This window comes from Saccharothrix sp. NPDC042600 (assembly GCF_040647305.1).
Taxonomy (GTDB): Bacteria; Actinomycetota; Actinomycetes; order Mycobacteriales; family Pseudonocardiaceae; genus Actinosynnema; species Actinosynnema mutabilis.
In genome coordinates, this window is the sequence record NZ_JBEZBW010000041.1 from 1 (window position 1) to 56,455 (window position 56,455).

General features: G+C 72.0%; 55 protein-coding genes (1 of these 55 cut by a window edge). 28 read left to right on the top strand and 27 right to left on the bottom strand.

The window, feature by feature from the left end; translation table 11 throughout:
• The first annotated feature begins 176 nt into the window (after positions 1–176).
• From AB0A74_RS23415 to AB0A74_RS23425, 3 genes are all read left to right on the top strand, one after another.
• On the top strand, positions 177–905 hold the full coding sequence (locus tag AB0A74_RS23415; RefSeq protein ID WP_358252571.1) for a CoA-transferase: 729 nt from the start codon (positions 177–179) through the stop codon (positions 903–905).
• Positions 902–2,077 carry a thiolase family protein gene (locus AB0A74_RS23420; protein WP_358252467.1) on the top strand — a complete coding sequence of 392 codons (1,176 nt, stop codon included), beginning with the start codon at positions 902–904 and terminating at the stop codon, positions 2,075–2,077. Before AB0A74_RS23415 ends, AB0A74_RS23420 begins: the two co-directional genes overlap by 4 nt.
• A gap of 161 nt (positions 2,078–2,238) precedes the next feature.
• Positions 2,239–3,039 carry an IclR family transcriptional regulator C-terminal domain-containing protein gene (locus tag AB0A74_RS23425; RefSeq protein WP_358252469.1) on the top strand — a complete coding sequence of 267 codons (801 nt, stop codon included), beginning with the start codon at positions 2,239–2,241 and terminating at the stop codon, positions 3,037–3,039.
• Positions 3,040–3,064: 25 nt separating this feature from the next.
• Here AB0A74_RS23425 and AB0A74_RS23430 read toward each other — a convergent pair whose 3' ends face one another.
• Positions 3,065–4,069: an aldo/keto reductase gene (locus AB0A74_RS23430; RefSeq protein ID WP_358252470.1), complete on the bottom strand. Its 1,005-nt coding sequence runs from the start codon at positions 4,067–4,069 to the stop codon at positions 3,065–3,067.
• 94 nt (positions 4,070–4,163) lie between these two features.
• On the opposite strand from AB0A74_RS23430, the gene AB0A74_RS23435 reads away from it, so the two are divergent.
• Complete coding sequence (locus AB0A74_RS23435) at positions 4,164–4,856, top strand: TetR/AcrR family transcriptional regulator (protein WP_358252472.1); 693 nt, start codon at positions 4,164–4,166, stop codon at positions 4,854–4,856.
• Here the strand turns inward: AB0A74_RS23435 and AB0A74_RS23440 are convergent.
• The 5 genes from AB0A74_RS23440 to AB0A74_RS23460 form a co-directional block, all read right to left on the bottom strand.
• The gene (locus tag AB0A74_RS23440; protein WP_358252474.1) at positions 4,821–7,331 is read right to left on the bottom strand and encodes a DUF2156 domain-containing protein; all 2,511 of its coding nucleotides are present in this window, start codon (positions 7,329–7,331) and stop codon (positions 4,821–4,823) included. The two genes, AB0A74_RS23435 and AB0A74_RS23440, sit on opposite strands and share 36 nt — an antisense overlap.
• Positions 7,232–8,500, bottom strand: coding sequence for an alpha/beta hydrolase-fold protein (locus tag AB0A74_RS23445; RefSeq protein ID WP_358252476.1), 1,269 nt, complete (start codon positions 8,498–8,500; stop codon positions 7,232–7,234). Before AB0A74_RS23445 ends, AB0A74_RS23440 begins: the two co-directional genes overlap by 100 nt.
• A 137-nt stretch (positions 8,501–8,637) precedes the next feature.
• Positions 8,638–9,075: a group II truncated hemoglobin gene (locus AB0A74_RS23450; RefSeq protein ID WP_358252477.1), complete on the bottom strand. Its 438-nt coding sequence runs from the start codon at positions 9,073–9,075 to the stop codon at positions 8,638–8,640.
• Positions 9,076–9,162: 87 nt separating this feature from the next.
• A complete protein-coding gene (locus tag AB0A74_RS23455) occupies positions 9,163–10,326 on the bottom strand; it encodes an alpha/beta hydrolase (protein ID WP_358252479.1) in 1,164 nt (387 codons plus the stop codon).
• Positions 10,327–10,395: 69 nt separating this feature from the next.
• Positions 10,396–11,160 (bottom strand): MerR family transcriptional regulator, encoded by a 765-nt coding sequence (locus AB0A74_RS23460; RefSeq protein ID WP_358252481.1) that lies wholly within the window; start codon positions 11,158–11,160, stop codon positions 10,396–10,398.
• A gap of 135 nt (positions 11,161–11,295) precedes the next feature.
• On the opposite strand from AB0A74_RS23460, the gene AB0A74_RS23465 reads away from it, so the two are divergent.
• The gene (locus tag AB0A74_RS23465) at positions 11,296–11,616 is read left to right on the top strand and encodes a YciI family protein (RefSeq protein WP_358252483.1); all 321 of its coding nucleotides are present in this window, start codon (positions 11,296–11,298) and stop codon (positions 11,614–11,616) included.
• A gap of 55 nt (positions 11,617–11,671) precedes the next feature.
• A complete protein-coding gene (locus AB0A74_RS23470; protein ID WP_358252485.1) occupies positions 11,672–12,862 on the top strand; it encodes a sigma-70 family RNA polymerase sigma factor in 1,191 nt (396 codons plus the stop codon).
• Here the strand turns inward: AB0A74_RS23470 and AB0A74_RS23475 are convergent.
• Both AB0A74_RS23475 and AB0A74_RS23480 read right to left on the bottom strand, forming a co-directional pair.
• The gene (locus AB0A74_RS23475) at positions 12,804–13,562 is read right to left on the bottom strand and encodes a protein phosphatase 2C domain-containing protein (protein ID WP_358252487.1); all 759 of its coding nucleotides are present in this window, start codon (positions 13,560–13,562) and stop codon (positions 12,804–12,806) included. The genes AB0A74_RS23470 and AB0A74_RS23475 overlap by 59 nt on opposite strands.
• Positions 13,563–13,621: 59 nt before the next feature.
• The gene (locus AB0A74_RS23480; protein WP_358252489.1) at positions 13,622–14,545 is read right to left on the bottom strand and encodes a hypothetical protein; all 924 of its coding nucleotides are present in this window, start codon (positions 14,543–14,545) and stop codon (positions 13,622–13,624) included.
• 225 nt (positions 14,546–14,770) lie between these two features.
• Here AB0A74_RS23480 and AB0A74_RS23485 point away from each other — a divergent pair, with 225 nt between their 5' ends.
• The gene (locus AB0A74_RS23485) at positions 14,771–15,958 is read left to right on the top strand and encodes a peptidoglycan DD-metalloendopeptidase family protein (RefSeq protein ID WP_358252491.1); all 1,188 of its coding nucleotides are present in this window, start codon (positions 14,771–14,773) and stop codon (positions 15,956–15,958) included.
• A gap of 85 nt (positions 15,959–16,043) precedes the next feature.
• Here the strand turns inward: AB0A74_RS23485 and AB0A74_RS23490 are convergent, their stop codons facing one another.
• Both AB0A74_RS23490 and AB0A74_RS23495 read right to left on the bottom strand, forming a co-directional pair.
• On the bottom strand, positions 16,044–16,445 hold the full coding sequence (locus AB0A74_RS23490) for a hypothetical protein (protein WP_358252493.1): 402 nt from the start codon (positions 16,443–16,445) through the stop codon (positions 16,044–16,046).
• A complete protein-coding gene (locus AB0A74_RS23495) occupies positions 16,379–16,618 on the bottom strand; it encodes a hypothetical protein (protein ID WP_358252495.1) in 240 nt (79 codons plus the stop codon). Before AB0A74_RS23495 ends, AB0A74_RS23490 begins: the two co-directional genes overlap by 67 nt.
• A gap of 48 nt (positions 16,619–16,666) precedes the next feature.
• Between AB0A74_RS23495 and AB0A74_RS23500 the strand changes: the two genes are divergently transcribed.
• On the top strand, positions 16,667–17,257 hold the full coding sequence (locus AB0A74_RS23500) for a helix-turn-helix domain-containing protein (protein WP_358252497.1): 591 nt from the start codon (positions 16,667–16,669) through the stop codon (positions 17,255–17,257).
• Here AB0A74_RS23500 and AB0A74_RS23505 read toward each other — a convergent pair.
• Positions 17,250–18,389 (bottom strand): MFS transporter, encoded by a 1,140-nt coding sequence (locus tag AB0A74_RS23505; RefSeq protein ID WP_358252573.1) that lies wholly within the window; start codon positions 18,387–18,389, stop codon positions 17,250–17,252. The two genes, AB0A74_RS23500 and AB0A74_RS23505, sit on opposite strands and share 8 nt — an antisense overlap.
• A 61-nt stretch (positions 18,390–18,450) precedes the next feature.
• Between AB0A74_RS23505 and AB0A74_RS23510 the strand changes: the two genes are divergently transcribed.
• On the top strand, positions 18,451–18,822 hold the full coding sequence (locus tag AB0A74_RS23510) for a MerR family transcriptional regulator (RefSeq protein ID WP_358252499.1): 372 nt from the start codon (positions 18,451–18,453) through the stop codon (positions 18,820–18,822).
• On the opposite strand, the gene AB0A74_RS23515 is transcribed toward AB0A74_RS23510, so the two are convergent.
• Positions 18,813–19,799, bottom strand: a complete 987-nt coding sequence (locus tag AB0A74_RS23515) for a hypothetical protein (protein WP_358252501.1) — start codon at positions 19,797–19,799, stop codon at positions 18,813–18,815. The genes AB0A74_RS23510 and AB0A74_RS23515 overlap by 10 nt on opposite strands.
• 68 nt (positions 19,800–19,867) lie before the next feature.
• Here AB0A74_RS23515 and AB0A74_RS23520 point away from each other — a divergent pair, with 68 nt between their 5' ends.
• Positions 19,868–20,446 (top strand): TetR/AcrR family transcriptional regulator, encoded by a 579-nt coding sequence (locus AB0A74_RS23520; RefSeq protein ID WP_358252502.1) that lies wholly within the window; start codon positions 19,868–19,870, stop codon positions 20,444–20,446.
• A gap of 3 nt (positions 20,447–20,449) precedes the next feature.
• On the opposite strand, the gene AB0A74_RS23525 is transcribed toward AB0A74_RS23520, so the two are convergent.
• Together AB0A74_RS23525 and AB0A74_RS23530 are read right to left on the bottom strand one after the other, a co-directional pair.
• A complete protein-coding gene (locus AB0A74_RS23525; RefSeq protein ID WP_343931631.1) occupies positions 20,450–20,626 on the bottom strand; it encodes a hypothetical protein in 177 nt (58 codons plus the stop codon).
• A gap of 182 nt (positions 20,627–20,808) precedes the next feature.
• Positions 20,809–21,693: an NAD-dependent protein deacetylase gene (locus tag AB0A74_RS23530; protein ID WP_358252505.1), complete on the bottom strand. Its 885-nt coding sequence runs from the start codon at positions 21,691–21,693 to the stop codon at positions 20,809–20,811.
• A gap of 53 nt (positions 21,694–21,746) precedes the next feature.
• On the opposite strand from AB0A74_RS23530, the gene AB0A74_RS23535 reads away from it, so the two are divergent.
• On the top strand, positions 21,747–22,358 hold the full coding sequence (locus tag AB0A74_RS23535; protein WP_358252507.1) for a hypothetical protein: 612 nt from the start codon (positions 21,747–21,749) through the stop codon (positions 22,356–22,358).
• Between the two features lie 21 nt (positions 22,359–22,379).
• Here AB0A74_RS23535 and AB0A74_RS23540 read toward each other — a convergent pair whose 3' ends face one another.
• Both AB0A74_RS23540 and cysS read right to left on the bottom strand, forming a co-directional pair.
• Positions 22,380–22,940, bottom strand: coding sequence for a superoxide dismutase (locus tag AB0A74_RS23540; protein ID WP_358252509.1), 561 nt, complete (start codon positions 22,938–22,940; stop codon positions 22,380–22,382).
• 126 nt (positions 22,941–23,066) lie between these two features.
• Positions 23,067–24,437 carry a cysteine--tRNA ligase gene (cysS, locus tag AB0A74_RS23545; RefSeq protein ID WP_358252510.1) on the bottom strand — a complete coding sequence of 457 codons (1,371 nt, stop codon included), beginning with the start codon at positions 24,435–24,437 and terminating at the stop codon, positions 23,067–23,069.
• 243 nt (positions 24,438–24,680) lie between these two features.
• On the opposite strand from cysS, the gene AB0A74_RS23550 reads away from it, so the two are divergent.
• Both AB0A74_RS23550 and AB0A74_RS23555 read left to right on the top strand, forming a co-directional pair.
• Positions 24,681–27,014: an immune inhibitor A domain-containing protein gene (locus AB0A74_RS23550; RefSeq protein ID WP_358252512.1), complete on the top strand. Its 2,334-nt coding sequence runs from the start codon at positions 24,681–24,683 to the stop codon at positions 27,012–27,014.
• A 65-nt stretch (positions 27,015–27,079) separates the two neighbouring features.
• Positions 27,080–27,655, top strand: coding sequence for a hypothetical protein (locus AB0A74_RS23555; RefSeq protein WP_358252513.1), 576 nt, complete (start codon positions 27,080–27,082; stop codon positions 27,653–27,655).
• Between the two features lie 772 nt (positions 27,656–28,427).
• On the opposite strand, the gene AB0A74_RS23560 is transcribed toward AB0A74_RS23555, so the two are convergent.
• The 3 genes from AB0A74_RS23560 to AB0A74_RS23570 form a co-directional block, all read right to left on the bottom strand.
• Complete coding sequence (locus AB0A74_RS23560) at positions 28,428–28,604, bottom strand: hypothetical protein (protein ID WP_358252515.1); 177 nt, start codon at positions 28,602–28,604, stop codon at positions 28,428–28,430.
• A gap of 66 nt (positions 28,605–28,670) precedes the next feature.
• Positions 28,671–29,285, bottom strand: a complete 615-nt coding sequence (locus AB0A74_RS23565; protein WP_358252517.1) for a cysteine hydrolase — start codon at positions 29,283–29,285, stop codon at positions 28,671–28,673.
• Between the two features lie 82 nt (positions 29,286–29,367).
• Complete coding sequence (locus AB0A74_RS23570; RefSeq protein WP_358252519.1) at positions 29,368–30,288, bottom strand: SDR family NAD(P)-dependent oxidoreductase; 921 nt, start codon at positions 30,286–30,288, stop codon at positions 29,368–29,370.
• Between the two features lie 103 nt (positions 30,289–30,391).
• Here AB0A74_RS23570 and AB0A74_RS23575 point away from each other — a divergent pair, with 103 nt between their 5' ends.
• Positions 30,392–30,970, top strand: a complete 579-nt coding sequence (locus AB0A74_RS23575; RefSeq protein WP_358252521.1) for a helix-turn-helix domain-containing protein — start codon at positions 30,392–30,394, stop codon at positions 30,968–30,970.
• Here AB0A74_RS23575 and AB0A74_RS23580 read toward each other — a convergent pair.
• A complete protein-coding gene (locus AB0A74_RS23580; RefSeq protein WP_358252523.1) occupies positions 30,934–31,461 on the bottom strand; it encodes a winged helix-turn-helix domain-containing protein in 528 nt (175 codons plus the stop codon). The genes AB0A74_RS23575 and AB0A74_RS23580 overlap by 37 nt on opposite strands.
• A gap of 91 nt (positions 31,462–31,552) precedes the next feature.
• On the opposite strand from AB0A74_RS23580, the gene AB0A74_RS23585 reads away from it, so the two are divergent.
• From AB0A74_RS23585 to AB0A74_RS23605, 5 genes are all read left to right on the top strand, one after another.
• Positions 31,553–32,896, top strand: a complete 1,344-nt coding sequence (locus tag AB0A74_RS23585; protein ID WP_358252524.1) for a M20/M25/M40 family metallo-hydrolase — start codon at positions 31,553–31,555, stop codon at positions 32,894–32,896.
• Positions 32,893–34,650 (top strand): alpha/beta fold hydrolase, encoded by a 1,758-nt coding sequence (locus AB0A74_RS23590; RefSeq protein WP_358252526.1) that lies wholly within the window; start codon positions 32,893–32,895, stop codon positions 34,648–34,650. Before AB0A74_RS23585 ends, AB0A74_RS23590 begins: the two co-directional genes overlap by 4 nt.
• An 84-nt stretch (positions 34,651–34,734) precedes the next feature.
• Positions 34,735–35,433, top strand: coding sequence for a hypothetical protein (locus AB0A74_RS23595; protein ID WP_358252528.1), 699 nt, complete (start codon positions 34,735–34,737; stop codon positions 35,431–35,433).
• 126 nt (positions 35,434–35,559) lie between these two features.
• Positions 35,560–37,209: a heme peroxidase family protein gene (locus AB0A74_RS23600; protein ID WP_358252530.1), complete on the top strand. Its 1,650-nt coding sequence runs from the start codon at positions 35,560–35,562 to the stop codon at positions 37,207–37,209.
• Between the two features lies 1 nt (position 37,210).
• On the top strand, positions 37,211–37,678 hold the full coding sequence (locus AB0A74_RS23605; protein ID WP_358252532.1) for a DoxX family protein: 468 nt from the start codon (positions 37,211–37,213) through the stop codon (positions 37,676–37,678).
• A 46-nt stretch (positions 37,679–37,724) separates the two neighbouring features.
• On the opposite strand, the gene AB0A74_RS23610 is transcribed toward AB0A74_RS23605, so the two are convergent.
• Entirely contained in the window at positions 37,725–38,510 is a 786-nt protein-coding gene (locus AB0A74_RS23610; RefSeq protein WP_358252534.1) for a DUF3152 domain-containing protein, read from the bottom strand.
• A gap of 80 nt (positions 38,511–38,590) precedes the next feature.
• Between AB0A74_RS23610 and AB0A74_RS23615 the strand changes: the two genes are divergently transcribed.
• Complete coding sequence (locus tag AB0A74_RS23615; protein WP_358252575.1) at positions 38,591–39,277, top strand: response regulator transcription factor; 687 nt, start codon at positions 38,591–38,593, stop codon at positions 39,275–39,277.
• Positions 39,277–41,022 (top strand): ATP-binding protein, encoded by a 1,746-nt coding sequence (locus AB0A74_RS23620; RefSeq protein ID WP_358252577.1) that lies wholly within the window; start codon positions 39,277–39,279, stop codon positions 41,020–41,022. The genes AB0A74_RS23615 and AB0A74_RS23620 overlap by 1 nt, the downstream gene beginning before the upstream one ends.
• Here AB0A74_RS23620 and AB0A74_RS23625 read toward each other — a convergent pair.
• Positions 41,019–43,019, bottom strand: coding sequence for an MDR family MFS transporter (locus tag AB0A74_RS23625; protein WP_358252536.1), 2,001 nt, complete (start codon positions 43,017–43,019; stop codon positions 41,019–41,021). The two genes, AB0A74_RS23620 and AB0A74_RS23625, sit on opposite strands and share 4 nt — an antisense overlap.
• Before the next feature lie 461 nt (positions 43,020–43,480).
• Between AB0A74_RS23625 and AB0A74_RS23630 the strand changes: the two genes are divergently transcribed.
• On the top strand, positions 43,481–43,738 hold the full coding sequence (locus AB0A74_RS23630) for a hypothetical protein (RefSeq protein WP_358252579.1): 258 nt from the start codon (positions 43,481–43,483) through the stop codon (positions 43,736–43,738).
• A 12-nt stretch (positions 43,739–43,750) separates the two neighbouring features.
• Positions 43,751–45,559: a glutamine--fructose-6-phosphate transaminase (isomerizing) gene (glmS, locus tag AB0A74_RS23635; RefSeq protein WP_358252538.1), complete on the top strand. Its 1,809-nt coding sequence runs from the start codon at positions 43,751–43,753 to the stop codon at positions 45,557–45,559.
• Positions 45,560–45,679: 120 nt separating this feature from the next.
• Here glmS and AB0A74_RS23640 read toward each other — a convergent pair whose 3' ends face one another.
• The 3 genes from AB0A74_RS23640 to AB0A74_RS23650 form a co-directional block, all read right to left on the bottom strand.
• Complete coding sequence (locus AB0A74_RS23640) at positions 45,680–46,264, bottom strand: Imm21 family immunity protein (protein ID WP_358252540.1); 585 nt, start codon at positions 46,262–46,264, stop codon at positions 45,680–45,682.
• A 120-nt stretch (positions 46,265–46,384) separates the two neighbouring features.
• Positions 46,385–47,671, bottom strand: a complete 1,287-nt coding sequence (locus tag AB0A74_RS23645) for a HAMP domain-containing sensor histidine kinase (RefSeq protein WP_358252542.1) — start codon at positions 47,669–47,671, stop codon at positions 46,385–46,387.
• Positions 47,668–48,357, bottom strand: coding sequence for a response regulator transcription factor (locus AB0A74_RS23650; protein WP_309113331.1), 690 nt, complete (start codon positions 48,355–48,357; stop codon positions 47,668–47,670). Before AB0A74_RS23650 ends, AB0A74_RS23645 begins: the two co-directional genes overlap by 4 nt.
• A gap of 204 nt (positions 48,358–48,561) precedes the next feature.
• Between AB0A74_RS23650 and ugpC the strand changes: the two genes are divergently transcribed.
• Genes ugpC through AB0A74_RS23670 form a run of 4 tightly spaced genes read left to right on the top strand, consistent with a single transcriptional unit; the run spans position 48,562 to position 53,307 of the window.
• Positions 48,562–49,773 (top strand): sn-glycerol-3-phosphate ABC transporter ATP-binding protein UgpC, encoded by a 1,212-nt coding sequence (gene ugpC, locus AB0A74_RS23655; protein WP_358252544.1) that lies wholly within the window; start codon positions 48,562–48,564, stop codon positions 49,771–49,773.
• Complete coding sequence (locus AB0A74_RS23660) at positions 49,770–51,077, top strand: ABC transporter substrate-binding protein (protein ID WP_358252546.1); 1,308 nt, start codon at positions 49,770–49,772, stop codon at positions 51,075–51,077. The genes ugpC and AB0A74_RS23660 overlap by 4 nt, the downstream gene beginning before the upstream one ends.
• Entirely contained in the window at positions 51,074–52,423 is a 1,350-nt protein-coding gene (locus AB0A74_RS23665) for an ABC transporter permease subunit (protein ID WP_358252548.1), read from the top strand. Before AB0A74_RS23660 ends, AB0A74_RS23665 begins: the two co-directional genes overlap by 4 nt.
• Entirely contained in the window at positions 52,420–53,307 is an 888-nt protein-coding gene (locus AB0A74_RS23670) for a carbohydrate ABC transporter permease (protein WP_358252550.1), read from the top strand. Before AB0A74_RS23665 ends, AB0A74_RS23670 begins: the two co-directional genes overlap by 4 nt.
• Positions 53,308–53,483: 176 nt before the next feature.
• On the opposite strand, the gene AB0A74_RS23675 is transcribed toward AB0A74_RS23670, so the two are convergent.
• Positions 53,484–53,975: a helix-turn-helix domain-containing protein gene (locus AB0A74_RS23675; protein WP_358252552.1), complete on the bottom strand. Its 492-nt coding sequence runs from the start codon at positions 53,973–53,975 to the stop codon at positions 53,484–53,486.
• Positions 53,976–54,375: 400 nt separating this feature from the next.
• Between AB0A74_RS23675 and AB0A74_RS23680 the strand changes: the two genes are divergently transcribed.
• On the top strand, positions 54,376–55,563 hold the full coding sequence (locus AB0A74_RS23680) for an FAD-dependent monooxygenase (RefSeq protein ID WP_358252553.1): 1,188 nt from the start codon (positions 54,376–54,378) through the stop codon (positions 55,561–55,563).
• Positions 55,564–55,622: 59 nt separating this feature from the next.
• Here the strand turns inward: AB0A74_RS23680 and AB0A74_RS23685 are convergent, their stop codons facing one another.
• Positions 55,623–56,455, bottom strand: partial view of a DNA/RNA non-specific endonuclease gene (locus tag AB0A74_RS23685; RefSeq protein ID WP_358252555.1) — the 3' portion only. The gene runs 1,018 nt beyond the window's last position; the window shows 833 of its 1,851 coding nt (coding positions 1,019–1,851); the start codon falls outside the window, past its right edge; it ends in the stop codon at positions 55,623–55,625.

The following is a 56,455-nucleotide window of genomic DNA, read 5'->3' on the forward strand; positions in this document are numbered from 1 at the left end:
GAGCGCGGTGTGGCCGAGCGCGGTGTGGCCGAGCGCGGTGTGGCCGAGCGCGGTGTGGCCGAGCGCGGTGTGGCCGAGCGCGGTGTGGCCGAGCGTGGTGTGGACGAGCGTGGTGTGGCGGAGCGCGCGCTGGGCAGTGGGCGGGGAGGTGTGGTGTGAGCTATTCGGCCGACGAGATGATGGCGGTGGCGGCGGCTCGGGCGTTGTCGGGGCGGCAGCGGGTGTTCGTCGGGATCGGGTTGCCGTCCACGGCCGCGAACCTCGCCCGGCGGACCCACGCGCCCGATCTCGTCCTGGTGTACGAGTCCGGGACGCTCGGGTCCAAACCGGACCGGTTGCCCGCGTCCATCGGCGACGGGATCCTCGCCGAGACCGCGGACGCCGTGATCAGCGTCCCCGAGGTGTTCAACTACTGGCTCCAGCCGGGGCGCATCGACATCGGGTTCCTCGGCGCGGCCCAGCTCGACCGGTTCGGCAACATCAACACCACCGTGGTCGGCGACTACGACCGGCCCGCGGTGCGGCTGCCCGGTGCGGGTGGCGCGCCGGAGATCGCCGCGTCGTGCCGCGAGGTGTACGTCGTGGTGCGGCAGAGCAGGCGCAGTTTCGTGGAACGGGTCGACTTCGTGACCTCCTTCGGGCACGGCACGGGCCGTGGCGATCGGGAACGGTTGGGCCTTCGAGGGGCGGGTCCGACGTTGGTGATCACCGACCTGGGGGTGTTCCGGCCGGACGCCGGGACCGCCGAACTGGTGCTCACCGCCTTGCACGAAGGTGTATCCCTGGACGACGTGCGCGCCGCGACGGGATGGGACCTGAAGGTCGCACCCGACCTCGGCCGCACTCCCCCACCCACCGCTGACGAGCTGGCCGCGCTGCGGGCGCTCAAGGAGGCTTCGAAGTGACCGACGTGTTCGTGCTCGACGGTGTGCGCACCCCGTTCGGCCGCTACAGCGGCGCCCTGTCCGGGGTGCGGCCCGACGACCTGGCCGCCCACGTCGTGGGAACGCTCGCCCAGCGCACCGACCTCGACCCCGCGCAGGTGGACGAGGTCGTGTTCGGCGACGCCAACCAGGCCGGCGAGGACAACCGGAACGTGGCGCGGATGGCGGCGCTGCTGGCCGGGTGGCCGACGTCCGTGCCGGGGACGACGGTGAACCGGCTGTGCGGCTCGGGGATGGACGCCGTGATGCAGGCCTCGCGCACCATCGCGGTCGGTGACGCCTCCTTGGTGGTCGCGGGCGGTGTGGAGTCGATGAGCCGGGCGCCGTGGGTGATGCTCAAGCCGGGCAAGGGTTTTCCGGCCGGGCACGAGACCCTGCACTCGACCACCCTCGGGTGGCGCATGACCAACCCGAAGATGCCCGCCGAGTGGACGGTGTCGCTCGGCGAGAGCACCGAAGCGCTCGCCGAACGGTTCGGCATCGGCCGCGACGAGCAGGACGCGTTCGCACTGCGCAGCCACCAGCTCGCCGCCAAGGCTTGGGACAACGGCTTCTACGACGGCCACGTGGTGCCCGTGCCGGGTGCCGACCTGACCCGCGACGAGGGCATTCGCGCCGACACCAGCCTGGAGAAGCTGGCCGGGTTGAAGCCCGCCTTCCGTCCACAGGGGACGGTGACGGCCGGCAACGCCTCCCCGTTGAACGACGGCGCGTCCGCACTCCTGCTGGGTTCGCGGGAGGCCGCCGACCGCCTGGGCGCGACGCCGTTGGCGCGCATCGCCGGACGCGGTGCGGCGGGGGTGGACCCGGACGTGTTCGGCATCGGCCCCGTCGAGGCGGCCGAGATCGCCCTGCGCCGCGCCGGGATCGGGTGGGGCGACCTGGCGGCGGTGGAGTTGAACGAGGCGTTCGCGGCGCAGTCGCTGGCGTGCCTGCGGTCGTGGCCGGAGCTGGACCCGGAGATCGTCAACGTCAATGGTGGTGCGATCGCCATCGGCCACCCGCTGGGCGCGTCCGGCGGGCGGGTGGTGCTGCAACTCGCCCACGAACTGCGCCGGCGCGGGGGTGGTTGGGGGCTGGCCGCGCTGTGCATCGGTGTCGGGCAGGGGCTGGCCGTGGTCGTGGAGGCGTAGCGGGCGAGGGAGGCGTAGCCGGAGAGGGAGGCGCGGCCGGCGGCCGACGGGGCGGCGGCCACCGAGTTGCCGCCCGGAGTGCGGGTGGTCGCCGAGGCGTGGCCCGTAGCCGTAGTGCGGGTGGTCGGCGGGGTGTGGTCGGTGGTTAGGGTGGGCGGATCATGGGTGAGTCGGTGGAGCGGGGCGCGCATCACGTGCAGTCGCTGGAGCGCGGGTTGGCCGTGATCCGCGCGTTCAGCGCCACCGCGCCCGCGCTCACGTTGACCGACGTCGCCAAGGCCACCGGCCTGACCCGCGCGGCGGCGCGGCGGTTCCTGTTGACGCTGGCCGACCTCGGGTACGTGCGGACCGACGGCAAGCTGTTCTCGTTGACCGCCCGCGTGCTGGAACTCGGGTACGCGTACCTGTCCAGCCTCTCGCTGCCCGAGATCGCCCAGCCCCACCTGGAACGGCTCTCGGGAGAGGTGCGCGAGTCCACCTCCGCCTCGGTGCTGGACGGGACCGACGTCGTGTACGTGGCGCGGTTCGCCGCGTCGCGGATCATGGCCGTGTCGATCACCGTGGGCACGCGGTTCCCCGCGTACGCCACCTCCATGGGTCACGTGCTGCTGGCCGGGCTGCCCTCCGGCGAGCTGGAGCACCACCTGGCCTCCGCGCGGTTGGAGCCGTTGACGTCGCACACGATCACCTCCGTGGAGCGGCTTCGGGACGAGCTGGACAAGGTGCGGGCCCAGGGCTGGGCCCTGGTGGACCAGGAGTTGGAGGAAGGGCTGCGCTCGGTGGCGGCCCCGGTGCGTGACCGCGACGGCCGGGTCGTGGCGGCGGTGAACGTGTCCACCCACGCCAGCCGGACCACCCTGGACCGCATCCGCAAGGACATCGTGCCGCCGCTGTTGGCCGCCTGTGCCGCGATCGAGGAGGACCTCGCCGCCGACCCTGCACGACCGCATCTCCCACGATGACGGGCGCCAAGGCGGCCGGCGTGGCTCAGCGCTCGCTGTCCAGGTCGGCCATCAGGGGTGTGGCGTAGCGGGAGCCCGCGGCGGCGTCGGCGGGGATCGCGGCGGCGATGGCCGACAGGTCGGCCTCGGTCAGGGTCAGGGCTGTCGCGGCCAGGGCTTCGGTGAGGCGGGCGCGGGTGCGTGCGCCTACCAGCGGGACGATGTCCTCGCCCTGAGCCGCCACCCAGGCGATGGCGGCCTGTGCGACTGTCGCGTCCTTGGACTGCGCGACTGTGCGCAGTGCCTCCACCAGGGCCAGGTTGCGTTCCACGTTGCCCGCCTGGAAGCGCGGGCTGACGGCCCGGAAGTCGCCGGTGAGCGGACGGTCCGCCCGCCAGTGGCCGGAGAGCAGCCCTCGCGACAGGACCCCGTAGGCCGTCACGCCGATGCCCAGTTCGCGGACCGTGGGCAGGATCTCCGCCTCGATGCCCCGCGACAGCAACGAGTACTCGATCTGGAGGTCGGCGATCGGCGCCACCGACGCCGCCCGCCGGATCGTCTCCGCGCCGACCTCCGACAGGCCGATGTGGCGCACGTGGCCGGCTTCCACCAGCTCCGCGATGGCCCCGACCGTGTCCTCGATCGGCACGGACGGGTCCAGGCGCGCCGGGCGGTAGACGTCGATGTGGTCCGTGCCGAGGCGGCGCAGGCTGTAGGCGGCGAAGTTCTTGACCGCCGCCGGGCGGCCGTCGTAGCCCGACCAGCCGCCGTCCGGGTCGCGCAGGGCGCCGAACTTGACGCTGATCACCGCGTTGTCCCGGGAGCCGGGGCGGGTGCGCAGCGCCTCGCGCAGGAGCAGTTCGTTGTGGCCCATGCCGTAGAAGTCGCCGGTGTCGAACAGGGTGACGCCGGCCTCCAGGGCGGCGTGGACGGTCGCGGTGCTCTCGGCCTCGTCGGCGGGGCCGTACAGGTCGGACATCCCCATCAGCCCCAGGCCGGGGGACGACACGGTGGGCCCGGTCTTGCCGAGAGTGCGGAACGACGTGGTCATCGGGGTTCTCCTGACGTGAGTATCAGCGCTACCGACAACACGGTAGCACCGATTCCGGTATCAGCGCTAACCACGATTGGGTTAACATCGATGCATGGGCGAAGAGCGCACCCCCACCACGCGCGAGCGGATCATCCAGGCCGCCGCCGAGCTGCTGGCCGACGGCGGGATCGACGCGGTCTCCACGCGCGCGGTGGCCGCCGCCGCCGGGGTGCAGGCCCCCGCCCTCTACCGGCTGTTCGGCGACAAGCAGGGCCTGCTGGACGCGGTCACCGCGCACGGCTTCGAGCGGTACCTGGCGGCCAAGAAGACCGTCGCGCCCAGCGCCGACCCGGTCGAGGACCTGCGGCGCGGCTGGGACCTGCACGTCGAGTTCGGCCTCACCCACCCGGCGTTCTACGTGCTCATGTACGGCGTCCCCCAGCCCGGCCGCCGCCCGACCGCCGCCGACGACGCCTACCGCCTGTTGATCGGCATCCTGGAACGGGTCGCGGAGACCGGCCGCCTGAAGGTGCCCGTGGAGACCGCCGCCAGCATCGTCCACGCCACCAACACCGGCGTCACGCTCAGCCTGATCTCCGCCCAGGAGAAGGACCCGGACGTGTCCACGCGCACCCGGGACATGGTGCTCGCCTCCATCACCACCGACGAACTCCCGCAGGAGGACACCACGCTGTCCGCCCGCGCCCTCGCCCTGGACTCCACGCTCAACCGCCAGACCCACCCGCTCAGCCCCGCGGAAGCCGCCCTGCTACGCGACTGGCTGCACCGGCTCGCGGCGAACTGACCGCAGCACCCGCCCGGCCAACCGCACCCCCTGCCGCACGCTCATCCCCGGCAGGTAGGCCCGCCCGACCGCGTTGGCGATGCGCGGCAACGCCGCCGGGTCCGGGTAGGCCATGTAGAGCGGCCGGTACACCGGCTGGAACTTGGCCTTGAACGCCAGCAGCGACCGGAACCCGTACACCGGCTCCAGCACCCGCCCGGTGAAGTCCAGCACCCGCTGCACCGCGCACGGCCGCGCGCCCCGGTCCAACCGCGCCAACGGCGCCCCCGACAGGCTCAGGAACGAGAAGCCCTCTTCCCGCAACGCCAGAGCGGCCGACGCGATCAGGAACTCCATCGCCCCGGGGAAGGCGCTCCCCCGCCGCCGCATGAAGTCCAGCGTCCACCCGACCACCCGGCCGTCCCCGTGCACCGGCAGCCAACTGGTCACCGCGTGCACGGTCCGGTCCGCGTCCACGGCCACCAGGCACCGCACCCCGTCCCCGGACAGCTCCGCCAGCCCGCCCAGCGTGAACCCCATCTCCGGCAACCCCTTGTCCGCCACCCACTCCGCCGAGATCGACCGCACCTGGTCGGTCAACGCGGGCGGCGCGTCGGCGTAGCGCACCCACTCGGCGGTGATGCCGCGCTTGCCCGCCTTGTTCAACGCCGTCCGCACGTCCTGCCACTTGCGCCCGGTGAAAGCCAAGTCGCGCAACGGAACCACGGTGTCCTCGGCGACCTGCACCGCGTGCCACCCGGACGACGCCACCTCGTCCCGCAACTCCTCACTGATGCTGTAGAGGCAAGGCGTCCACCCCTCATGCGCACAGAAGGACGCGAACCCGCGCACGGCCGCCCGCCGAGCCTCCGGCGGCCCGATCGGATCCCCTACCGTCAACGCGATCGTCGCCACCACCCGATACGCGACCACGGCGCGACCGTCGGGCGTGAACCAGTACCTGTTGCCGCGCCAAGTCGTCATGTACGACAGCGAGGTTCCGCCGTGCAGCAGCACCAGTTCCCGCGCCCGCGCCGCCGCGTCCTCCTGCCCGACGCGCCGCGCGTGCCACAGCGCCTGCAACAGCCCGCCCAGCACGACCAGCCAGAACACCACGCCGGTGTACTCGAACAGCACCGCCGCCACCAGGTCGTCCGGCCGGAACGGCAGCGGCACCAGCCCCAGGTAGCCGGGCGGCAGGAAACGCGCCGGCAAGTCCGCCACCAGGTCCGCGAACCCCGGCACGGGCGTGAACTGCTCGCGCACCACGTACCCGCCCAGCACGTACACCGCGCTCAACGCCGCGAACCCGCCGCCGGCCACCGCCCAGAACCGCCGAACCGGTGTGGGCAACGGGAAGTGCCGCCGAGTGCACAGCAACACCACCACGATCGCCAACGGCAGCAACAAGGGCAACGCGAACTCGACGAGCAGCGAAGGCGTGAACGGTTCCCCCAGGTCCACCACGTACCAGCCGAACAGCACCGCCATCCCGAGGTTGAGCACCAACGCCGCCCACCACGCGAACCGCCGCCCCCGGCGCAACCCCTCCGCCAGCACCAGCAACAACAACGCCGGCACCACCGACATCAGCAACGCGGGCACCCGGTCGTAAGCCGCCTGGGCCTGCGCGGTCCGGCACCGCGACCACAGCTCCGGGTCCGCGCACAGCGCCGCCACGGTCTCCGCGTCCGGCTGTGACACCGCAACCACGTCGGTGAACCAGGACAACGGGCCGTTGGCGTAAGGCGACAGCCACACCACGATCGGCCCCAACGCCGAAGCCGCCAACAGCAGCGCCACGAGCACCCGGGTCTCCGACGCCAGCACCGCCACCGGACGCCGCCGCACCGCCCCCAGCACCAGACCGATGAGACCGCCGCACAGCCGCAGCACGTCCTCCAGGTACCCGGAGTACAAAGCCAGGGCCAGCAAGCCCAGGACCAGCAGCAACCGCACCCGCCGACGCCACAGCGGCGGCAGCCGGAAGCTCAGCGCCAACGCCAGCCCGGCCACCCCCGGCGACGGCCCCACCGCCAGGTCGTACTCCAGCGACGAAGGCCAACTCCACCCCGTCGACGCGCCCAGCCGCACCAGCCCGGCCCCCGCGAACACCGCCAGGACCTGGCAGCCGAGCAGGACCACGGCCGTCCGAACCCGCCCGAACTCCCGTTCCGCGACCGGCCCGAACACCAGCAGCAGCGCGCTGGTCCCCAGGTACCCGGCCAGGTTCGCGCACCACAACGCCGAACCGAACGCCGTCCACAGTGGAGAGGACACCCCGAAGCCGACCCGCTCCAGCAACTCCTCCGGCGGGCCGGACCACAACGACCCGCTGACCACCCCGACGCCCCACAACGTCACCAGCACCGCGGACGTGACGGGCGCCCGACGGATCAGCGGGCCAAGCCGGTGCGCCGCGCGAGCCACGGCAGCGAGTCGTACAGCCCCGGACGCCACACGTTCCAGTCGTGGCCGCCGGGAAGTTCCGCCCACCGCACGTCCATCCCCGCCCGTTGACACGCTTCGAACACCTTTCTGTCCTCGTCGCGGTAATAGACGTCCTGCGCGCCGGCGACCACCACGCCCTCGGTGTCGGGGAACCGCCGGTCCGCCAGGATGTCGAGCGGGTTCACCCGTCGGAACGCCTCCGCGTCACCGCCGAACACCCGGCGCACGGTGTCCGCGCGGTTCCCCAACGTGGGTTCGGCCTGACCGGCGATGTCGATGAACTTCCCGTACACCGAAGGTGCGCGCACAGCGAGTTGCAGCGCGCATGTGCCGCCTTGAGAGAACCCGGCGACGGTCCACGAGGTGCGCCGCTCGTCCACCACGAGCCGCCGCTTCACCCAGTCGGGCACATCTTTGGCCAGGTACGTCTCCAAGGCGCCGCGCGGCGAGTCCACGCAGAGCGGATTTGCCATCAGGGACCCGAGTTGGTCGACCATGACGACGATGGGCGCGAGTCCCCGGTGCCGGCGGGCGAACGCGTCGAGGTGGGTCGTGAGCCGGCCCGCGTCCAGCCAGTCGCGCGGGGTGCCCGGCTGGCCCGCCAGCAACACCACCACGGGCAGCCGGGGCCGGGGCGACACCGCGTACGCGGGCGGCAAGTACACCCAGGCGTCACGCGGCCGGTAGTCGGTGCTCGCCGGGATCGACGCCGACGACACCGTGCCCTTGTCCGGCACAGCGGACGGCCGCCACACGTCGGCGAGCACAGACCCGTCCGGCAAGGTGAGTTCGGCGGCGGGCCGGGCGGCTTCGTCCAGGTCCACGGTCTCGGCCAACAACGGCCCCAACACCGCGCGCATGGTCGGGTACTGCCCATAAAAGGTGTTCACCCCGGACAACGCGCCCACCAGCACGACCACGACGGCGAGCACGGTCAACAGACGACGCCCTCGCCAACGCGCCACCGCCAGGACGAGAGCGAGCACCACAGCGCCCAGGCACACCAGCACTTTCAGCGGCAGCGGCTCGGGGAACGGCCGCCACACCACGTTGACGACCAGTCCGACCAGAGCCGCGAAGGCCGTGCCGGCGAGCACCGCGAACAGGACGATCCGGAAAGGACGGACACCGAGGGCGAGCAACACCAACCCGGCGACGGCCACCACGGTGACCGCCGCCGGTATGGGTCCGTTGATCAGCGAAAGGTCGAGCACTCCGGGCTTCCCGTCACATCGTCGGCGCGATGCGTCCAGTCCACCCGCGACCCGCCCTCCGGCGCATCGGACGAACGGCCCGCCGCCGTCCGCCCGTCGGTTGAGCCGGGATCAGCCCCAGGTCTGACAACCCGGGGTCACTGCCAGTGCCACCGCGGGACGTCGCCCGCGCTCTCCGGGTAGGCCTCGCCCGGCTGCGACACGTCCCGGGCGATGGCCGTGCCCCAGTCGATGTAGCGGCCGAAGCTGTCCTGGAGGCGTTCGTCGGCGGGCAGCACCTCACGCGCCGACTCCTTCATCAGCGCCGCCCACCGGGCCCGCTGCTCCTCGCTGATGCCGAGACCGTGGTGCGCCCGGAGGATGTGCAGGTGCCCGCCCAGCTCCTCGGTGAACGTGGCCGGGCCGCCGAACACCTCCGCCAGCCACACCGACACGTGCTCCAGGTGCTCGCGCGTGAAGTTCTCGAACAGCGGCTTGAGCAGCGGGTCGTCGAGCACCTTGGCGTAGAACACCTCCACCAGCTCGTCCAACACCTCGGTGCCGCCGATGGCGTCGTACATCGTCTGCTCGGTCATGCGCCGATCCCCTCTGCCCGTCGTCGCCCGCGATGATGATCGCGATGTCGTCGGCGGCGCACGGGTTTTCGCGGCGGGCGGACGGGGTCAGCGGCGCAGGGCGCGGTGGAAGAACGAGCCGACCAGGTCGCGGACCAGCGGGACGGACCGGGCGGCGGGGATCTCGCCGACCAGGTTCACCCGGTCCTGCTCGGTCATCAGGCGGGCGTCGACGAACTGGGCGGACATCGGCGCGAAGTCGGTGAACACCCAGTGCGTGGCGTCGGCGATCTGGTGGTGCCGCGTGCGCGGGCCGTGGGAGAGCATGGCCGCCCACGAGGTGCGGTACCGGTCGTCCAGGTAGCCGTCGGTGCCGACCAGGAACAGCGGCCGGTCCACGCCGTCCCGGGCGACGGGCAGCAGTTCGCCCGGTTTGCCCGGTTCGATCGCGTAGTCCAGGTAGCCCTCCAGGTTCACCGCCGCGTCGATGCGCGGGTCCTCGTACATCGCCTGGGCCGCCGTGGTGCCGCCCGCCGAGTGCCCGTACGCGCCGACGCGCCGCGGGTCCAGGGCCTTGTGCAGGTCCCGGGGCAGTGCGCGGCCCGCCGCGTCCGGGTTGCCGCCGGCGGCGAGCACCTCCACCTGGTCGAGGACGAACTTCACGTCCAGCAGGCGGACGGCGATCATGTCCCGGAAGATCGCGGGCTTGACGCGCGGGTCCTCGGGCAGGGCGATGGTGCGCAGGCGGCCGTCCGGGAACTCGACCTCGCTGGTCTCGCCGGGGTGGTCCATCGACACCACGACGAAGCCGCGGCTGGCCAGGTGCTCGGCCAGGCCGGTGTTGATCGTGCGCGGGTCGCCGCCACCGGTGCTGTAGAGCAGCACCGGCCGCCGCGTCGGCAACGCGGGCGCGCCGACGTGCGAGTGGGTCTTGGTGGCGGCCCAGTCCACACCGGAATCGGGCAGCTCCGGGTGCCCATACACGGCGTCGAGCTGCCCGAACACCTCGGCCGCGCGTGGCGGCATCTGCGGCGCGACCGGGTAGCCGCGCACGGTGCGCGCCGGGTAGTGCACGGTCACCATGACCTCGCGCGGCTTGCCCAGGGCGTCGGGCCACGGGTCGGTGCGCTGGTGGTCGACCAGGTGCAGCGTCGTGACGCCCACCTTGTGCGGCCCGTCCGGTTCGGGCAGCCGCACCGGTTCAGCGGCCACCGCCGGCACGCCGCTCACCACGAGCAGCGCGGCCGTCAACCCGATCATTCTTCGGAACACGGAATTCCCCCTTGTGTGTCGAACCGCGACGGTGGCCGGCGGGCACCCCCTGTCCGCCGGTCACCGGCCTTAACGCGCAGCCGCGTACATGCGGCCCACGTAGTCCCACAGCCCGTCGCCCAGGTCGCTCAGCGGCTGGTCGGGCAGGACGTCGCGCAGCACGCCGTGGCCGTGCTGCCGGAAGAAGGTGCTCATCGACCGCAGGAGGTCGGGGTCGTCACCCGCGAACATGCGGCCGATCTTGGCCAGCCGCCGCCCCTCGGCCTGCACCTCCGGGTGGTCCACGGGCGTGGCGGCGCGGTAGTGGGCGATGATCGCCGACAGCACCTTGGGCCACTCGGCGTCCAGGTGGCGGCGCTCGTCGTCGGTCAGGCGGTCGGCCAGGTCGAACAGGACCTGCCGCTGGTCGCGGCTGAGCGAGTCGTCGAACACGCTCGTGCAGCCGAACAGGGCGAGCAGGTCGGCCGGGTCGGGGCGGGGCCCGTCGAGCTGGTCGAGCAGGCCGCGGGTCTGCCGGCGCAGGGTCTCCAGCCGCCACACCTGGTCGTCGAGCTGCTCCAGGTGGGCGGTCAGGACCTCGCGCAGGCCCGCCGGGTCGGCCAGGGCCTCGCCGATCTCGTCCAGGGACATGCCCAACTGCCGCAGCAACCGGATCCGGTAGAGCCGCTGCAGGTCCGGCTCGGTGTAGCGGCGGTGCCCGGAGGCCGTGCGCTCGCTGGGGCGCAGGAGGCCCAGCTCGTCGTAGTGGTGCAGCGTGCGGACAGTGAGACCGGTGACCTTGGCCAGGGCGCCGACGCTCCACCGCGGCTGCTTCACATGCTCCGTTCCGGTCACACCACTGACCATAAAACCTCACGTGGCGTCAGGTTCAACACCGTATCGGGTGGTGTGTCGAGAACCGGTGGTGTCCTTCCGGACGGGGTGCCGTTCGTCGTAGTGGTGGAATGCCACCGACGACGGGAGTTGCCAATGAAGTACATGCTGCTGATCTGCGCCTCGCCGGACGTCGAGCCGGACGGCGGCGGCATCACGATCGACCAGTGGCTGGCCGAGGTCGAGGGCAAGCGGGTGGACGGGTCGGAGCTGGCGTCCCGGCGCAGCGCGACCACCGTGCGGACCCGTGGGGACGAGGTGCTGCTGTCCGACGGGCCGTTCGCCGAGACCAAGGAGCACATCGTCGGCTACGACGTGGTCGAGTGCGCCAATCTGGACGAGGCGGTGCTCATCGCGTCCCGACACCCGGTGGCCCGCTTCGGCGCGGTGGAGATCCGCCCGTTCACCGATGCCTGACGCCCTCCGCAACCACCGCACCCCGGACTGTCGTACCCCGGACTGTCGTACCCCGGTGGGAGAATGGAGTCGGGGGCCGGAGGCCGCCGTCGAGGAGGTCTTCCGCGCCGAGCGCACCCGGATCGTCGCGACGCTGATCCGGGTCACCGGCGACTGGGACCTGGCGCAGGACTGCGTGCAGGACGCCTTCGCGCAGGCGCTGGAGCGGTGGCCGCGCGAAGGCGTCCCGCGCAGCCCCGGCGCGTGGCTGACCACGACCGCCCGCAACCGGGCCGTGGACCGGCTGCGGCGCTCGGCGGTGGAGGCGGCCAAGCTGCCGCTGACCCTGGACGACCCGGTCGAGGACGGGTTCGGCGACGACGTGCTGCGGCTGGTCTTCACGTGCTGCCACCCGGCGCTGTCGCTGGAGGCGAGGGTCGCGCTCACCCTGCACACGGTGGCGGGCCTGTCGGTCGCCGACATCGCGCGGGCGTTCCTGGTGACGGAGTCGACCATGGCGAAACGGCTGGTGCGGGCGCGCGCCAAGATCCGGGCCGCCCGCATCCCGTACCGCGTGCCGCCCGCGCACCAGTTGCCCGAGCGGACCGGCGGCGTGCTGGCCGTGCTGTACCTGCTGTTCAACCAGGGGTACTCGGCGGTGGAACGGTGGGAGCTGTGCGCGGAGGCGATCAGCCTGACCCGCACGCTGGTGGCGTTGATGCCCGACGAACCGGAGGCGGTGGGCCTGCTGGCGCTGATGCTCCTGCACGACTCGCGCCGCGCGGCCCGCCTGTCCGGCGACGACCTGGTGCCGTTCGCCGGACAAGACCGGTCGTCGTGGGACGCCTGCCGCATCGCCGAGGGCACGACCCTGCTGGACCGGGCGCTGCGGCGCGGCCGGCCAGGCCCGTACCAGGTGCAGGCGGCGATAGCGGCGTGCCACGTGGCTCCGGACGGTCCGAACTGGCCGCAGATCGCGCTGCTGTACGGGCGGCTGGTCGAGCTGGTGCCGTCCCCGGTGGTGGCGTTGAACCGGGCGGTGGCGGTGGGCGAGGCGAGCGGTCCGGCGGCGGGGTTGGCGCTGGTGGACGAGCTGGCGGGCGAGTTGGCCGAGCACCACCTGTGGCATGCGACCCGGGCGGACTTGCTGCGTCGGCTGGGACGGCCGGGAGCGGCGGAGGCCTACCGGACGGCCGCCGGGCTCGCGCCTACCGAGGCGGAGCGGCGGTTGTTGGCGCGGCGGGCCGACGAGGCGGAACGGGGATGAGTGCGGCGGTGACGTTGTCGTGGCCGCCGGCGGCGAGGGCGTGGCCGACCAGGGCACGGGCGGCGTGCAGGCTGTCGCCCGGCCCGGCCGCCGCCCGCAGCTCCGCCGGGTCAGCCAGGTAGCGCGACAGGCCGTCGGTGCAGAGCAGGACACGACCGGCGCACGACGGGCGGTGGCCGCGCAGGCGTGGCCGTGGGTCGGAGGCGTCCGCGCCGAGCCAGGCGGTGAGGGCGTCGTGCTCGCTCGTGTCGTCCTCGGTCAGCAGCAACCCCGGGCCTTCGTCCGGCAGCCAGTACGCGCGGCTGTCGCCGACGCCCGCCGCCCACAACCCCTGCGGACCGACGACCGCGGCGACGTAGGTGGTGGCCGGGGCGACGCCGAGGGTGGACGGGCCGCCGGCGAGCGCGGCCACGGCGCGAGCCGCGTGCGCGACGGAGTCGGTGAGGGCGGTTTCCGGCAGCGTGTTCACCGTGAGCGCCTTGACCAAGGTCGAGGCACCCGCTTCGGCGGCCACCTGTGCCGCGCGCTCGGGTCGCGCGGACAGGGAAACGCCGTCGCACACCACTCCGACCGTCCACTCCCCCGCTGTGGTGAGCACGACCGCGTCCGCGTTGACCGCGCGCCGCAGCCCTCGGTTCGTAACGAAGGCCGCACCATCCACAGTGGACTCGACGTGGGCGCGGAAGTCGGTCTGGTTCAAGCCGCAGTCCCAGCAGTGGCCGTCGGGGGCGACCGTTCCGGCGCATCGGGCACAGGGTGTCATGTCCATTCCCACCCTATCCCCAGCACGCCGCGCGGCACGTCCTTCGCCGTCAGGTGCACCAGGCGGCCGGGGGCGAGGACCAGGTCCGCGCCCCGCTCCACCGGGCCGTCGTCGTGCTGGGACAGCGCGAAGCAGCGCACCGGCAGGCGCGACTCGGTGAAACGGACGCTCATCACGTAGTTGCCCACGGGGTAGCGGAACGCGCGGCGGTAGTCCACGGCTTCCGTGCCGCCCTCCACGGTGAACGCGTACTCCAGCAAGTGCGTCTGACCCGCGTGCAACGCGTGGTCGAACAGCAGTTCCACGGCGATGACCGGCGCGGCCGGGTGCCTTCGCACGCGGCCCAGGCGGCAGTTCTCCACCGCTTCCGGCACGATCGCGTCCGGGTCCGTGCCCGGGTCCGCGCAGTACACCGCCAGGTGCCGGTCGGGGTGGCCGTCCACGGCCAGCAGCACCTGTCTGGTGTGGATGCGCCGGATCGCGCCCTCGCCGCACACGGTCACCGCGTCGTCCTGGCACCACAGCCGCAGGTTGCCGTCCGACGGTCCGACCAGCTCGTCCACCGTCTCGGCCAGCGACTGCGCGGGTTGCAGCATGCTGCCGTACCGGCCGGTCGCCCGGCGTCGCGCCGCCCACCGGCCACGCGGGCGCGGCGGGCCCAGCAGGGACTCCAGGGAGTGCCTCGGCAACCCCAGGATCGCCTCGATGGCCTGCACGGCGCGCAACGAGTCCGCCCGCTCCGGACGGCTGCGCCCCAGTCGCCAGTAACTCAGCGTCGCCAGGCTGACGTGGATGCCGCGCCGCGCGAGGCGTTCCCGCAGGCGTTCCAGGGTCAACCCGCTGCGGTCGATCGCCGCGCGCAGCGCCTCGTGGAACGGACCCGTGCGCAGCAGGACGTCGACGTCGGGTCGGACGGACACGGCCTGCCCCCTCGACTGTGGAAGAAAACAGTTTAGGAGCCCGGTCGCTCCGGACATGACCGACCAACGACGGTAGCCGTTCACAGTTTTGCCCCGGTTTCCACAGTGAAGCGCCGCCCGCCGCGAGTGGTCTTGACCAGTTTCCGGCCACCGGTATGTCATCGGGCGCGCGGCAGCCCTCCCTGCACCGGGCTGCCGGTTCCCTGCAAGTGTCCTGGAGGGCACATGTCCCTTTCCCTGCGGCGAATCCTCGCCACCGGGGCGTCGCTGGCCGCCGGTGTGGCGGTGCTGGTCGTGCCGTCGACCGCCACCGCGCAGCCGGACCTGGCGACCACCGTCCGCTCCGCCGTGCTCGACCGGCACGGTGCCGCGCTGCAAGAGCAGTGGGGCACCCGGTCGCTGCGCGAGCCGCTGTTCGAACCAACCCGGACGTCCGGCGACTGGGTGTTCGGCAGCACCACCGTGCCCATGGCCTACGGCCAGGAGCACGGGTCTCCGCTGATGGCCCTGTTCCTCGCCAAGCGCACCGGCAAGACCTGGAAGGTCGAGTTCGACGGCACTCCGGGCTTCGCGTCGCTGGCGCAACACGCGCCGGTGCTCAGCGACGGCGAGAAGGAGACCTTCCGCAACAACGCCTCCGGCGTCCAGACCGTCGCCGACACCGGCCTCGGCCTGCCGTGGCCGCAGGGCGTGGCGTGGTGGATGGGCGGCGGTCCGCACGGCAACAGCGGCAGCACCCGGCCGTTCAGCTCGATCGACTTCAACGGCGGCGACGGCCGTGTCCTGTCCGCGGGGCCCGGGCGCGTCTACAAGAGCTGCATCCGGGGCCGTAGTGCGCTGGTGAAGGTCGTGCACGACAACGGTTACAGCACCACGTACTACCACATGTACGACCTGACCACGTTGGCCGACGGCAGCGCCGTGCGCACCGGCACGTACCTCGGGCACATCGGCAACGAACTGCCGTGCGGCGGGTCGAGCACCGGTGCGCACGTGCACTTCTCGCTGTTGAAGGGCAACACGCACATCAGCGTCAACGGCATGACCATCGGCGGCTGGACGTTCTACGAGGGCGCCCAGGCCTACGGCGGTTACGCGCAGCGCGGCAGCACCCGCGTGAACGTCGGCGGCCGGGTCACCAACTACGGCGCCGGCACGACCCTGCCGACCGGCACGGTGAACGGCGGCTCGAACAGCACGGTCAACCTGCGCTCCGGCCCCGGCTTGAGCTACGACGCCGTGGGCACGGTCGCGAACGGCGCCGTTGTCTCCATCGCCTGCACGGCGCGCGGTGAGACGGTGGAGGGCGTGTGGGGCGCGACCGACCTGTGGAACCGCCTCGAAGACGGCAAGTGGATCAGCGACGGGTTCGTGGACACGGGTTCCAACGAACCGGTGGCGGCTGCTTGCTGAACAAGCCGTGGGCGGGCTCCGGCCTGCACCGAACCCGCCCACGGCCCATGTCCACCGGAGTGCGCGGCGAGCCGGTCGCCCGTGATCAGTGCGGGAACACCGACGGGTGCCGGGCCACGGTCCGGTGATCGGCGATGGCCGCCGCGACCTCGGCCATGGTGTCGGTGTCACGCAGGCGGTCGAGGTAGTGCACCGAGGCGGCCAGCGCGGGCAGGTCCACGGCGAAGTACACGGCCATCAGGGGGTTGACGAACAGCTCGCCGCCGGCGGTGCGGGAGGTGAAGGCGACGTCCCCGAACCGGCCGCGCAGCGCGGCGGCGATCTGCCCGTTGACGATGCTCGGGCGCAGCGGCGTGGCGGCTTGGGCGTGGGCGACGGCGTCCACCCCGAGGTGGTCGGCCAGGAGTCGGTAGGCGGTGGTCAGCGGGCGGACGCCGGCGCGCGGGAAGGCGTGGACGGTGGCGAAAGGGCTTGGTCGTCGAGCCACCGGGTCAGCGTGCGCTCGGGGGAGTAGTCGTCCGACCCGGCGCTGTCCGGGCGCAGCGCCACCGCGAGCGGCAGGCCGGCGTAGACGTCGAAGCCGCCGCCCGCGCCGGCGACCAGGACGTTGGTCGCAGACCTCAGGCGGGTGAACAGTGGGGGCTCGGCCAGGGAGAACACGGCGAGATCGTACGCACCCGGCGGCGTATTTGGACTACAGTCCGGTTCGTGCCCGAACCGGATCACGAACTGCTCGACCTGCGTGGCGCGCGGCCCAAGGAGCGGGCCGATGCCGCGCGGAACCGGGCTGCCGTGCTCGACGCCGCCGCCGCCTTGTTCCGTGAGCACGGGGTGGACGCCGTGTCGATGGACGCCATCGCCACCGCCGCCGGCGTGGGCAAGGGGACGTTGTTCCGGCGGTTCGGGGACAAGGCCGGGTTGGCCGCCGCCCTCCTGGACGAGCAGGAACGCACGCTCCAGGAGGCCGTCCTGACCGGCCCGCCGCCGTTGGGGCCGGGGGGCGATCGGGGCAGCAGGGTGCGGGCGTTCGTCGCCGCCTACCTCGACTACCTGCTCCCCCACCTGGCGCTGATCCGCATGTCGGAGACGGCCTCGCCGGGCGCGCGGTACCGGATCGGCGCGTACCGGTTCTGGCACCGCCACCTCACCCTCCTGCTCCCCGGACCCGACCCGGAGGCCGACGCGCACACCCTGCTCGCCGCGCTGTCCGCCGAGCACGTGCACGCGGTCCTCCCCCGACTCGGGCCCGACCGCGTGCGTCAAGCCGCCCTTCGCCTCGCCGACGCCCTGGTCAGCTGACCGGGAACCGCCGGACCGCGACCAGCACCGGGACCAGCAGGACCAGCACGCTCCACGGGAACGACCCCGGGCCGGCCGCCGCGAGCAGGACACCGCCGACCACCCCGCCGCCGGCCATGGCCACGTTCCACAAGGTCACCAGCATGGCCTGCGCGGTGTCGGCGGCCGGACCGCCGGCGTGCGCCACGGCGGTCTGCAACAGCGTCGGCACGCCGCCCCAGCCCAAGCCCCACAACGCGACCGCCGCGTAGACGACCACCGGACTGTCCGCCAGCACCCCCAACGCCCCCGCCGCGACGCCGACCAGGACCGTCGCCGCCACGGTCAGCGCCCGCAACCGCCGGTCGATCAACGCCCCCACCAGCCAGATGCTCGCGATCGACGCCACCCCGAACACCAGCAGCACGACGTCCACCGAACCGCCCATGCCCACCGCGCCCAGGAAGGTCGCGATGTAGGTGTAGAAGATGTTGTGCCCCAGCACGAACGTCGCCGTGACCACCAGCACCGCCACCACACCGGGCATCCGCACCGCCGCCGCGACCTGCGGCCGGCCCGACGTCTCGCCCGGGAAGTCCGGCACAGCGAGCAGGATCCACCCGACCAGGACCGCGGCGATCCCCGTCATCACCCAGAACGCCGCCCGCCAGCCGACCGCGCCGCCCAGGAACGTCCCCGCCGGGATGCCCAGCGACAACGCCGCCGGGATGCCGGCCATCACCACCGCGATCGCCCGTCCCGCGGACTCCGCGGGCACCAGCCGCCGCGCGTAACCGGCCAGCAGCGCCCACACCACGCCCGCCGCGACCCCGGCCACGAACCGCGCCGCCAGCGCCACCGGGAACCACGACGAGACCGCCGTGACCGTGTTGGCCACCGCGAACCCGACCACCGCGACCAGCAGCAACCGCCTGCGCCGCCAGGACGCGGTCGCCGCCACCAGCGGGATCGCGGTGACCGCCGTGCCCACCGCGTACACCGTCACCAGTTGGCCCGCGGCCGACTCGCCGACGCCCAGGTCCGCGCTCATCGCGGGCAGGACGCCGGCGGGCAGCGCCTCGGTCAGCACGGTCACGAACGCCGCCGTCGTCAGGGCCAGCAGGGCGCCCAGGGGGAGCCTCACCGATGTCATCACCATGAGCCGTATGCTCAAACCCTCACACATGTGTGAAGGTCAAAGTGAGGGGGCGCACATGAGGATCGGGGAGCTGTCGGAACGCACGGGCACGTCCCGCCGCCTCCTGCGCTACTACGAGGAACGCGGCCTGATCGTGTCCACCCGCCGCGCCAACGGCTACCGGGACTACGACGAGCGCCTGGTGGACCGCGTCCTGCAGATCCGCGGCCTGCTCGACGCCGGCCTGCCGACGCGGATCATCAAGCAGATCCTGCCCTGCCTGGACAAGCCGCGCGTCATCTACTTCCCCGACGCCACCCCGGAGATGATCGCGACCCTGGAACGGGAACGCGACCGCATGACCGAACGGGTCGCCTGCCTGACCCGCAACCGCGACGCGATCTCGGAGTACCTCGACGCCGTCCGGGAGTACAACGGTCAGCGGTAGTGGGCCGCGACGACCTCGAACGCCGCCTTGCGCCGCCAAGTCCCGTCCTCGCACACCTTCACCACGCCGTAGGACGCCATGTCCAGGTCGAGGTCGTCCCGGTGCGGCAGGAAGTGGTTGGCGAACGTGTAGACGAACGCCGTGTCCACGCCGACCTCCTCGAACAGCGACAGCACCTCGTCCAGGTACCGCGCCTGCTCGTCCTCGTCGCGCTCGTACGGCCCGTCCAACCCGACCGGCGTGGGGCCGTCCCACCGCACGACCAGGCCGCCGCGCGCGCCGAGGTCGCCCGCGCCCCGGAAGGTCGCCGACCCGAACTCCGTGACGGCGAGGGGTTTCCCGGCCGCCACCAGGGACCGGATCGACTCGCGGTAGCGGTCGGCGACCTCCGCGGACCGGTAGGCGTCGACGGCGACGAAGTCGAACGGCGTCCAGTCCACGCCCTCGAACGGGATCGAGGCGTAGGTGACCTTCCCGCCGAACCGCTCCCGCACCACCGCCACCGCCCGCGCCAGGAACTCGTTCACCCGCCCGGGGACCGCGGCCAACGCGGCACCGACCTCGTCGCGCGGCGCGGACAGCAGCCACCGCGTCCGCTCGTGCCCGTCGGCGCCCGGCAGGAACCCGGTGGTGAACAGGCTCAGCTCGGCCCCGGTGACGAACACGACCTCCGCGCCCCGCCGCCGCACGCCCTCCGCCCGCTCGGCGCAGTCGGCCAGCACCGCCAGCAGCTCCTCCGGCGTCAACTCCCCGGTGAACGGCGAGAACCACACCTCCAGCCCCAGCTCGGCCGCCGACCGCGCGGCGGTTTCCAGCCGCTCCGGGTGGCCGCCGGTCAGCCGCACCGCCGTGCAGTGCAACTCGTCGCGGATGACGCGCAGGTCGCGCGCCACCACATCGGGGTCCCACGGCTCGTGCGTGGTGTCCCCGTACTTGTTGATGAAGCCCGTGTCGTAGCTGATGCCCTTGCCGCGCATGCCCGCCCCTCTCACTTAAGGTACGTAACGTACCCTATGTTAGGGTACACCGAGTACCGGAGGTGTGGGTGGAGCGGAAGACGCGACGGCGCGGAGCCGACCTGGAGGAGGCGATCCTCGCCGCCGCGGCGGCGGAACTCACCGAGCACGGGTACGCCTCGTTGACCATGGACAAGGTCGCGAAGAGGGCCGGCACCAACAAGAACGCGCTCTACCGCCGCTGGCCCAACCGGGCCGCGCTGGCCATCGCCGCCTACAAGCACCTGATGTCGGCCGAGACCCCGGTGCCCGACACCGGGGAGCTGCGCGGTGACGCGCTGGAGTTGTTGCGCCGCGCCAACTCCTACTGGTCTTCGCCGCGGGGCGCGGTGTTGCGGGACCTCATGGAGAGCATCGGGCTGCCCGAGTTGCTCGCCCAGGCCCGCGACGAGGTGGCGGACGCGGGCAGCGCGTGGTGGCTGACCGTGGTGGAACGGGCCGTGGCCCGGGGCGAAGCGCGGCCGGAGGCGCTGCGCCCCAGGGTGGCGACGGTGCCGATCGCCTTGCTGCGCAACGAGTTCCTCACCAGCGGGACGCCGACCGTGCCCGACCGCGTGCTGGTCGAGATCGTCGACGAGGTGTTCCTCCCGCTGGTGCGGAACCGCTGAGGGTCACCGGGCGGGGCGCAGCTCGCGGCCGGCGGCGGTGAGGTGCTCCCAGGTCCGGCCGCGCTGGCTGGGCGGGGCGGAGCCGTCCGCGGTGCGCATCGGGTACACCAGCCCGAACGGCACGGGCTGGTCGAACTCGTCACCGCTGCGGATGTCGATCAGATCCCGGACGTGCGCCATCACGACCTCCTCACGGGGTGGGGTGGCCCCGCCGCGGTGGAGGGGCCGACTCGGTGGATGTCCGTCAATTACCCGTTTCCGCGCGATGACAAGCGGGTTTCCGTTGCTGCATCAGGGTGATGTCACGTGCCGGTGCGCTGATCACAGCACCGGTGGCGGGATCGCCTGCGCCACAACGACGTTCAGCTCCGCCGGCAACGCAGGATCCGGCACAGGTCGGTCAGGGCACCACCCAGCGGCAGGTCCACCCTGACGGTCGCGTGCACGTCGCCGCGCGTGCGGCCCTGGTTGACGATCACCACCGGCTTGCCGGCCTTCGCCGCGTGCCGCACGAACCGCAACCCGGACATGACCGTCAGGGACGAGCCGAGCACCAGCAGGGACCGGGCGGCGTCGACCAGGCCGAAGCACTCGTCCACGCGCTGCTTGGGCACGTTCTCGCCGAAGAACACCACGTCCGGCTTGAGCACGCCGCCGCAGTCCGCGCACGGGACGACCTCGAAGCCCGCCACGTCCTCGGCGGCCAGGTCCACGTCGCCGTCGGGGTTGATCCGGGTGGCGGTGGCCTGGAAGTCGGGGTTGGCCGCGCGCAGGCGGCGGTCCAGCTCCTCGCGGGGCGAGACGCGCCGGCAGTCCAGGCACAGGACGCGGTCGAGGTTGCCGTGCAGCTCCACGGCGTCGTGGGTGCCCGCCGCGTGGTGCAGGCCGTCGACGTTCTGGGTGATGACGCCGGACACGAACCCCGCGTCGCACAGCTCGGTGACGGCCCGGTGGCCGGCGTTGGGGTGGGCGCGGGCGATGGTGCGCCAGCCGAGGTGGCTGCGCGCCCAGTACCGCCGCCGCCCGTCGGGGCTGCCGACGAACTCCTCGTAGGTCATCGGCGTGTGCTTGCGCAGGCTGCCGGACGCGCCCCGGTAGTCGGGGATGCCGGATTCGGTGGACAGCCCGGCGCCGCTGAGCACCAGCACGCCACCCCCGGCGACGACGGGGACGACCTCGTCCAGGCTCGTGGTGCGCGGCAGCGGCGCACCGGTGTCCGTCCAGGTCAACGTGGGCCGCGTACGCACGCGTTCCAGCTTACGTGCGTAACGCGACACCCACCGGAAACGATCAAGCGGGCATGACCGGCGCAGTGCCCAGGCCCGACGGCGAGCCCGACCCGCCGCCGCACGTCGCCAACCACGTCGGCAACGTCCACGGCCCGTCCGTCCAGGCCGGGTACGTGACCGGCGGCATCCACTTCCACGCGCCCCCGCCGGCGGCGCCGGCGCCGCGGCCGGTGCGCGACCGGCGCCTGGCGCGGGCGTGGCTGGTCGTCGTCCTGCTGGTCTTCCTGGTGGCCGGGTTCGGCTCGTACCTGCTGAACGTGTCGGTCGGCCACGGTTCCCTCACCGCGAACCTCGCCGCGGACGGGGTGCTGCTCGCGGTGGCGGTGGGCGTCCTGGCGTCGCGGTGGCGGCTCGTGGCGCGCGACCTGTCGTTCGCGGGCTACGCCGGTCGGGTCCTCGCGCGGTGCGTGCCGCGCTGCGTGGCCATGACGTCCACGCCGGTGCTCGCCATCGTCGCCGTGGTGCTCGGCGCGCTCCTGGTGGCCTCGGTGTTCACGCCCGTGACCGGCCACGAGTACACCGCCGCGCAGGGCCGCAACGGCGTGCTGCTGTTCCTGGCGGGCCTGGCGGTCCCGGTGGTCCGCACGCTGGTCGTCCGCGCGCGGATCCACCGTCGGCGGTGACGCCGCGGGCGGCGGCCCGCCTCAGAACTTGACCGTCGCGCAGCCCACGCGCGGGCCGGCGGTGCCCGCCTTGCCCGGTTCCGTCGCGGTCTTCTGCGCGTGGATCACGACCGAGCCGGCGCGGCGGTCGGTGAACTGCCACGGCACGGTCGTCTTGACCACGGCGTGGCCGCGCTCGTCGGTGGTGAAGTCAAGCCAGATCTCGTTGGTGGGGTTGGCGTAGTTCGGGTCCACCGACGGCTGGTTCGGGTCCACCACGTGCTGGTGGTGCGCGCCGGAGTCGGCCGGGGCCGGGCCGCACGGCTTCTGGTGCGCGTGCGAGCCGTAGGTGCGGTTCGGCACGAGCCCGTAGACGCTGAGCAGGACCTTCGTCGAGTCGCGCTTCGGCGTGGCGACCACGAGCACCTTGGCGCCCGGCGCGATCAACGCCGTGTCGTAGGTGAACGCCTTCGTGGCCACGTCGGGGGTCTCGAACCGGGCGAGCGTCACCGCGACGCCGCCACCGCCGCCGGAGTCCTCGGCCGTCGCGGTCCCGGCGGTGACCATGAGAGCCGCGCCGATGAGAGGGAGGAGACGCTTCACAGCCCGATGCCTTTCCGGATGGGTCGGCGACCGATTTCCTACCCGGCGCACGCTAGCAGAGCGTTCTCCCTACGAAAGTCGCACAAATGCGGATCGTCGGGAGAAACACCCCACCCTCCCGCGAAATCACCCGTTGTGGTACCACCACCGGGTTCCGTCGGCGGTGTCCTCGATGGCGATCCCGCGCTCGCGCAACGCGTCGCGGATCTTGTCCGCCGCGGCGAACTCGCGCGCCGCCCGCAACTCGCGCCGCCGCGCCAGCTCCGCCTCCACGTACGCGTCCTCGTGGGACGCCTCCAGGTCGAACGCGTCGAACAGGCCGTCCACCTCGCGCAGGAACTCCAGCGCGGCCGGCCCCGGCGGCTCACCGGTGCGGTTGCGCTCCCGCACCCACTCGAACAGCACCGTCACCGCCGCGGGGGTGTCCAGGTCGTCGTCCAGGTGCCCGAAGAACCGCTCCCGCGTCCGCGCCACCAGCTCCAGCGCTTCCGGCGACTCGGTGTGGCGCGGGTCCGCCAGCCGCGCGAAGTTCTCCACCCGCCGCCGGGCGGCGCGGGCGTGCGCCAGCGTCACGTCGTTGAACTCCATGGACGACCGGTAGTGCTGGCTGAGGAACGCGTAGCGCAGCGTCCGGAAGTCGGCCAGCTCCAGCGCCTGGCGGATGGTGAGGAAGTTGCCCGCGCTCTTGGCCATCTTCGCGCCGTCCACCCGCAGCAACCCGGCGTGCATCCAGTACCGGACCAGCGGGACCTTGCCCGAGGCCGCCTCCTGCTGCGCGATCTCCGCCTCGTGGTGCGGGAAGATCAGGTCCACCGCCCCGCCGTGCAGGTCGTACTGCGGGCCGAACACGGCCTCGGTGATCGCGGTGTCCTCGATGTGCCAGCCGGGCCGGCCCGGCCCCAGCGGCGTGTCCCAGTACGGCTCGCCGGGCTTGCGCGCCTTCCACAGCGCGAAGTCGCCCGGGTTGCGCTTGCCGGCGTGCTCGTCGATGCGGGCGACGGAGTCCTCCGCCTCGACGTGCGTGCGGCCGGACAGCTTGCCGTAGGCGGGGAACGTGGACAGGTCGAAGTACCAGCCGTCGTCGAGCCGGTAGGCGTGGCCGCGGTCGATCAGCGCCTGGACCTGGGCGACGATGTCGTCGATGTGGTCGTGGGCGCGCTCGTAGGTGTCGACGGACGTGTTGCGCAGCGCCGCCATGTCCTCCAGGTACCGCGCCTCGAACCGCGCCGACAGCTCGCGCGGCGCGACGCCCAGTTCCGCCGCCCGCTTGATGATCTTGTCATCGACGTCGGTGATGTTCTGCGCGTAGGTGACCCGGTAGCCGCGCTTCTTGAGGTACCGCGCGACGAAGTCGAAATGCGTGTAGGTCTTGGCGTGGCCGATGTGGCTGAAATCGTAGACCGTGGGGCCGCAGACGAACATCCGCACTTCGCCGGGCGTCATCGGTTCGAACGGTTCCACGCGTTTGGTGAGCGTGTTGAAAAGGCGAACGGACACCGCAGGATCTCCTCGGGTGTGGGGAATCGGTGTTTCAGGGATTCACCGACGCCCGACACTCGGCCACGACCCGACGCACGGCGTCGTCGGCGGAACCGAAGATGACCCACACACAGCGGAGTGTAGCAGCAACCCACGCTGCGTGATCACCTTTGGTTCGGCCCGAACCCGACTTCCGGCCGTGCCACGCGCCGGAGGACTGCGGCAACGTCACCGCACGCAACCCCCGAGTGAGGAGGACTCGTGCGAAGACTCTTAGCCGGCGCCGCCACGCTGGCCCTGCTGACCGCAGGTCTGACCCCGGCCGCCGTCGCCCAGGCCGCCCCGGAGGCCGGCGCCGAGCAGCCGCCGCAGGTCACCGACGAACTGCCGCACCCGCTGGAGGACAAGCGGCGGGCCCTGAAGCGGGAGGCGCTGGCCAAGGTGCTGACCGGCGAGGCGACCGCCGAGCAGCGCGACGGCAGCCGGGTCGTCCGGCTCGGCGGCAGGAACGGCAAGGTGGACCAGTACGTCGAGCTGGAGCGCCAGAAGACCGACAAGGTCTTCGTCGTGCTCGCCGAGTTCGGCGACGAGCGGCACCCGCAGTACCCCGACCAGGACACCGCGCCCGCCACGCCCGGCCCGCGGCGCTTCGACGGTCCGGCGCACAACGCGATCCCCGAGCCCGACCGCTCGGTGGACAACACCACCATCTGGCACCCGGACTTCAGCCGCGCCTACTTCGAGGACCTGTACTTCGCCACCGAGCCCGGCGCGAACTCGGTCGCCAACTACTTCGACAAGCAGTCCTCCGGCCGCTACACCGTCGAGGGCACCGTCACCGACTGGGTCGAGGTCCGCTACAACGAGGCCCGTTACGGCCGGTCCAACGGCTACCCGTGCGGCGGCAACGTCTGCAACAACTCCTACGACCTGGTCCGCGACGCCGTCGCCCGGTGGTTCGAAGACCAGCGGGCCGCCGGCCGCTCGACCGACGACATCCGCGCCCAGCTCGCCGAGTACGACACCTGGGACCGCTACGACTTCGACGCCGACGGCGAGTTCTCCGAGCCCGACGGCTACCTCGACCACTTCCAGGTCGTGCACGCGGGCGGCGACCAGGCCGACGGCGACCCGTGGCAGGGCGAGGACGCCATCTGGAGCCACCGCGGCTACGCGTTCAAGAACTACAACTCCGGGCCGGGCGGCAACAAGCTGGGCGGCGCGCCCATCGGCGACACGGGCCTGTGGGTCGGCGACTACACGATGCAGCCGGAGAACGGCGGCGTGAGCGTGTTCGCCCACGAGTACGGCCACGACCTGGGCCTGCCCGACCACTACGACACCAGCGGCGGCGGCACCAACGGCGTCAACTGGTGGTCGCTGATGGGCCAGACCCGCGTCGGCGTCGGCGACGAGCCGCCCGGCACCCGCGCCAACGAGCTGTCCGCGTGGGACAAGCTCCAGCTCGGCTGGCTGGACTACGAGGTCGCCGTCGCCGGCCAGGAGCGGGTGTTCGACCTCGGCCCGCACGAGTACAACAGCGCCAAGGCCCAGGGCCTGGTGGTCGTGCTGCCGGACGTGTCCAAGACCTTCGACTACGGTGACCCGTTCGCGGGCTCGAAGATGTGGTGGAGCGACAAGGGCAACGACCTCGACCACTCGATGACCCGGCCGCTGGACCTGACCGGGAAGTCCACCGCGGAGCTGACCCTCAAGGCGCGCTTCGACATCGAGGAGGACTTCGACTACCTCTACGTCGAGGCCGCCAACGCCGACGGCAGCTGGACCCAGCTCGACGGCACCGTGGACGGCAGGCCGTTCGTCCGCGACTCCGGCGACGCGCCCTCGATCAGCGGCACGTCCGGTGGCCGCTGGGTGGACGTCCGGGTCCCGCTGACCGCGTACGCGGGCCAGAACACCAAGCTGCGCTTCGCCTACCGCACCGACGGTGGGCTTGCGCTGCAAGGGTTCTTCGCCGACGCCGTCACGGTGACCGCGGACGGCGCGCCGGTGCTGGAGGACGGGGCCGAAACCGGTTCCGGCTGGGCGCTCAAGGGCTTCCGGGCCACGGCGGGCACCGAGACCAAGGCGTTCGACCAGTTCTACATCGCCTCGCACCGCACCTACGAGTCCTACGGCGCGTACAACCGGACCGGGCCGTACCGGTACAGCTTCCCGGACAAGCCGGACTGGGTGGAGCACTTCCCCTACCAGGACGGCCTGCTGGTGTCGTTGTGGGACACGAGCTTCCTGGACAACAACACGAGCGAGCACCCCGGTGAGGGCCTGATCCTGCCGATCGACGCCAACCCCGCGCCGATCTACCACCTCGAAGGGCGGCCGTGGGCGCCGACGGTCGCGGGCTACGACGCGCCGTTCGGGTTGCAGAAGTCGGACTCGTTCACCCTGCACATCAACGGCAAGGCGTCCTATGTGCGCGGTCAGCCGGCGCGGCCGGTGTTCGACGACACCAAGCGGTTCTGGTACCCGGAGACGCCCACGACGGGCGTGAAACTGCCGGCCGTGGGCGTCGGTCTACGGGTGTTGACGCAATCCGGGACGTCGATGAAGGTGAAACTGTTCCGCACCAAGTAGGCGCGAGCGCCGGACGTGATCAATTCAGTGTCACGTCCGGCGCCCGTCCGGCGATGTAGACGGACATGGTGAGATCACGTGGCACCGCCGCCGCCCTCGTCGCCGTGCTGTCCCTGACCGGCTGCGCGCAGCAGCCGGCCCCGGCCGGTCCCGCCCCGTCGACCACCCGCGCGCCGGAACCGCTGCGGGTCAGCCTGTGCGACGCGCCCGGCGACCTCGCGGCGTGGATGCGCGCCGACGGCCTGCCCGTCGCCGAGGCCCGCTGCACCGCCGAACCGGCCGACGCCCGCCCGCTGCGCGCGTACGGCAAGTGGTCCTTCCCGCCGTCCGGGCGCGGCACGCCGCACGTGGAGGCCGTGGAGATCGCGGTGTTCGCCGACCGCGGCCCGGACGGCGGCAGCGCGTTCGACGACCTGCGGGCCGCCTACCCGCCGCACGAGCAGCGCACCGTGGCGGGGCACTACGCGAAGGTCGCCCACGGCCGCGGCCGGACCCTGATCAACCTGCCCGAGCTGCCCGAGCCGCTGGACATCACCATCACCACGACGATGACCGGCGCGACCGACGCCGAGCACGCCCGCATCCGCGCCGGCCACCTGCGCGCGTTGGAACAACTCGTGGCCACCGTCGCGCGGACCTGAAACAGTTTTCCGCGTTGTGCGGGAAACCGCCGCCGGCGTGCGGAATAGCCGCCGGGGGTCAGGCGAATTCACCGGGAATCGGCGGCGCGCGATAGCCCGCGGGCCCGTCGCGCGCCGCCCGCGGAGGGCTGCGGGACCGCGAACGCGGGCGGTCGCGCCTCCCCCTCGGATTCCCGCATCCACCGCGGCCGGCGGCGGCATGGGGCCGTCACCCACCCTGGCGGCGTCCGCTCGGCCGATCCCCGGCGGCGTTCGGGCGATCCTCCGCACGTCCGCCCGGTCCCACCGACGGGCCTCCCCGCCGGGTCAGGGCCCCGGGGCGCACGGCCATCTGCGGCCGCGTGGAATATTTTTGTTCCGCCTATCACTTTCCACAATTTAGGCAACCCTGGCGCGGATACGTGCCCAATCAGAACGGCCGACCTGACCGAGTGCGCACACCAACGCCCAATTCACCCGTTCAGCCGCTTCCGACATTGGTGCCGCGCCGAATACGGTCCTGTCCGGACCGCCGACCGGGACAGCGCGCGGTCACTCCGGGGGACGGGGGCAGGGAATCAGCCGGATCTTCAAATGAAGTTCCCACGTGGCATGCTTCGCGCCTTCTCCCGTCTCGGGCAATCGCAGGCTTCGCGTCAGGCGAGGTCCCCCAGTCCCGCTTGACGCCTGCGGAGGCCGGGGAGTCCGTCCACGGGGCTCCCCGGCCCTCATACCCCGGTGGCCGGACGAACCGTGGAACGGCCGGTGCGGTCCGGTGTGGACAGCCCGGTCCTCAAGCCGCGCGCGGCGGGCGGGCGACGCGGACCCGGGGTCCGCGCACCCGCCCGCGCCGCACGCGGGGGTGGTCGGCCGCACAGCCGGCGAGCAGCGCGCCCGACACCAGGACCAACGTCTCACCGCCGTGGACTGCGCATGCGCAGACCAGGACGGTCCATAGCAGCAGCCTCATGAAGCAAGGCTAGGGACCCGCGTCACACCCGTCGAAGGATTTGAGGGAAGCTTAGGGTTTCGACCCTCACCGCAGGGCCGCGGCGACTTCCTCGGCCGTCGCGGTCACCGAGAACATCGGGTAGTCGAACTTGATCGCGTTCTCGTGCTCCTCCGCCGACGTCGCGGCGACGCAGTCGGTGACGGTGACGACCTTGTACCCGTTCTCGTAGCCGGTGCGCATCGTCGACTCGACGCAGCAGTTGGTGAGGAACCCACCGAGGACGATCGTGTCGATGCCCTTGCTGCGCAGGATGAAGTCGAGGTTGGTGCTGGCGAACGTGTCCAGCCCGCGCTTGCCCTCGACCACGATGTCACCCGGCTGGGGCGCGAGGTCGTCCACGATGGCCGCGCCCCACGTGCCCTTCACGAACGCCTTGCCGTCCACGACGCCCTTGAGGATGCCGTACGGGTGTCGTGAGATCTCGTGGTAGCCCTCGGCGAACGTGATCGGCGCGTGCATCACGGTCGCGCCCGCCGCACGGGCGGCTTCGACCAGGGCGACGGTCTTGGGCAGCATGCCGGTGTCGTCCATGACCGGGCTGACGGCGTCGTGCAGCACGCCGCCCTGGCTGGTGAAGTCGTTCTGGTACTCGATCAGCACCACGGCGGTCTTGGCGGGGTCGAGCGTCAGGTCGGTCATCGGGACTCCCTGTGTCGGCGGCACGGCCGTAGCCGATTCAACGACCGCCGCGACACTGCGGCAATGCGGCCAACGGGTGGCGTCAGACCGTCTCCTCCGACACCTTCCACAGCCGGGTCGCCGCCTCGGGGTCCAGCGCGTAGTCCGCGACCCCGCCGCGCAGCCCGCCCCGGTTGGGCAGCGCCTCGGCGCAGTCCTCGAAGTACCGGCCGGTCACGCCCTCGACCAGCGGCGAGCCGGCGAGCAGCACCGACGTGGCCGCGCCCTGCTCGACGGTCTTGAACCGGTGGCCGGGCACCGACGCCGCCAGCCGCGCCAGCTCGTCCGGGTCCACGTGCCGCTGGAGGTTGGTCGGGATGCTGCCGGGCATGAGGGCGTTGACGGTGATCCCGTCGGCCGCCCACCGCCGTGCGGCCTCCACGGCGAACAGGATGTTCGCGGTCTTGGACTGGCCGTAGGCGGGCCACGGCTCGTACGGGCGGTCGTGGAAGTGGATGTCCTCGAACACCACCGGGGACATGAGGTGGGCGCTGGAGCTGACCACGACGACCCGCGCGCCCTCGGCGGCCAGCGCCCGGTGCAGGCCGGTGGTGAGGGTGAAGTGGCCCAGGTGGTTGGTGGCGAACTGGAGTTCCCAGCCCCGCGGCGTGCGGGTCTCCGGGGTGGCCATGACGCCTGCGTTGTCGACGAGGATGTGCAGCGGACCGTCCCAGTCGGCGGCGAACGCGGCGACGGAGGCCTGGTCGGCCAGGTCGAGCGGGGCGACGTGCACCGGTCGGCCGGTGGCGTTCCCGATCCCGGCGGCGGTGCGCCGGCCGGCCTCGATGTCGCGCACGGCGATGGTGACCTCCGCGCCGGCGCCGGCCAGCACGCGGGCGGTCTCGACGCCGATGCCGGACGCGCCGCCGGTGACGACGGCCCGCTTGCCGGTCAGGTCCACGCCCGCGAGCACCTCGGCGGCGGTGGAGTCGAAGGTGAACGGGGTGGTGATCCGGTCGGACATGGGGTCTCCCTGTAGGCTTCAAGCGGAGGAGCCTCCGCTAATCCGACAGTAACCGGAGGACCCTCCGGTTAGCACTGTGCCCTGCACCACACGAGGAGCCGCCGTGGCCGCCCCACGCCCCCTGCGCGCCGACGCCCAGCGCAACCGCGACAAGCTGATCGCGGTCGCGCTGGAGGCGTTCTCCGCCGACGGCGACGTGGCGCTGGAGACCGTCGCCAAGCGGGCCGGGGTCGGCATCGGCACGCTCTACCGCCACTTCCCCACCCGGGAAGCGCTGGTCGAGGCCGTCTACCGCAGCGAGTTGGCGAAGCTGTGCGACTCGGTGCCGGCGTTGCTCGCCGAACTGCCGCCGGAGCGGGCCATGCGGGCGTGGATGGACCGGTTCGTCGAGTACATGGGCACCAAGCAGGGCATGGGCGACGCGCTCAAGGCCGTCATCGCGTCCGGGGCCGACCCGTTCGCGGAGAGCCGGCGGTTGCTGCTGGACGCGGTGGCCACGCTGCTCGACGCGGTCGGCGGGCTCAGCGGGCACGTGCGGCCGATGGACGTGCTCGGCACGCTCGGCGGCGTCGCCCTGGCCGCGGTCGAACTGGCCGACCGCGAGCAGGCGGACCGGATGCTGGACCTGGTGCTGGACGGCCTGCGCTACCGGTCCGGCCGGGCCACCAGCGACCAGAGGTAGCTCAGCGGCTCGCCGTCGGGCTCGTCGCGCCCGACGAACTCGGTGATCAGCTCGACCAGGCGTTCGCGCAGCTCGGCCTGGGACCGCTCGCCCAGCCGCAGGACGCCGCGCCGCACGTCCCGGTTCGCGTCCGGGCCGGCCTCGATGATCTCCGCCCGGTGCGCGCCCAGCATGGCCAGGTCCACCTGCTGCACCAGGCCGTCGCCGTCGTCCACCAGCCCCAGCCGCCAGGTGCGGCCGGTCGCGCGGTAGGGGCGTTCCAGCGCGCCTTTCGCACCCGTGCGCACCGGTTCGGCGACCAGGAACCCGGTCCCGACCAGGGCGCGGACGTGCCGCAGCACGGTCGCGGGCGCCACTTCGAGGCGTTCGGCCAGCTCCTGGTTGGTCCACGCCCGGTCGAAGCAGAGTCGGAGGATGCGCCACCGCAGGGGGTGCGCCAGCGCTTTCAACTCCTCGACGGACGCGGTGCGCGGGGGCTGGTCGGCGGGCACGCGTCGAAGGTTAGCCGAGCGGACCTTGCCGCGCGCGCCAGTGATTTGGTTCACTGCCATCGATTGCACTTCCTGAAATCGGAGGGGTGGCATGGAGTTGGCGCGGCGGGTCGGCGAGTGGGTGCGCGAGCGGGAGCCGGACCTGGTGGCCGAGCTGGCCGCGTGGGTCGCGCAGCCCAGCGTGAGCCGCACCGGCGAGGGCATGTCCGGCGCGGCGGCGCACGGCGTGGAGCTGTTGCGCCGCGCCGGGTTGACCGCGCGGGTGGTGGAGACCGGCGGCTGGCCCGCGCTGGTGGGCACCGCGCCGGGACCGCCGGGCGCGCCGCACGTGCTGGTCTACGGCCACTACGACGTCCAACCCGCCGGACCGCTGCACGAGTGGGTGACGCCGCCGTTCCAGCCGGATGTCCGCGACGGCCGCATGTACGGGCGCGGGACGGGCGACAACAAGGGTCAGCACCTCGCCCAACTGCTCGGGCTGCGCGCGTTGCGGGAACTGGGCGGGCTGCCGTGCCGGGTCACCGTGCTGCTGGACGGCGAGGAGGAGATCGGCAGTCCCAACCTCGCGAAAGCGTTGCGGCAGATCGAGAAGCCGGATCTCGTGGTGTGGAGTGACGGGCCGGTGCACGAGTCGGGGCGGGCGGCGGTCGTCCTCGGGGTGCGCGGGGTGCTGGCGTTCGAGCTGCGGGCGCGCGGCGCGTCGGGCGTGCTGCACTCGGGGAACTGGGGCGGGGTCGCGCCGAACCCGGCCTGGCGGCTGGTGCACGCGCTGGGCACCATGCGTTCGCCGGACGGCCGGGTGCTGATCGAGGGCTTCGCCGACGCCGTGGAGGGGTTGAGCCCCGGCGAGCGGGCGGCGTTGGCCGCGCTGCCGGTGGACGTGCCGCAGGTGCTCGCGGAGATCGGCGTGACCGCCGTGGAACCGCCCGCCGACCTCGGGTTCTACGAGCGCCTGACCGGACCGACCTTCACCGTCAACTCGCTGACCTGCGAGGACGGCGGCGAGCACCGGACGGTCATCCCGAACGTGGCGGTCGCGAAGTGCGACATGCGGCTGGTCGGCGGGCAGCGGGTGGCGCAGGTGTCCGCCGCGATCCGGGCGCATCTGGCCCGGCACGCGCCGGACGTCGAGTTCGTGCCGGGCGCGGCGATGGAGCCGTCCCGGACGCTGCCCGAGACGCCGTGGACCGACGCGGTCCTGCGGGGCGCGCGGGAGGGCCTGGGCGAGGAGCCGCTGCTGGTGCCCGCGCTGGGCGGGAGCCTGCCGATCGCCGCGTTCACCGACGAGCTGGGCGTGCCGTGCTACGGCGTGCCGCTGGCCAACGTGGACGAGCGCAACCACGCGCCCAACGAGAACCTGGTGCTGGACTGGTTCCGGCGCGGGATCGTGGCGGCGGCGACCGTGCAGCACGCGATCGCGGAGGTGGGGCGGTGAGCCTGACCGACTTCGAGTGGGTGTTCGGCGCGGAACCGGGGCCGGACGGGCGGATCGCGTGGCTCGGCGACGCCACCGGCAAGGTCCAGCCGTACGTGGACGGGCGGCACGTGCCGGTGCCGGGGACCGTGCGGCGGTGCTCGTGGCACCCGTCCGGCACGAAGGTGGTGGTGCTGGTCGATCCGGACGGCGGCGAGGCGCACCGGCTGGCCCAAGTGGACCTGGCGAGCGGCGAAATCGACTGGCTGGTCGCCGAGGAGGGCGTGCGCTGTGAGGTCGGTGTGCCTTACGCGACGGGCGGAAACCCTTACAGCGCCGACGGGAAGCTGCTGGCGTACGCGAGCAACGCCCGTGACCCCGAGGTGTTCGACGTGCTGGTGCGCGACGAGCGCGGGTCGCGCACCGTGCTGCGCGGCGACGACCGGTACCTCCCGATGGGCTTCTCCCCCGACTCGCGGCTGTTGCTGGTGCTGAAGTTCCACCAGAACGCCGACCACGAGCTGTTCGTGGTGGACCTGGCCGACGACTCCGCGCGGCGGATCACCGACTTCCCCGGTCCGGCGAAGTACGTGCCGGTGGGGTGGCTGCCGGACTCGTCGGGGATCGTCGTGTGCACCACGCAGGGCCGCGACCACTTGGGGCTGGCGACGCTGTCCCTGGCCGGGGAGCTGACCTGGATCGACACGCCGGAGTCCAGTGTGGAGGGCGGCGCGATCTCCGGCTCGCGCCTGGCGTGGGGCCGCAACGAGCACGGCTGGACCCGGCTGTTCTGGTCCGACGGCGCGGAGACCCGCCCGGTGGAAGGACTTCCGGAGGGGCTCGCGGTGTGCGAGTTCGGCTACGACGGCCACGTGCTGCGGTTCACCCCGGACGGCAGGTTGCTGGTGCAGTTGGCCCGCCCGGACGCGGCCACCGAGCTGTACCTGGCCGACCTCGACGCCGGGACCGCCGAGCGCGTCACCGACTTCGGCCGGGGTCTGCCCGCCCTGGTCGCCCCGACCGTCGTGCACGCGACGAGCCGTGACGGCCTGCGCATCCCCTGCCTGCTCTACAAACCCGTCGGCGCGACGAACGCCCCGGTCGTGCTGTCCGTGCACGGCGGACCCGAGTCGCAGGCGTACCCGTCCTTCGACCCGCTGGTGCAGGCGTTGCTGGCCGACGGGATCGGCGTGCTCGCGCCGAACTTCCGCGGCTCCTCCGGCTACGGCCTGGCCTTCCAGCGGAAGGTGTACGGCGACTGGGGCGGCGGCGACCTGGAGGACCTGGCGGCCGCCGCGGCGCTGCTCGCGGACGTGGAGTGGGCCGACGAGACCCGGCTGGGCGTGCACGGCGCGTCCTACGGCGGGTTCGCCGCGCTGTCGTGCGCCGCGCGGCTGCCGGACCTGTGGAAGGCGGCGGTCAGCGAGTGCGGGACGTCGGACCTGTTGACCGACATCGAGAACTGCCCGCCGACGTGGCGCCGGCGCACCAAGGAGTGGATCGGCGACCCGGACGACCCGGCGCAGTTGGCGAGCTTGGTGGAGCGCAGCCCGATCACGCACGCCGAACGCGTGCGGGCGCCCGTGCTCATGCTGCACGGCGAGAACGACACGCGCGTCAACCCGGAGGAGTCCGAGCGGATGTACGCGCGGCTCAAGGAGTTGGGCAAGCCCGTGCGGCTGGAGCTGCACCCGGGTGTCGGGCACGAGGTGTACCGCGAGGGCCTGGCCGACACGATCGACCTGATCGTGGACTGGTTCCGCACGCACCTGTGACCGATGTCGGCCCGTGGTCCCACGCCGGGGGTGGGACCACGGGCCGATCCGCGCGGACCCCGTCGCGCGGCACCGTTTCGGGCCATGAACACCTTTCCCGGACGTTGGGTCGGCGGCACGGCCCTGGTGCTCGGCCCGGTGCTGCTGCTGACCGGCACGCTGCTGCGCTCGCCGTTCCACTTCTTCTTCCCCGACCAGCTCCGGGCGATGGCCGAGCACCCCGGCCTGATGACCGCCGCCTACACGACCTTCGCCGCGGGCAACGTCGTGCTGGGTCTCGCGGTGGTGGCGCTGGCGCAGCGGGTGGCGCGGGTCCGGCCCGCCCTGGCCGCGTGGGCGGGCACGTTCGTGGTGCTCGGCCTGTTCGAGCGGACGTTCCACGCGGGCGTCGACCAGGCCGCGCAGAGCCTGGTGCGGCGGCGCGGCCCCGAGTTCGCGACCGAGCTGGTCGGCGCTTCGTACGGCGACCCGCACCTGTTCAGCTACCTGTCCTTCACGATCATGTTCGGCTGGTACCTGCTGGCCTTCGCCACCTACCGGTCGGGTGAACTCGGCATCGCCCGATCGGTGTGCCTGGCCACCGCCGGTCTGCTGCCGCTGGGCGTGCTCAAGGGCACCGAGGTCGTGTCGATCGTCGGCGCGGTCGGGCTGTGCGTGGCGCTGGTGCCGCTCGGCGTGCGCGTGCTGCGCGACGGTCCGCGCCCCAACCGGACCGCGACGCTCGTCACGGTGGGCGCGTTGCCGCTGGTCGGAGCGCTCGCGTTCGCGAGCACGTTGGGCTGAACACCCGATACGCGCAAGTCCGGTGTATCCACCGAACGGCGGTCGACACTTGTGTTGGTGAAGGCAGCGCGCAGGGGGTGCGGTGCCTGAGCCCGGTGATCCCGGGCGAACGGGGGAGACAAATCAATGAAACATCACGGGAGTGACAGCTTCTTCGTGGTCGGCGAGGGCGTGCTGGAGTTCAGTGGGGCTGGGGAGCCCACTGCCCGGCGGCCCCTCACGGTCGAGGAGCTGCGCCGGTTCCGGTTCTCGCGACTGGGGCCGGAGGGGGTCCAGCTGGACGAGGCCACGCGTACCGCCTTGGCGACCGCGATGACCGCCGACGTCCCGCAGCCCGATTCGGAGAACCCCGCCATCCCGGCCGGGTTCACCTACCTGGGTCAGTTCGTCGACCACGACCTGACCATGGACCGCACCGAGTCCCAGCTGGGCGGGGACGTCAACCTGGACGACCTGGTCCAGGGCCGCTCGCCCGCGCTGGACCTCGACTCGGTCTACGGCCGGGGTCCCCTCGACCCCGCCGACCGCCGGTTCTACGCCGACGACCAGGTCAAGCTCAAGATGGGCAAGACCTCCGCCACCGACTTCCCGGACGACCGGACCAAGGTGGAGCTGGAGGGCTTCGACCTGCCCCGGGCCGGGTCCGGGGCGACCGGCGCGGAGCGGCGCCGTCCGCTGATCCCGGACGAGCGCAACGACGAGAACCTGGTGATCGCCCAGACGCACCTGGCGTTCATCCGGTTCCACAACCGGGTCGTGGACGAGCTGGCGCTGACCGGCCTGAGCGGGCAGCGGCTGTTCCGCCAGGCCCGCGCCCAGGTCGTGCGGCACTACCAGTGGATGCTGCGCCACGACCACCTGCCGCGCATCGTCGACCCGGCGATCGTGGACGACGTGTTCACCAACGGCCGCCGCTTCTTCGAGGCGCCCGGCCGCGGGTACATCGGGGCGATGCAGCCGCCGACCATGCCGCTGGAGTTCTCGGTGGCGGCGTACCGGCTCGGGCACAGCCAGATCCGGGCCGCGTACGAGTGGAACCGCGTGTTCAACAGCGGCGGGCCGGGTCCGGTCGCGTCGCTGCTGCTGCTGTTCACCTTCACCGGGACCAGCGGCAACTTCCGGCCGGGCACCGACCTCGACGACCCGACGGTCGCCGGGGTGGACACGCTGCCCACCAACTGGATCGCGGACTTCCGCAGGCTGTACGACTTCACCGAGGCGGGCCGGCCCGACCTGGCGCCGACCGGCACCGGCGGCAACGTGACCAAGAAGATCGACACGTTGCTGGTCGACCCGCTGACCCGGTTGCCGGCGGGCACGTTCGACGGGCGGGGGACTCAGTTCCCGCCGATCCACCGCAACCTGGCGTTCCGCAACCTGACGCGGGCCATGATGGTCAAGCTCGCGACCGGGCAACAGATCGCCGAGCTGTTCGGGGTGGCGCCGCTGACCGCGGAGCAGATCCTGAACGGCAGCGGTGGCGTCACGCTGGACTCGCTGACCGAGGAGCAGAAGGCGGCGGTCGTGGCGAACACGCCGCTGTGGTTCTACATCCTGCGGGAGGCGGAGTTCGGCAACGGCCTGCTCGGGCCGGTCGGCGGCCGGATCGTCGCGGAGGTGTTCCACCGGGCGATGGAGGGTTCGCGGACCTCGATCGTGCGGGAGCCGTCGTGGCGGCCGGTGTTCGGGCCGGACTCGAACACCTTCCGGATGACCGACCTGCTGCTGTTCGCCTTCGAGGGCAAGGCCGACCTGCTCAACCCGTTGGGCGACTGAGATGTCCACGACCAAGGACTTCGAGGTCGAGGAGGTCGGATCGGTCCCACCGCAGCGGTGGGACCGCTTCGAGGCGTTCCTCAGCCAGGTCGCGCCGACCGCGCTGCGGTTGTCGATCGGGCTGCTGTTCGTCTGGTTCGGCCTGCTCAAGGTGGTCGGCCGGTCGCCGGTGGCGGATCTGGTGCACGCCACGCTGCCCTGGGTGTCCCGCGGCTTCCTGCTGCCGGCGCTGGGCGCGGTGGAGGTCGTGCTCGGCATCGCGCTGCTGCTCGGCAAACCGCACCGGACCACCCTCGTGGTGACGGCGGCGCACCTGGTCGGCACCTTCCTGGTGTTCGTCCAGGCGCCGTCGCTGGCGTGGTCGGACGGCAACCCGCTGCTGCTGACGGCGACCGGTGAGTTCGTGCTGAAGAACCTGGTGCTGGTCTGCGCGGTGCTGCTCCTGCTGGGGCTGCGCCGCCGGCGCTAGTCGCGGACGGCCCGCCGGCTGCCCCATGCCGGCGGGCCGTCCGCCCTCAACCCGGGAACGGCCACGGGTTCGGCGCGCACGTCTTCCCGTCGCGCGGCGCGCCGCCACCGGTCAAGTCGGCGATGAAGTCGTTGGACGTGCCGAACGTCTGCTGGAGCATCACCGGCGCGGGCGCGCCCTGGGCGGGGCACGGGCTGTGCCCCAGCCCGAGCGCGTGCCCGACCTCGTGGTTGACCACGTACCGGCGGTAGTCCGCGATGTCACCGTCGTAGACCACCGCCCCGCGCACCCACCGCGCCGCGCTGAGGTGCACGATCCCGCCGATCCGGCACGAGACGTCCACCGGGATCTCGAACCCGCACAGCTTCCGCGCGGTGCTCGGACCGGTCAGCCGCACCCGGATGGCGGGCGCGCCGGTGTCCACCCGCCGGAACGCGACGTCCCCGCGCCCGACCCACCCGCGCGGGTCACCCAGGATCTCCTGCACGACCTGCCCGAACGCGTTGCCGTCCACGTCCAAGCCTTCCTCCACCTCGACGCTGTACGTGCGGGTCGCGCCGGTGCCGATGGCCTCGGTCGTCCCCGGCACGACCCGCCACACGCCCGTGCCCGAGTCGGGCACCGGGGGCCCGTCGGGCAGGTCGGCGGTTGACGCATAACTACGCCGGGACGTCGTGGTGGGCACCGGCGGAAGGGGCGTCACACGCGTCGTCGAGGAGGCGATCGGCACCGGGGGAACCGGTTGCGGTGTGGACAGGTGGGTGCTCGACAAGGCGAGCAGCGCACCCAGGACGGCCGCCAACCCCATCCGCCACGCGCTGCGGGACGACATGCTCCCGACCCTGGCCGGAGGGTGTGAAGAACCTGTTGTCGTCCCGCTGGGTTCCCGTGACGTTGATCCATACTGCGGTCGTGTGCGCCCACATCCTCGTCGCGGAGGACAACCGGAACCAGGCGGAACTCGTCCGCCGCTACCTCGTGCACGACGGCCACACGGTGGTGGTCGTGCACGACGGCCGCGCGGCGATCGACGAGGCCCGGCGCGACCGGCCGGACCTGGTGCTGCTGGACGTGATGATGCCGGTGGTGGACGGCTTGGACGTGCTGCGCGTGCTGCGGGCGGAGTCCGAGGTGCCGGTCGTGCTGGTGACCGCCCGGTCGCTGGAGGACGACGTGCTGCTGGGGTTCGACCTCGGCGCGGACGACTACATCGTGAAACCGTTGCGCCCCAGGCAGATGCTCGCGCGGGTGCGGACGATCCTGCGGCGCGCCGGGCGGTCGGCGGCGAAGGCGCTCACGGTGGGCGAGCTGACCGTGGACGCCGAGCGGCACGAGGTGACATTGGCCGGGGAGCCGGTGGTGTGCACGCCCGCCGAGTTCCGCCTGCTGGCCACGCTCGCCGCCCACCCGTACCGCGTGTTCACCCGGGCGCAACTGCTGCAGGCGTCCTACGGCATCGACGGGTTCATCACGGAGCGGACCGTGGACGTGCACGTCATGAAGCTGCGCCGCAAGGTCGAGCGCGACCCGCGCCGCCCGCGCCGGCTGCTGACGGTGTACGGGATCGGCTACAAGCTCGTCGACCCGGCCGCCGCGTGATGGCGCACAGCCTGTTCGTCCGGTTCTTCGCGCTGTGCACGGCGATCGCGGCGGTGTCGATCGCGGTCACGGCGTGGCTGGCCAGCCAGGCGACGACCGGCAGCATCCGGCAGGAGCAGGGCGAGGCGCTGGCCACCGACGCGACCCTCTACGACGAGCTGCTCGGCTACGCCGCCGGCCACCGCGACTGGTCGGGGGTCGCGGACACGGCCCGCGCGCTGGCCGCCGGGTCCGGCCGGCGGATCGCCCTGACCACCCGGGACGGCGTGCCGCTGGTGGACACCGGCGGCCCGGACGCGCCGCCGCTGCCGGTGCGGCCCAAGGCGATCGTGGACCCGCTCAACGTCGACCAGGTGCTCAAGCCGGACGCGCCCGCGGACGCCGTGGACCCGCGCGCGGTCGGGCCGTACCGCCTGACCCCCGTCGAGGCCGACCGGCTGCGGTCCCTGGCGCAGCTGATCGCCGAGTGCACCGGGTCGCGCGTGGTGGTGGAGCCGGGCGGGCGGCCCGCGCTGGACCCGCCGGTGGAGCCGGGTCTCCGGTTCGCCGAGGACTGCCCCCTGCACAGCGGGAAGGTGTTGACCGCGCCGACCGAGACCGAGCACGCGGCCTCCCGCGAGCTGCGGTCGCTGCTGGTGGACTGCGTGCACCGGGTCCGCCCGGACGCGCGGGTGGACGAGCGGTGGACCGAACCGGCCGTGCTGCGCTGGTGGCTGCGTCCCGCGCCGCCGGGGACCGCGCCCGAGGTGGCCGGTTGCCTGTCCGGCGCGCGCAGGGCCCAGCTGGCGCCCCACGTGGCGCCGCCCGCGCTGCTGTTCCTGACCGCGCCGACCGGCGGCGAGCGGCCGGGCGTGGACCTGTCGTCGGCGGGGGCGACGCGGGTGGCGTTGACCGGGTCCGCGGTGCTCGCGCTGGCCGGGTTCGCGAGCTGGCTGGTGGCGTCGCGGCTGGTCCGGCCGATCCGGGCGGTGACGGCGGCGGCGCGGCGGATGGGCGCGGGCGACCGGTCGGCGCGGGTGGACGGCCCGGCCCGGGGCGAGGTGGGTGAGCTGGCGAGCGCGTTCAACGCGATGTCCGGGCGGCTGGCCGACGCGGAGCGGCAGCGGCAGGCGCTGGTCAGCGACGTGGCGCACGAGCTGCGCACCCCGTTGGCGACGGTCACCGGGTGGCTGGAGGCGGTGCAGGACGGGGTCGCGTCGATGGACCCGCAGCTGCTCGCGGTGCTGCTGTCGGAGTCGCAGGTGCTGCGGACCCTGGTGGACGACCTGCACGACCTGGCGCAGGCCGACGCGGGGGCGTTGCGGCTGCACCCGGAGCCGCTGGACGCCGCCGAGGTGGTCGAGCAGGTGGTCGCCGCGCACCACGCCGACGGGCTGGTGGCCCGCACGTCCGGGCGGCTGGAGCTGACGGCGGACCCGGTGCGGCTGCGCCAGGCCGTGCGGAACCTGGTCACCAACGCCCTGCGCTACACCCCGCCCGGCGGCACGGTCACCGTCACCGGCACCCGGTCCGACGGGCACGTGGTGATCGAGGTCGCCGACACGGGCGTCGGCATCGACCCCGACGACCTGCCGCACGTGTTCGACCGGTTCTGGCGGGCGGACAAGTCGCGCAGCCGGGCGACCGGCGGCAGCGGGCTGGGGTTGGCGATCACCAAGCACCTGGTCGAGGCGCACGGCGGGAGGGTGGAGGTGACCAGCGCCGTGGGCGTGGGCAGCACGTTCCGGCTGCGGCTGCCCGCCTAGACGCCGGCGGGCCGGCGTTCGCTCAACGCGCGACCGGTCGTGATCAGGTCGGTCGCGACGCGGTCCACCGCCTGGGTGAACTCCGGGTCGTCGCACCGCCAGTCCACGAGCTTGTCGTGCAGCCAGTTCCGCCACGCCCCGACCAGACGGGTGAACGTCTCGGTGCCCTCGGGGGTGAGCCGGTACCGGTCGCGGTCCTCGGTGAGCAGGCCCTTGGCCATGAGCTGCCGGGCGGTGGGCTCGAAGATGCCCGCGGGGACCCTGGTGTCGCGGGCCAGCCGGTCCAGGTCCGCGTCGCCGTGGTGGACGCTCTGCCGGAACACCTTCACCAGCAGCCAGGCCTGCGCGTGGCTCAGCGGAACACCGCCGCGCGCCAGCACGTCGGGTGTCGGGTCGCGGTCCTCCTTGCTGACGATCAGCGCGACCAGCTTCTCCAGTTCCTGGTTGGACCCCGTGGACTGCGGCACGGCGAAGCTCTCCCCCACGCCGTTGTTGCCGGACGCGGCGACCCGGGCGGTGTCGCGCAACGGGACTTCGCGCAGGAACAACGCGACCAGGAACGCCACCGCGGCCACCGGCGCGGCGGCCAGGAACACACCTTGGAGGGTGTCGGCGTAGGCGGCCGTGATCGGCGCTTTCACCGCGTCGGGGAGGGTGTGCAGGGCTTGGACGTTGCTCGCGGCCCGCGGGTCCACGCCCGGCGGGATGGCGGCGGCGAGGTGTTCGGGCAGGCGGCTGGCGTAGATCGTGCCGAACACCGCCACACCGAACGAACTGCCCATGGTGCGCAGGAACGTCACCCCGGAGGTAGCCACCCCGAGGTCCTCATAGCTGCTGGTGCTCTGCACAACCACCACAGGCACCGGCATGCACATGCCCACACCCAGCCCCAGCACCAACATGTACGAAGACGCCTGCCAGAACGCCGTGTCAGTGTCCAACAGCGACAACAACAACATCCCGCACACCATCAAGATGCTGCCCACTATGGGAAACAGGCGGTACCGACCGGTCTTGCCGATCACGTTGCCGGTGGTGATCGACGCGATCAGGATGCCGATGACCAGGGGCAGCATCTCCAGCCCGGACTGCGTGGCCGAAGCCCCGTGCACGTACTGCAGGTAGGTCGGCAGGAACGTGACCCCGCCGAGCATCGCGAACCCGACCACGAAACTGAGCACGCTGCACACCGTGAACACGGGGTTGCGGAACAACCGCATGGGCAGCATCGGTTCGGCGGCCCGCCGTTCGACCAGCACGAACAACACCAACGCCACCAGCGACCCGGCGATCATCCACAGGATGGTCGGCGACGCCCACGGGTACTCCACACCACCCCAACTGGTGACGAGCGTCAACCCGGTGGCCGCCAGGGCGATGAGCAGGATCCCCAGGTAGTCGATCCGTGGCTTGCCCGCGGCCCGAGCCCCCGGCAACGCCAGGGCTCCCACGATCAGGACCACGACGCCCAACGGCAGGTTCACGTAGAACGCCCACCGCCAACTCAGGTGGTCCACGAACAGCCCGCCCAACAACGGACCCACCACAGTGGACACGCCGAACAACGCCCCGATGAGCCCTTGGTACTTGCCGCGCTCGGACAGGGGCACGACATCGGCGATGACAGCGGACGACGTCACCAACAACCCGCCCGCGCCCAGCCCTTGGATCGCCCGCGACACGATCAACCAGGTCATCGACTCGGACCAGCCACAAAGGAACGACCCGATCATGAAAAGCGCCACGCTGGCCAGGAACGCGGGCTTGCGCCCGAACAGATCACCGAACTTGCCGATCAGGGCGGTCATGATCGTCTCGGCCAGAAGGTAGGCGGTGACCACCCAGGAAAGGTGCCCCGCACCCCCGAGATCGCTGACGATGGTGGGCAAGGCGGTGGCGACGATCGTCTGGTCCAACGCCGCCAACAACATCCCCAACATGATCACGGCGATGACCGCACTCCGCGCCCGCCGCCCGACCTCCACCCGCTCGACCACGGCGACCTCCCACGGCGACCATAAGCGCCCCACCCCACCCCCGCTCGCCGACGCCGCCCCCACCCCGAGCCACCCGCACTGTCGTACCCCGATGAGACAATCGAACCGGGGGCCGGAGGCCACGCCCACACACAAGCCACCTCCTCAAAGCCACCCACCACACCCGCCGCCGCACCGCCCCCACCCCGCTCACCGCCGCCCCGCCCCACCCGCCGCCGCACGCGCCGCCCCACTCCCGCGCACCGCCGCCCCGCCACACCCACTCCCGCGCACCCGCCCACTCCCGCGCACCCGCCCACTCCCCCGCACCCGCCCACTCACCGCCGCACGCGCCCCGCCGCCCCAGCCGTGCCCCGCCGCCCGCACCACCCACCCGGTCGAGGCCACCCCTGCCCGAAATCGGGCACGCCGTTTGGCCGGGTGGTTGGCTGGTGACCATGCTGGACGCCGTGGACGACGAAGTGCCGGACGACCTCCTGCGGCACGTGGTGCGCACGACCGGGATCCCCCCGTCCCTCGCCCACCGCCTCGTCTCCGACGTCATGGGCTACTTCGTCGAAACCGCCACCGAATACGTGCAACGCCGCCACGCGGAGCTCCAAGCGCAAGGACTCAAGAACGCCACCATCTGGGACCGCCTCCGCCAGGAGCTGGACACCCGCCCCGTGGCCGCCCCCAAGTTCACCGAGCGCCAGCTCCGCCGCATCGTCTACGGCTAGAAGGAGAACCACATGTGCGGAATCGTCGGGTACGTCGGCTCCCGGGACGCGGTGCCCCTCCTCCTGGAGGGCCTGCACCGCCTCGAATACCGGGGCTACGACTCGGCGGGCGTGGCCGTGGCCGGCGCCGGACTCCGGGTCGCCAAGACCGCCGGCCGGGTCGCCGACCTGCGCAGGGTCGTCCCGGCGGACATGGCGGGCACGGTCGGCATCGCCCACACCCGCTGGGCCACCCACGGCGAGCCCAACGACCGCAACGCCCACCCGCACACCTCGGGCGGCATCGCGATCGTCCACAACGGCGTCTTCGAGAACTCCGACCGCCTCCGCGCCCAGCTCGTCGCCCAGGGCGTCACCCTCACCTCGGACACCGACAGCGAGGTCCTGGCCCACCTGGTCGCGCGCAGCGACAAGGCCACCCTCGAAGACGCCGTCCGCGAGGCGTTGAGCCAGGTCGAGGGCACCTACGGCGTGATCGTCATGGACGCGGACCGGCCCGGTGAACTGGTCGCCGCCCGCCGCGGCAGCCCGGTCGTGCTGGGCGTCGGCGAGCACGAGATGCTGGTCGCCTCGGACGTGTCGGCCCTGGTCAGGTTCACCCAGCAGGTCATCTACCTGGACGACGACGAGCTGGCCACGGTCACCGCCGACGGCTACCGCACCAGCACGATGGACGCCCGGTCCACCACCAAGTCGCCCACGTCGATCGACGTCGCGACCACCGAGTACGAGCTGGGCGAGCACCCCGACTTCATGTTCAAGGAGATGTCCGAGCAGCCCGAGGCCGTGGACCGCTGCCTGCGCGGACGCCTGGACCACCGGTTCCAGTCCGCCCGCCTCGGCGGGGTGAACCTCAGCCCGCAGGACTACCAGCGGATCCGCCGCGTCAAGCTGCTCGGCTGCGGCTCGGCGTACTACGCGGGGCAGGTCGGCGCGGGGCTGATCGAGGAGTTGGCGCGCATCCCCGCCGACGCCGAGCCGGCCTCGGAGTTCCGCTACCGCAACCCCGTGGTCGACCCGGACACCCTGTACGTCGCGATCAGCCAGTCCGGTGAAACCCTCGACACGCTCGCCGCGGTGCAGGAGCTCAAGCGCAAGGGCGGCCACGTGATCGGCGTGGTCAACGCGGTCGGCAGCACCATCGCCCGCGAGTGCGGCAGCGGGATCTTCCTGCACGCCGGACCGGAGGTGTCGGTGGCGGCGACCAAGTCGTTCACGACGATGGCCGTGGCGCTGGCGATGCTCGCCCTGGACCTGGGCCGCGTCCGCGACCTGTCCATCACCGAGGGTCGCCGCGTGGTCAACGGGCTGGCCGAACTGCCCGCCACGATCGCCAAGATCCTGGGCGCTGAGCGGGAAATCGCCGACATCGCCCGGAAATACGCGCAGGCGCGGCACATGTTCTTCCTCGGCCGGGTTCGCGGGTGGCCGGTCGCGCGGGAAGGCGCGCAGAAGCTCAAGGAGATCTCCTACCTGCACGCCGAGGCCTACCAGTCGGCCGAGCTCAAGCACGGTCCGCTGGCGCTGATCAACCCGGAGATGCCGTCGGTCGTGGTCGTCCCGGACGACGAGCTGCTGAGCAAGAACATCTCGACGATCGAGGAGATCAAGGCGCGCGGCGGACCGGTCATCGCGGTCACCGACGCCGACCTGCCGCCCGGCCTGGCCACCGACGTGATCCGCATCCCCAAGGCGCACGACGCCCTCGCGCCGATCACGCTGTCCGTGCCGCTCCAGCTGTTCGCCTACCACCTGGCCCGCGCCCTGGACCGCGACATCGACCGGCCCCGCAACCTCGCGAAGAGCGTGACCGTGGAATAGCCGTCAACCCGGCTGGAGCAAGATCACCCGATCAAGCGACGGCCGGGTGTGGCGGATCCACGCTACTCTTGGTGCGTGCCCAGAACAGACGTTGGGCGCGTCCCACGAACCGAGGAGTAGTCAGCCATGTTCCGCCACCCCGCCGCCGCCCTCACCGCCCGCCGGCAGCAGCCGCACCAGTCCCACCCAGGTGTCGCCGCCGGTCCGTTGCGCGGCCTGCACGCGCCACCGCCCGGCCGGCACCGGCACCGCCGCCCGCGCGGGCCGGGAGCCGTCGCCGAGCACCAGGTCCGACTCCGCCCCGGCGAAGGCGCAGTCCATCAACACCGCGGGCCCGTCGAGGTCCCACAGCCCGCACTCGTCCCACTCCACACCGGGGTCGGCGAGTGCGGCGTGGGCGGCGGCCACCAGGTCCTCGGCGGAATCCGCCGCCAGCCACCGCACGAACACACGCCGCTCGGCGAGGTAGCAGGTGTCGGCGGGGTCGTCGCCCAACACCAGCGCGGCCGTCCGCCCGACCGGGATCACCCCGGCCAGGTCCGGCACGGCACAGGCGCGCGCGTAGTCGTCGACGTCCCCTCCTCCCGCGTCATCGCCGCCCCCGCCGACCTCTTCCGCACCGTCCGCGCCATGCCAGTCGTCCAGCGCGGCGACCGGCACGACGATCAACGGCCCACCCAACGACCCGACCCACTCAAGATCCACGCCGCCACCTTGCCAGCCCCAGCCACGCCACAGCCTCCGACGTGCCAGCCAGACCGCGACACGCCACAACCCCCAGCACCCAGGCCGAGCCCCAGCACGCCACAACTCCCCGGTTCCCGGTCAAGCCCGGCCGCGCCACAACCGCCAGGCCCGGGGGCTCGCGGGCGCGTGGTGGCTGTGCGCCTCGCCCAACCGCAGCCGGATGCGCGCCCCGCCGAGCCTTCCCCGCTCGACGTGGATCGTGCCGCCGGTCGCCTCCGCCGCCGCGCGGGCGATGTCCAGCCCCAGTCCGGTAGACCCACCGCCCGAGGCGCCCCGGTGCAGCGCGCGTTCCGGGTCGGCGATGCCCGGACCACCGTCCTCGACCACGAGGGTCACCCACCCGGCGTGCTTCACCACGGCCACGGTCACCGGCGTGCGGGGCGGGGTGTGGTGGAAGACGTTCTCCAGCAACGCGTCCACCACCGCGCCCAGCGCGTCCGCCGACAGCAGCACGGGCGTGGGTTCGAACGGCAGGTCCACCTCGCACGGCCGCCCCTGGTCCTCGGCGTGCGCGGACCAGAAGCCCATGCGGGCCTTGACCACCTCGGCCACGTCGCAACTGCCGGGCTCGGCCGCCGTCGCCACCGGGTGCAGCGACTCGATGATCCGGTCCACGTCGTGTTCCAGCGCGGTCACGGCGCTGCGGATGCGGTCGGCGACCGGGCCCGCGCCGATGGCGTCGGCGTCCAGCCGCAGGGCGGTCAGCGGGGTGCGCAGGCGGTGGGAGACGTCGGCGATCATCTCCCTCTCCTTGGCCAGCAGGCGTTCCGTGCGGTCGGCGGCGGCGTTGATGGCGGTCGCCAGGGCGGTCAGTTCGGGTGGGCCGTCGGCCTTGATCCGCACCTTGCCGTCGCCGTGGGCGATCTCCTCGGCGGTGTCGGCCAGTGTGCGCACGGCCCGCATCACCGGGGCGAGCACCCGCCGCCCCACCACCACCGCGCACACCACCGCCACGGCCGCCAACGCGAGCAACGCGGCCAACCGCGCCACCAACCCCACCGTGACGACGGGAGCGGGCGTCGAGACCTCCACGACCGCCCGCCGACCGTCCACAGTAGACACCGCTGTCAGACCTTCGCCCGCCGAAGACACCGAGCCGCGGCCGGAACCGATCGTGGTGCCGTCGGGCAGGTGCACGGCCAGCCGGCCCTGCGCGCCGGCGTCCGTCCGGGCCAGCGCGCTGCGCACCGCGTCCGGGTCGGTGGTCACCGACAACACGGCGGCGACCGTCGTCACCTCGTGCCGGTCGGCCGCGGCGGCCCGTGACCGGGCCGACTCCACCAGCAGCACGCCCGCGCCCAACACCAGGAGGACACCCACCAGCGTCGCCGACCACCCCAGCGCACGGGTGAGCAGACTCCTCATTCCGGCGCCACCAGCTTGAACCCGACACCGCGCACGGTGTGCAGGTAGCGCGGCTTCGCGGCGGTCTCCCCCAGCTTGCTGCGCAGCCACGACACGTGGACGTCGATGGTCTTGTCGTCGCCCAGGTACGGCTGCCCCCACACCGCTTGGAACAGCTCACGGCGCGGCACGACCCGACCCGGGCGTTCCGCCAGGTAGGAGAGGAGGTCGAATTCCCGGCGGCTCAGGGACAGGGGCTGCTCGGCGCGGAAGGCCTGGCGTTGGGCCAGGTCCACGCGCAGGTCGCCGACGGCCAGCACGTCCCGCTTCTCCGGGCGGGCCCCGGCCGTGGTGCGGCGGAGCAGGGCGTTGATGCGGGCGTTGAGGTGCTCGGCGGAGAACGGCTTGACGATGTAGTCGTCCGCGCCCGCGTTCAGCGAGCCCACGACGGAGCTCTCCGCGCCGCGCGCGGTGGCGATGATGACCGGCACGTCGCTCACCCCGCGCAGCATGCGCAGCGCGGCGACCCCGTCGAGGTCGGGCAGGCCCAGGTCCAGGATCACCAGGTCCGGCTCGCGGGTGCCCGCCTCGCGCAGGGCGGCCACCGCCGTGCCGACGGCGCGCACGTCGTGCCCGAGGTCGGTCAGCGCGTGGACCAGCGCCGCCTGGACCACCGGGTCGTCCTCGACCAGCAGCACCTTGGACATGGAGGGAGGGTAAGGCCTGGGGATGCCCGGTTGCGGGGGCGTTAGCGGGTTGTTGCGACTTATCGCAACCGTGCCTGGCCCTTAACGATCCCTTAGGGAAGCTCCGGCTACTGTCTGCTCCACCGAAATGCAGGGTGCCGCGGATCACACCGCGGTGGGAATTGCAATTGTGCGGTCCCGCGGGACCGCGCACGAGGAGCAGGCGTGGCGGAAGTCGTTCTGAGCGGTCTCGGGAAAGTGTACGTCGACGGCACCCGCGCGGTCGACGACCTCAACCTGGAAATCCGCGACGGGGAATTCCTGGTGCTGGTCGGCCCCTCGGGGTGCGGCAAGACCACGGCGTTGCGGATGATCGCGGGCCTGGAAAGCGTGAGCGAGGGGGCCATCCGGATCGGGGAGAAGGTCGTCAACGAGGTGCCCTCACGGGACCGGGACGTGGCGATGGTCTTCCAGTCCTACGCGCTCTACCCGCACCTGAACGTGTACGACAACATCGCGTTCGGACTCACCCTGCGGAAGCTGCCGAAGAAGGAGATCGACAAGCGGGTCCGCGAGGTGGCCGAGGTGTTGGAATTGCACGAACACCTCGACCGGAAACCGCGCAACCTGTCCGGCGGACAACGCCAGCGGGTCGCGATGGGACGGGCGATCGTGCGCGCGCCGCAAGCGTTCCTGATGGACGAACCGCTGTCCAACCTGGACGCGAAACTGCGCGTGCAGATGCGGGCGCAGATCGCGCGCATCCAGCGCGACCTGGGCGTCACCACGGTCTACGTCACCCACGACCAGACCGAGGCGATGACGCTGGGCGACCGGGTGGCGGTGATGAAGCGGGGCGTCCTGCAACAGGTCGGCCCGCCGCAGGAGCTGTACGACCGGCCGGTGAACCTGTTCGTCGCCGGGTTCATCGGGTCGCCGGGCATGAACCTGGTGACCGCGCGGCTGGACCGCGACGACGACGGGCACTACTGGGTGACCGTCGGCTCGGACGCGTTGCTGCTGCCCGAGTCCGTGCTGCTGGCCCGCCCGGTGCTGGCCCGGTACGCGGGCCGGGACGTGGTCCTCGGCATCCGGCCCGAGGACATGGAGGACGCGGCCCTGGCCGACGCGCAGGAGGGGTCGATCCTGCACTCGGTGGCCGACCTGGTCGAGGCGATGGGCTCGGACGTGCTGGTGCACTTCCCGGTCGACGCCGCGCCCGTGGTCACCGACGACACCCGGGCGCTCGCCGAGGACGACGGCACCGCCGACCTGCCCAAAGCGGGCGGGGTGGTCCTGGTGGGCCGCTTCTCGCCCCGCACGCACATCTACGAGGGCCAGCCGGTGGCCACGTGGGTGGACACGTCCCGACTGCACTTCTTCGACCCGGCCACCGGGTTGTCGCTGTGGACCGACACGTCAGGAGATTCCGAATGAGCCGCTTGAAGGTGACCGCCGCACTGGTCGCGGCGATCGCGACGCTGAGCGCGTGCGGGGACGGCGGTACGACCGCCGGCGGAGGGGACGGCAAGTCCCTGAGCGGGCAGACCGTCGAGGTGGTCGGCACCTGGTCCGGCGACGAGCAGCTCCGGTTCGAGCAGGTGCTCAGCGCGTTCAAGGAGAAGACCGGCGCGGAGGTGCGCTACACCCCGGCCGGTGACGAGCTGCCGACCGTGCTGCAGACCCGCGTGCAGGGCGGGACACCGCCGAACGTGGCGCTGGTCGCCCAGCCGGGCCTGGTGGAGCAGCTGGCCAAGGCCGGGTCGGTCAAGCCGCTGTCGGCGGACGTGGAGAAGCTGGTCACCGAGCACAACGCGGCGGTGTGGAAGAAGCTCGGCACGTTCGAGGGCAAGCTGTACGGCCTCTACTTCAAGGCCGCCAACAAGTCCACGGTCTGGTACAGCGAGAAGGCGTTCGGGCAGGTCGGCGCTGAGCCGCCGAAGACGTGGGAGGACTTCCTCAAGGTCGGTCGCGCGGTGGTGGACACCGGTCAGGCCGCCGTGTCGGTGGGCGGCGCGGACGGCTGGACGCTGACCGACTGGTTCGAGAACGTCTACCTGCGCACCGCGGGCCCGGAGAACTACGACAAGCTGGCCAAGCACGAGATCCCGTGGACCGACCCGTCGGTGCGCAAGGCGCTGGAGGTCCTGGCGCAGCTGTGGGGCGACCCGCGGCTGGTGGACGGCGGCGGCGCGGGCGCGTTGCAGACCGAGTTCCCCAAGTCCGTGATCAACGTGTTCGGCGAGCCGCCGAAGGCCGCGATGGTGTACGAGGCGGACTTCGTGGCGTCGGTGATCACCACCAACACCAAGGCCAAGGTCGGCGAGGACGCGAAGTTCTTTAAGTTCCCGTCCATCGAGGGCAGCAAGGACGCCGTGGTCGCCGGTGGTGACGTGGCCGTGCAGCTCAAGGACGACGAAGCGACCAACGAGCTGATGAAGTTCCTCGCCTCGCCCGACGCGGGCAAGGTGTGGGCGCAGCTGGGCGGGTTCCTGTCGCCGAACAAGGACATCCCCGAGGACAACTACCCCGACGACGTGACCCGCGAGCTGGCCAAGCAGCTGGTCGAGGCGGGCGACAACGTCCGGTTCGACATGTCCGACCTGGCGCCGGCGGCGTTCGGCGGCACGAAGGGCGCGGGCGAGTGGAAGGCGCTGCAGGACTTCCTGGCCAACCCGGCCGACGTCGACGGGACGCTCCAGCGGCTGGAGTCCGAGGCCGCGAAGGCGTACCAGAAGTGACCGTCACCGCACAGCGGTCCCCCGCCGGCTCCCGGGCCGGCGGGGGTCGCCGCAAGCTCGCCGTCGACCCCACCCCCGGGCGTTCGCCGCGCCAGGCGGTGCCGTTCCTGCTGCCCGCGCTGCTCGTGCTGTCCGCGCTGGTGCTGTACCCGTTGGTGTACTCGCTGGTGCGCAGCTTCTTCGACCGGTCCGGCTCGGCGTTCGTGGGCGTGTCGAACTACGTCAACCTGTTCACCGACCCGCGCACGCTGACCGCGTTCAAGAACAACGTGATCTGGGTGGTGGTCGCGCCGGCCGTGGTCACCGGGCTGGGCTTGATCTTCGCCGTGCTGACCGAGCGCATCAAGTGGGCGACCGCGTTCCGGCTGGTGCTGTTCATGCCGATGGCGATCTCGCTGTTCGCCTCCGGCATCATCTTCCGCCTGGTCTACGAGGAGGACCCGAAGCAGGGCGTGGTGAACGCGGTGACGGTCGGCGTGCACGACCTGTTCTCCGACCCGTCGCCCTACCCCGGCGCGCGGCCCCGCGACGGGCAGCCGTTCACCCCGGTGGAAGAGGGGTTCACCAGCACCAAGACGTTCACGCCGGGCACGGCGGTGTCCGTGCCGCTGGTCGGTTTCCAGCCGGGGCAGATCCCCAAGGAGGCCTCACCGGCGTCGCAACCCTCCGCCGACGCGCGCGAGCTGCGCGGCGTGGTGTGGCTGGACGTGTCGGTGGGCGGCAAGGCCGGGCAGCTCGACCAGGGCGAGCGCGGCATGCCGGGGCTGGTGGTGGAGGCGGTGCGCGACGGGCAGGTCGTCGGGCGCACCACGACCGGCAACGACGGCCGGTTCACCTTCCCCGACCTCACCTCCGGCGACTACGCGCTGCGGCTGCCGCCGACCAACTTCGCGCTGCCGTTCCGCGGCTTGACCTGGCTCGGGCCGTCGCTGATCACACCGGTGATCATCTCCTCCTGGATCTGGATCATGACCGGGTTCGCGATCACGTTCATCGCCGCCGGCCTGTCCGCGATCCCGCGCGACGCGCTGGAGGCGGCGCGGGTGGACGGCGCGACGGAGTGGCAGGTGTTCAAGCGGGTGACCGTGCCGCTGCTGTCGCCGGTGCTGCTGGTCGTGTTCGTGACGCTGGTGATCAACGTGTTGAAGATCTTCGAGCTGGTGTTCGTCATCGCGCCCGGCTCCGTGCAGGAGGAGGCGAACGTGCTGGCGCTGCAGATGTGGCAGGTGTCGTTCGGCGCGGGCGGCGACCAGGGCGTGGGCAGCGCGCTGGCCGTGGTGCTGTTCCTGCTGGTGGCCCCGGCGATGCTGTTCAACATCAGGCGATTCAGGCGGGAGCGGTCGTGACCGTGGTCGAGGTGTCGGTGAGCGGGGCGCCGCGGCGGGGTCTCGCGTCGCGGGTGGTGTCGCGGCTGGGCAGCGGCGTGGTGCAGGTGCTGCTGGCCCTGGTGGCGATCTTCTGGCTGGTGCCGGTGTTCGGGCTGCTGGTGGCGTCGCTGCGGCCGGAGTCGGCGAACACCGCGTCGGGCTGGTGGACGATCTTCACCAAGCCGTCGGAGCTGACCCTGGAGAACTACGCCGACCTGGTGGGCAACTCCACGGTGCTGCGGTCGTTCCTGAACACCGTCTACATCGCCGTGCCGTCCACGGTGCTGGTCGTGGTGATCTCGGCGCTGGCCGCCTACGGCCTGGCGTGGATCGAGTTCCCGGGCCGGATCTGGCTGACCACGCTGGTCGTGGGCCTGCTGGTGATGCCGATCCAGGTGGCGCTGATCCCGGTGGCGAAGCTGTTCGGGTCGCTGGGGCTGTTCGGCACGATCGCGGGCGTGGTGCTGTTCCACGTGGCGTTCGGCCTGCCGTTCGCGATCTTCCTGCTGCGCAACTTCTTCGTGGGCATCCCGAAGGACCTGGTGGAGGCGGCGCGGATGGACGGCGCGCGGGAGTGGGTGATCTTCAAGCGGGTGGTGCTGCCGATCGCGAAGCCCGCGATCGCGTCGCTGACGATCTTCCAGTTCCTGTGGGTGTGGAACGACCTGCTGGTGGCGCTGGTGTTCGCCGATCAGGACTCCGCGCCGATCACCGTCGCGCTGCGCGCGCAGCTGCGGCAGTTCGGCACCAACATCGACCTGTTGTCGACCGGCGCCTTCCTGTCGATGATCGTGCCGCTGGCGGTGTTCCTGGCGTTCCAGCGCTACTTCGTCCAGGGCGTGCTGGCCGGTTCGACGAAGTGATGGAGCAGCCCGTCTAACCGGATACCCAGCCGTGCCCGCTCTCTCCGCCCCGACACCCCAGCGCACGAGAGCGGGCACGGCCGCGAGGCGGGCACGGCCGCGAGGCGGGCACCGAAGGGCGTCCTCCTCGGCATTGGCGCCACAGACGGCCACGGCCTGCGGAAGCGACCGCCAGGTCAGAACCCCAACGCGGCACACCCGGCATCCACAGCCGCCTGCTGCAACTCCTCGAAGGGCGCGTCCGGGAACAACATCACGGTATCCGCAACCCCACCCAACGCCACCGCCGCCCGAACCGCGTCCCCGAACGAGGGCTCGCCGCCGACCAGCAGGTGCGCCAACCGGTGCCGCCAGTCGAAAATCTTGCCCACCAGCCCCAGCTCGTGCAGCGCGGTCAGTTCCTGGACGATCAACGCCACGACGTCACGGTGCTTGTGGTGCAGCGCGAAGTACTGCTCCAACAAGGTGCGCGGGTCGGGCCGGTGATGCTCAGCCGCGGCCACGAAGGCGTCGCCGTCGGCGAACAACGGCTCCACGATGCTGCGAACCAGGTCCTCGCGCGAGGCGAAGTGGTAGTAGAGCGCAGGCTTGGTGACCCCGAGCCGGTCGGCGATCTCCTGAAGACTGGTCCGCTGCAACCCCTGCTTCAGGAACAACTCGCGCGCCACAGCCTGCGCACGCTCCCGAGTATCCGACCGCCCCCTGACCATGGCGGCAGCATACCGACTTAACGTTCGGTAAGCCCCAACCCGACCGCCCGGCAAGTCACCCGCCTTAACGCCCGGTAAGTCATCTACCTAACGGCCAGTAAGCCAGCCGACCAAACGATCAGTAAGCCACCCCGCATCCGCCACCCACCACCGCCCCATCCGCCACCTCGCCCGCCTGCGGCGAGCCGCCTCACCTCGCCGCCACTCGCCAGCCCGCCAACCACCGCGCCCGCGACTCCGCCAAGTCCCCACCAGCTCACCCGCCGCGCCACGCACATGCCGGTTGACTTAACGGCCGGTAAGTCTCGACACCGCCCGCCCGCTGGCTTACCATCCGTTAAGTAAGGAGGTAAGTGACATGGGGGTGTTGATTTCCGGCGCGAGCGTTGCCGGGCCGGCGTTGGCGTACTGGCTGGCCCGTCACGGGTTCGAGGTGACGGTGGTCGAGCGGGCGCCGGCGTTGCGGAAGACCGGGGGGCACGCGGTGGATCTTTTTCGGCCCGCGATGGACATCGTCGAGCGGATGGGGCTGCTATCCGACGTTCTCGCGCGCAAGACCGGCACCGACCGGTTGACCGTGCAGACGCCCGGCGCGCGACCCGTGGACATCGACCTGCGCCGCCTGTTCAGCGCGATGTCCGACCGGCACGTCGAGATCATGCGCGACGACTTGAGCGAGGTCTTCTACAACGCCACACGCGACGACGTGGAGTACGTCTTCGGCGACTCGATCACCTCGATCTCCGCCGACGGCGAGGTCACCTTCGAGCACGGCGCACCCCGTCGCTTCGACCTCGTCATCGGCGCGGACGGCCTGCACTCGAACGTCCGCCGCCTGGTCTTCGGCGAGGTCCCGAAGCACTTCATCGGCGGGTACCTGGCGGTGCTTTCCCTGCCTAAAAATTTTAGTAAGCCGAACCATACTTTTCTGCGGGTGGGGGTGGGGCGGATGGCGGGGGTGTATACGGCGGAGCATCTGCCGGATGCTCGGGCCGTCTTCCTGTTTCGGAGTGGGGAGTTGGAGTACCACCACCGGGACGTCTCCCGGCAGCGGCAGTTGCTGCGGGACGCCTTTGCGAGGATGCCTGAGGTGTCCTCCTGGTTGGTCGAGGACGGCAGTTTCTACTTCGACTCCATCACTCAGTTGCGTCTGGACACCTGGTCGCGGGGGCGGGTGACGTTGGTCGGGGATGCCGGGTACTGCCCTGGGCCAGCGGTCGGGGGTAGTACCAGCTTGGCGGTGGTGGGGGCGTATGTGCTTGCCCATGAGTTGGCGGCGCATCGTGATCACGCCGACGGGTTTGCCGCGTATGAGCGGGAGATGGGGGATTACGTTCGGCGTAGTCGGGCGTTCGCGTTGACGGCCGCCAGGAAGCTGCTGCCGGACAGTCGGCTGGATCTCTGGCTGTTGCGGAACGGGGCTCGGGTCGTCGCCCGCCTGCCCCTGTCGGTGGGGCGGGCGGTGGCGAGGCTCGGTCGCAACGGGGTTCGGTTGCACGACGAGGTTCGGGTCAAGGCTTATCCCCGCCCGGCTGAGCGGGCCTAAAAGACAGGGCCCAGCAGAGCGGGCTCCCCCGGCCCCGAAAACCGGGGGAGCCCGCCGGGCTACCACTGGATGGATTCCAGCGAGTCCAGGGGTGGGCGGTCGTCCAGGGATTCGGGCATGGCCAGGGTGTCCGCCGCCTGCAGGGTGGTCGGGAAGGTGAAGCCGCAGCGGGTTTCGATGTCGGCCAGGCGGACCTGGAAGACGCGGAACTCGTCCAGTTCCAGGGCTTCGAGCTGGTTCAGGTTCTGGGTGAGGATGAACGCCCTGGCCTTCAGGACGCCCTGCTCGACGAACGCGATCACCTTCCAGTACTCGCGCGGCAGGCGGACGCCGCGGAAGACCCGGTCGTCGGGCTGGAACACCGGGCCGCCGTAGACGCTGACGCGGAGGTTGTCCACGTCCACGTCGGCCAGGACCGCGTCCTCCAGCCTGCCCCAGAGGCCGCGTTTCGCGCTCTGGTTGAAGTCGTCCATCTGGGGCGTGATGTTGGTGAAGAAGAACGAGTCGACGTTGGCCTGCTCCGCCTCCGCCACCGGCCCCCACAGCAGGTCGGCGCGGCGGGCGATGTGGCCGCGGTCGAGGCGGTTGCCCTTGTAGAGGTCGTCGCCGACCTGGAACTCCGGCGGGATGCGGGAGTCGAGGATGAACGGGATGCCGCTGCGGTTCAACGTCTTCAGCGTCTTGCCGTCGATGTTCCACGCCACCCAGAACGCGAACCGCCGCGACTTGCTCTGGGCGAGCGAGAAGTGGGTGTAGTCGACGACCTCGCTGCCGTCGAGGACCACCGCGTCCGCCTTGGCCGTCGCGCCCAGGACCGGCACGCCCACGGGCACGCCCAGGAAGTCCGCGGCGAAGCCCTTGGCCGCGCGCACCGGTTTCTTCGGCGGCTTGA

Excerpts from the sequence above, each read along its gene's own strand:
- AB0A74_RS23415 (WP_358252571.1), top strand. The coding sequence starts at position 177 with ATGATGGCGGTGGCGGCGGCTCGGGCGTTGTCGGGGCGGCAGCGGGTG.
- AB0A74_RS23560 (WP_358252515.1), bottom strand. The coding sequence starts at position 28,604 with ATGAGGCTGCTGCTATGGACCGTCCTGGTCTGCGCATGCGCAGTCCAC.
- AB0A74_RS23450 (WP_358252477.1), bottom strand. The coding sequence starts at position 9,075 with ATGACCGAGCAGACGATGTACGACGCCATCGGCGGCACCGAGGTGTTG.
- AB0A74_RS23425 (WP_358252469.1), top strand. The coding sequence starts at position 2,239 with ATGGGTGAGTCGGTGGAGCGGGGCGCGCATCACGTGCAGTCGCTGGAG.
- AB0A74_RS23510 (WP_358252499.1), top strand. The coding sequence starts at position 18,451 with ATGAGGATCGGGGAGCTGTCGGAACGCACGGGCACGTCCCGCCGCCTC.
- AB0A74_RS23505 (WP_358252573.1), bottom strand. The coding sequence starts at position 18,389 with ATGACATCGGTGAGGCTCCCCCTGGGCGCCCTGCTGGCCCTGACGACG.
- AB0A74_RS23595 (WP_358252528.1), top strand. The coding sequence starts at position 34,735 with ATGAACACCTTTCCCGGACGTTGGGTCGGCGGCACGGCCCTGGTGCTC.
- AB0A74_RS23680 (WP_358252553.1), top strand. The coding sequence starts at position 54,376 with ATGGGGGTGTTGATTTCCGGCGCGAGCGTTGCCGGGCCGGCGTTGGCG.
- AB0A74_RS23430 (WP_358252470.1), bottom strand. The coding sequence starts at position 4,069 with ATGACCACGTCGTTCCGCACTCTCGGCAAGACCGGGCCCACCGTGTCG.
- AB0A74_RS23585 (WP_358252524.1), top strand. The coding sequence starts at position 31,553 with ATGGAGTTGGCGCGGCGGGTCGGCGAGTGGGTGCGCGAGCGGGAGCCG.
- AB0A74_RS23660 (WP_358252546.1), top strand. The coding sequence starts at position 49,770 with ATGAGCCGCTTGAAGGTGACCGCCGCACTGGTCGCGGCGATCGCGACG.
- AB0A74_RS23555 (WP_358252513.1), top strand. The coding sequence starts at position 27,080 with ATGGTGAGATCACGTGGCACCGCCGCCGCCCTCGTCGCCGTGCTGTCC.
- AB0A74_RS23525 (WP_343931631.1), bottom strand. The coding sequence starts at position 20,626 with ATGGCGCACGTCCGGGATCTGATCGACATCCGCAGCGGTGACGAGTTC.
- AB0A74_RS23535 (WP_358252507.1), top strand. The coding sequence starts at position 21,747 with ATGACCGGCGCAGTGCCCAGGCCCGACGGCGAGCCCGACCCGCCGCCG.
- AB0A74_RS23465 (WP_358252483.1), top strand. The coding sequence starts at position 11,296 with ATGAAGTACATGCTGCTGATCTGCGCCTCGCCGGACGTCGAGCCGGAC.
- AB0A74_RS23605 (WP_358252532.1), top strand. The coding sequence starts at position 37,211 with ATGTCCACGACCAAGGACTTCGAGGTCGAGGAGGTCGGATCGGTCCCA.
- glmS (WP_358252538.1), top strand. The coding sequence starts at position 43,751 with ATGTGCGGAATCGTCGGGTACGTCGGCTCCCGGGACGCGGTGCCCCTC.
- AB0A74_RS23600 (WP_358252530.1), top strand. The coding sequence starts at position 35,560 with ATGAAACATCACGGGAGTGACAGCTTCTTCGTGGTCGGCGAGGGCGTG.
- AB0A74_RS23620 (WP_358252577.1), top strand. The coding sequence starts at position 39,277 with ATGGCGCACAGCCTGTTCGTCCGGTTCTTCGCGCTGTGCACGGCGATC.
- AB0A74_RS23570 (WP_358252519.1), bottom strand. The coding sequence starts at position 30,288 with ATGTCCGACCGGATCACCACCCCGTTCACCTTCGACTCCACCGCCGCC.
- AB0A74_RS23565 (WP_358252517.1), bottom strand. The coding sequence starts at position 29,285 with ATGACCGACCTGACGCTCGACCCCGCCAAGACCGCCGTGGTGCTGATC.
- AB0A74_RS23515 (WP_358252501.1), bottom strand. The coding sequence starts at position 19,799 with ATGCGCGGCAAGGGCATCAGCTACGACACGGGCTTCATCAACAAGTAC.
- AB0A74_RS23610 (WP_358252534.1), bottom strand. The coding sequence starts at position 38,510 with ATGTCGTCCCGCAGCGCGTGGCGGATGGGGTTGGCGGCCGTCCTGGGT.
- AB0A74_RS23650 (WP_309113331.1), bottom strand. The coding sequence starts at position 48,357 with ATGTCCAAGGTGCTGCTGGTCGAGGACGACCCGGTGGTCCAGGCGGCG.
- AB0A74_RS23485 (WP_358252491.1), top strand. The coding sequence starts at position 14,771 with ATGTCCCTTTCCCTGCGGCGAATCCTCGCCACCGGGGCGTCGCTGGCC.
- AB0A74_RS23435 (WP_358252472.1), top strand. The coding sequence starts at position 4,164 with ATGGGCGAAGAGCGCACCCCCACCACGCGCGAGCGGATCATCCAGGCC.
- AB0A74_RS23645 (WP_358252542.1), bottom strand. The coding sequence starts at position 47,671 with ATGAGGAGTCTGCTCACCCGTGCGCTGGGGTGGTCGGCGACGCTGGTG.